Source organism: Erysipelatoclostridium sp. MSK.7.34, assembly GCF_019041935.1.
Lineage (GTDB): Bacteria > Bacillota_I > Bacilli_A > Erysipelotrichales > Coprobacillaceae > Thomasclavelia > Thomasclavelia ramosa.
This window is the reverse complement of the sequence record NZ_JAHPYJ010000014.1, coordinates 1-57,671: the sequence shown is the minus strand read 5'-3', so window position 1 is coordinate 57,671 and position 57,671 is coordinate 1. Positions and strand designations below refer to the sequence as shown.

Sequence of the window (57,671 nt, the reverse complement as noted above, 5' to 3'; positions counted from 1 at the left end):
ACTACTATTATAACGGAGTTTTTTATATAAACTTAAAAGTTCGCATTTTGGAAACTTCTATATTCAGCAACAATCAAGTCATTAATCAAAGGATAGATATAACTATGTGTTTGTAATTTAGATAAATGCTGATAGACAAGACAAATATCAACATCGGGATGATTTACCATCATTTCGTTTGCAGTAATTAAAATAACCTTTTTATTTTTATAGTCGTATTTTTTCTTTTCATCAAATGATGATAACTGATACTTATTTAAATAGTTACCAGAATTAGAATAAATGATCACAACACCTTGTTCACTATTATTTTTTAAGTATTCGTCTTGTTTAACATCATTTACATAACTCATAATAAATTTATGATTATAGGCCAGTTTATACTGCAAATCTAACGCTCCCAATTGTGAAAAAAGTGTTCCAAATGCCGTGACTTTTGGATATTGATAAATTATTTGAGCAATTTTTCTAATCACTGTCATATCAATATTTTTGATTATTTCAATATCCTGAATAACTTTGTCAATATAGGTATTTGCGTCTTGATTAGCAATATATTGTTGGATATTGGCAACATAATTATAATCACTGTTAAAACGATTTTCCTTAAAATATGCTTCTGCCTTAAAATCGGAATAATCTTCAAAATTTAATGATCGTACAAACTTACTAATAGTTGATTTTGATACATGACATAAATTTGCAACATCATTAATACTAAGATTTTGCAAATTATCAAAATTCAAAAGCATTGTATAAGCAATACTATAAAAAGTACTATCTTCACTATATTCATTTATTACATCAATAAGCCTAACCAATAATATTCCCATTAACCTATCTCACTTTCTTTGCTTATTAGAATACTAATTTCATATAAATTACGTCATCCGTTGGATTATCATAATGTGGTTCAATTTTTTTAAAAACATATTTTTTATATAACGAAATCGCCCTTTTTAACGGTTTGATTGTATCCAAAACCATCTCTTTATAACCATCTCCTTGAGCAGTTTCAATAATTGCTTCAATTAATTTTTGACCTTGTCACTGATTACGAAAATCTGGTTTTACATATAGACGTTTCATTTCACAGCATTGATTAAGATGGTGACAATAAGCAATACAGCCAACAGCTTTACCATCAGTCGACAACCGCTAAAATACGCCCATGAGACTATAGATATCTTCTTTTTAAATCTTCTAATTCAGCATCTATGTTTTGAAAAGAGAAATCTCGATTCAATGAATTTGTATACTCAATGATCAATTCTTTTATTTCCGCAAGATATTTTTCTCCATCAACAATCAACATTATTTTTCACCTCAAATATAATTTATTTTGATACTATCATTCTAACATAAAATAGTAATCAGCCAAACTCTAGATTCATTTAAAATAATTGATAAAAAAGCAAAGTCATTATGTTTGACTATTATAAAAATAAGGCGTATTATTCAACATGAACATGGTTCATATAAAATTATAAGGAGGAAATATTTTGAATTTACCATCAACATCAAAAGAAAAAATAATTTCTATCTGTCAACGTTTAGCTAAAGAAAAAGGTCTATCTTCAATTAATATGCGTTCTGTTGCAATTGAATGTAGTGTTTCAGTAGGCGCAATATATAACTATTTTCCATCAAAATCAGAACTCTTATGTTCGACTATCGAAAGTATTTGGAAAGATATTTTTCACATGTCTAGTGAACAATTTAGTTTTACGAATTTCATTGAATGTTTGACTTGGTTATTTGAAAGTATTCAAGAAGGCAGCCAAGAATATCCTGAATTTCTTTCAAAACATGCAATGTCTTTAGCTGCTGAAGATAAAGTCGTTGGACAAAAAATGATGAAAAAATATTTTTTCCATTTAAAACAAAATTTATTAATTGTATTAAAAAAAGATCAAAAAATAAGAAAAGATGCTTTTAATCAAAAATTAGATCAAACTTTATTCATTGAGTATATTTTTGAACTTTTCATTTTTTCAATCGTTAATCCACAACAAAACTACCAAGGTATTATTGAGTTAGTTGAACGATATTTATACTAGCCCACTTATTACGAAGTGGGAATACTTATAATTCAAAGTGAACAGTGTTCAGATTAATTATGGAGGTTTATTATGAAAGTAAAAAAGCATAATTTATTATTAATAGCTTCAATCGTGTGGCTTATTGCTGGTTTCAATATTTTAAAAATTGGAATTGAAACATATGTTGGATATACAAAGTTATTAAATTTCTTTCTCTCAATCATTGTTTTTATTATTTTTTGGTTTGCTATATTTTACAAATTAACTAAAAAACATACCCATAGAATTCATAGCTATGAAATAGAAAAACAATTCTTTTTAAATTTCTTTGATCTTAAATCATTTATTATTATGGCATTTATGATAATTTTTGGTATAACAATTCGAACATTTAATTTATTACCGGATAGATTTATCGCTATTTTCTATACTGGTTTAGGAGCTGCGCTATTTTTGGCCGGTATCATCTTTGGTTTAAATTACTATAAATCATTAAATAAGACTTTAGATTATTCTCCTAAATCTTTAATAAATATTGCTATTATATATTTTATTTTAGCAATGGCTGGGGGTGTTTTTTATCGTGAATTTACAAAATTTTATGCTTATTCAATGCCTACCGTATTAAGTGTAATTCATCCTCATTTATTAATTTTAGGAACATTACTGTTTATCATCCTAGCTGTAATTGCAAAAGTAACAAATATACAAAATAATAGACTATTTAAAAAATTTGTAATCATTTATAATTTTTCTTTACCTTTTATGATCCTCACTATGCTAATTCGTGGGATTCTACAAATAACTAATACGGCTATAAATAGTTTGATAGATAAGATGCTTTCTGGTTTTGCAGGACTTTCACATATTACTATGATGATTGCATTACTAATATTATTAATTTCTTTAAAAAAAGAATTTACAGATTAAGGAGAAATACATTTATATGTCAATATTACTGATTATGGCAATTATTTTCATGACGCTAGCATTGGTTTTTTATACAATCGGTGTTTTTGCTGAAAAAAAGAGTGGCAGTTTACTAAAATGGCATGCTTTGATATTTTGGCTTGGCTTTATTTGTGATACATCAGGAACGAATATTATGGGACAAATATCAGGGCACAATTTTAATTTTAATCTCCACGGCATTACTGGATCAATTGCTTTACTTTTAATGGCTTTTCATGCAGTTTGGGCAACAGTAATACTAATTAAGAAAAATGATCGTGCTAAAAAAACTTTTCATAAATTTAGTATTATCGTTTGGTCAATATGGTTGATTCCTTATATAATTGGTATTTATATTGGAATGAACGGTTAAAAGAAGAGAGACTGTCATGTTTCCCTTCTTTTAACTTATATATAAAAATACAAGCATTCCTAAATATTCAAAAATCATTTTCCATCAATAATAGTTAAAAAAGTAACACTACCCAATAATCAATGGAGGTAATATTCTTTTAAAACTGTATTTCTAATATCAATTCTTCCAATAGCATAATTAGCTATTTTTTATTCCTTAAGCTTTATAAATTGATACAACAATGTATCCATTGCGAGTCCAACTCCAATTAATAGTATTTCAACAAATAATGTCTTGCCTTTTTCCTTTTCCTCGGTATATATTAAAGGATATGTCCTTCCTACAACTACAAAATTTTCTATATAAAATAACAGGCTCATATGCGTCTCAATCTTTAAGATTTGTCAGACTCTCAGAATAAACAGTCTATTAACAAATCATACCTACAGGCGAAATACTCTTTCATAAAATATATTCTTATAATAACTTTGTATATTATCAATTATATCCATCTTAAATATCAAAAAAATACATGCAACACTATAAGTTATAAATATTTACTAGCTTCTTTAATACTTAGCTTATTCATTAGAGTACGATATTTAATAATAAAGTTTATTACCCATACCAAATTAGTTCTAGAATAATTTCTTAAACTCCAGCCAATTGCTTTATTAATAAAAAACTCATCACTTCCAAAACTATTAACAATTTTTTGCTCCAGCAAGTTTGTATTTGTCTTATCTTTGCGCTAGGGTGAGGGAATTCCATAAAATGTAAATAAATCTCTCATATATTTTGACGTTTTATCTGCTTTTTTAATATCTTGTTGTTTTTCAAATAACTTCTTTTATCATTGTATATTTATTCATAATATTTCCTTTAATAGTATAAACACGTGTTAACCACATTGTTAATAATGTATTTAGTCTATTCTTCAACGCCAATGATTTCAAAAATATCGTTCTTATAATAAGATTTATCTAGGTGATACTTCTATCTAAATATGCTTCAATAAATTTTTTTGAAGGGGAATAAATATTATTAGGCAGCTTTTCTATTTCAAACCAGCACCACTCATCTTGTTTATCTGGTTCCATAGCTTTTAAATCTCCATCGTAATTTTTAGCAATAATATGTATCGTTACATAGTGCTTATTTAATTGAATATCATCGACTACATTAAAAACTTCTATCTGTGAGATATTTAAATTAGTTTCTTCTTTAACTTCTCTAATCGCTCCTTCAAAAATAGTTTCATGATACTCTTGTTTTCCACCTGGTAGACACCATGTGTCCGGTTCATAGATGCCACCAGTATCAACCCCATCTTTTATCCGATGTCCTAAAAGAATCTGATTATTCTTGATTAACAAAACACCTATTCCCACTTTAATGATTTTCTCCATATTATTTCCTCATTTCTAATTGGATTTATCTAACTGTACTCTTAAGCTTCTCATGACGAGTTTGATACATTGTATTTTTAAGTTTTTTAATTATTTCAAGATCATCAGATTTATAAAAAGTGATTTTTTCTTCATTAGTGAATTGAATAAGTTCATCTTTTCCTAAAATCTTTGCTAAATTAACAACTAATGCATTCAAGGCTTTTTGATTATAATAAAAGATAATTACTTTTGCTTTTTTACAATGAATCAGTTTTCTAATTACATCTCCATCTACAATATCTAAGGAATGACCAAAAAAATAGATATAAAATTGTTCATTGTCATTTAACCATTTAGTGTAGTTATTACCTGTTTTTTTAACAATCCTTTGATAATACTTTTGAAATTCAAGATAATCATACTTATCATTATCGGTGACATTTTTAATTTCTGAGCCAATTCCAAAAACCATATTATTTTCTTCTTTTATCCTATCTTTAGCAGCAAATCCATGAATATAATGAACTGTATTTGTTTCTTTTTTATACATTCTTGTGTACGTATCAGTATAATTAAAAGAAATGAGTTTAGTTACTGGTAAATATTTAAATAATTCAATTTTCTTGGTTTTAGTATTTAAAAATCGTGTTAAATATATTTCCAATAACCATGTTAATTCTTCCAATTCTCGATATAAATGTTTCTTTGTGAGTTCTATCTGATGCTGAAAATCGGTATTATTTCCACGTTCTTCTGTTACAATCTTAAATAATTCAATTAAATTACTAGAATATCGTGAAGCGAGCATAGTTTCTTCTCGAGTATGCCAGTTAAGATTATTTGAAATATATGATAATATCTCTATTTGTTTAGCAATGACATATTCAAGATCTGACCACTTATCCCCAATCATACTTTTATTTTTTAAGACATATGTAAGCCAATAATTTTCTTTACATGCTTTGATAAATTGAGAAGTTTCAGATGTTGGAGTTAAGTTTGAAAAATATTTTATTGCTTTGGCAGAAACCGACTTTTCTTTAAAAACCTTATCTAATTTTTCTTTTAATATATCATTATATTCATTTTGATATATGAATTGATTATCCTTAAATCCTTGATAAACCGTTGCAATAGTCTTACAAAAATTTATAAAATCTTCGTAACGAGTATTAAAACCATGTGCAATATCAAAGCCGTTACCAATTACTAATATATTCTCCATCACCATACTCCCCCTTATCAATCAAAATTTTAATTTACTAATTATTATCTAACTATTTTTTACTGTCAACTATTAAATAAACCTTTATAAACAGATAGACTCAGTGCTAGGCATTTTCACCTTTAACAATGATAAGATAATAAAAAAATTGCAATAAAAATAAAATAAATATCTTCTTATTTTGAATTCTTTTGTTCTATCATTAATATTAATTTGATTAGGCATATTGATTTAGAGTCATTGAACAAGGGCTAACTTTCCAATGCTTAAGCAGTAACCACGTTTTCAAATTGTGTATAAAGTTCTGGTAGTGCTTCTAAATCCTCATTCTTTGCTTCTTTAAGCATCTTACTATCTTCTTGGATTGGATCACAATAATATTACATTATACTTTTATATTATAGCTTAAACCTAAAGCTATTACTAATATTATTAGTAATACGTATTTAATCCATAAATAAAAAAATCAAAAATATTAAACACTTTTGATTTTTCTTTCCTTATAATAATAAATTTTATCATGATCATTTATTTCCCGTTTAATTGTGCATGGTTGCCCATAAGCAACAACATTTTTAGGAATATCTTTTGTTACAATACTTCCAGCACCAATAACACTATTATCACCAATTGTAATACCTGGTAAAATAATTGTTCCAGCACCAATCCATACATTTTCACCAATATAAACTGGAAGATTGAATTGATATGCTTCTTTTCTTAATTCCGGTAAAATTGGGTGAGTTCCAGTAATAATTGTAACATTTGGACCCATCATAGTATAATCACCAACATAAATCTCAACATCATCTACTAAAGTTAGATTGAAATTGGCATATACTCCTTTACCAAAATGTACATACTTCCCACCCCAATTAGCATGAAATGGTGGTTCAATATGACATCCATCACCAATCACTGCAAACATTTCTTTTAGCAATCCCTTACGTTTTTGTTTTTCTGAAGGTCTTGTTACATTATAATCATATAATTTTTCTACACACTGTAGTTGTTCTTTTAGAATTTCCGCATCATTTGAACGATAAAGTCACCCTCATTCATTCGTTTTCTTTCATCATTAAAGCCCATGGTTTAACTCCCTTACATTTATATCTCAAATTTTAAATCCAATTATATTATAATATAGCTTTAATCAATGTAATAGTATCTAATGTTTGATAATGCTATCAAAATGTTAACTATAAATAATTTGTTCAGTGATTTAATCACTATTTCTTATCAATAATATTTTCTTTCCCCTTATTCATCGTTTCAGAAGAAAAGAATGTACCATCAAGCTTAACGATATCTGAATCTTTTTATATTCCTAAAAAAGAATAGCCACTTCCAAAATCATCCATAGAGTAGTTGAATCCAGCCTAATGAATTTTCTCAATAATTTTACTAAAAACTTCTAGTTAGGCAAAGACCATTGTTTCAGTCAATTCTAATTCAAGATATTTAGTTGGGAATCTATGGTACATGGCCATCTCTTCCTTCTTATTACCGCCTAAATTAAGAAAGCGCTTTTATGACTATATAATCATATATGCCCCTTTAACTAATGGTAAAGCTATAAAAGTATTTCTCATTGACATTGAACTACATTTATTTTAATCTTCCTATATAAACAACCGTCTTATTCTCCATTACTAACTGTCCGTTATTGCTATATTTATCAAATACATTTTCTAAGGCAGCAATGTATTCAAAATAATTCTGATCAGTTTTTTTTAAAGAATATGAACCTGAGATACAGCGCTTAATAAAACCCTTCTGGTCAAAAAATAAAGGATTTGGAAACTCCATACGCTTATAGTGCATATCAAAAAATTCCTTTATTCTTTCATCATCGCGTTTAATCCCGCCATTAAAACCAACAAAGTTTTGGCAATACTGTTTATAAATTTGAAAGCACTCTTGATTCAATGGTGACTCCATTTCTCGTACATTCCAAACCAATGCTACCCGCCCTTCTAATTTTAAGATTCTCTTACATTCTCTTTTAAACTCATGAACATTGAACCAATGAAATGCCTGAGCAGATATAATAAAATCAACAGAACTAGTATCTAACGTAGTATTACCAGCAGTTCCATTGATAGCATGCAATTTATTATATTTATTTAATTTATTGACTAATTCATTTCTCATATCTTTATTAGGTTCGACACAAAAAACCTTACTACCTTTTTCTAATAACAGCTTTGAAAATTTACCAGTTCCAGCACCTATATCTGCGATTATCGATGTTGATTTAAAACCATAGTCAGTATATAACTTTTCTATTAATATAGTCGGGTACTCCGGTCTACCATCCTCATAAAGATTTGCTAGGCCATCGAATTTTATTGTACTATCCATATTATTAATACTCCTTTATTGATAAGTCTTTTTTTATCAGTTATTAATCTTGTTGCTTCTTCAATACTTTGCATTCCACCACAACCTCTCGTAATAACACCAGATAAAGCCATGTCATCTTTAATAAGTTCTTCTTGCACCTTTTTAGTTAAATTAACAATTTCTTGAGCCCGTTACTAGACAATTTTCTTTCATCTGTTAAATAAATGCTGTGATTGTTGCTCTTAAATAGTTTTACACCTAATTCTTCTTCCAACTGCATCAACCACCATAGCAATATCAGCTAAATTGAATATATAATTTAGACGCTTTAGTCATATTTTCTTCTCTTACGGCTACTAAAAATATGTTAAAATCAAATAACCATAAACTATCTCCAATAATAATATATTTTCATTATGCCATATCAAAAATTTATTAACAATACTAACATTAAGCAATAAACACAACGATCAAAGCATAAACTACTAAAGTGATTATCATATTCAAAGAAATGATTGCCGAAGCAAAACCGCAATCATCATTACTTTTATATAAAGGGGAAATCTGCATTGGAATAGCAAAACCAGTAGGACTCATAAAATAAATCAAAACTGCAATCATAAAAACCTTATCAATCATAAGCCCTGGAAAGAAGATAAAGAAACCAATAATCACTAGAATATAAAAAATAATTCTAGCAACTAACAATTTTAACACTGCTCCCAATATTTCCATATTGATATTCAAATCATACCCAATGATAAATAAAATTACGCCTACAATCGGTGCTGTTACTTGGGTGATTGTATTACTGTATATTCCTAAATATGAACTGTTTGATAAAAAATTATATGTACCTAATAAATTAAGTCCTAACCCCAAAATAACTGCAATTACAAATGAATTAGTTAGAATTGTTTTAATAAGTTCCCTAATCCTTGTTTCACCAGCACCCGCTCTTGCAACCATAATTGGAATAATTACAAAAGCCATAAAAACACCTGCTAAATCAAATATTACAGTATTACTTGAAGCCCCTACAATTGATAGATACAAGGGCAAAGCTACATTACCACCTTCACATGTCGTTAACAAGTAAGGTGAAATATGAGCAAATTTTTCCCCAGTAAAATTTATTATAAATCTTCCAATAAACAAAATAACACAATATGCAATAAACACATATAAAACAATAAAAATAGCTGAAGTCTCTAGCTTAGAAGTAAAAAGGATATTAAAAATCATTATTGGAAATAAAATATTAAATACTATTTTATTTGCTCCATCTTTTTGACTTGGTGTAATAAAACCTCTTATTCTTGAAAAAGTTCCTATTCCAATCATAAATATAACAGGAAATATTGTTGTTACTGCTCTCATTTAAACTCCTCCTCTAATATTTTCTTGCATTTAATTTAACATCATATTTTATTTACTTAAATACATTAAAGTCTATTTAGAAGAGGTTTTACAAATCAATCCTTAAAAAAGAATATTTTTGTAAAAAGGATTTACATTTTAAATAAAAATATTGTTCCTAAAGGAACAATATTTTCATAAACCTATTATTTTTCATTAAATAATTCAGACTTCTTTTCAAGAATTTGAGCAACAACTAAACAAGCCGGACAATCGCAATATTTAGCCCCGTTAGCTTTAATTTCTTTAGCATGGCTTTCAATATTTTTAGCATTTTCTTCACCAAAATAAGCTTTACCATTGTCAGAACCAGCAAACCTAATTAAATTATCAATTGGCATAATATCTTCTTCTAATTCAGCGATATATTTCTTAGTCTCAGCCATTTCGCTTTCTGTTCCAATCGCATTTAACCATGCTTGGGCAGCTTCCTTTGTTTCATTACTGCAAGTTGGAGCAACAATCAATTCACGTGTCTTTTCAGCAATATAATTTAATACTTCTTTGTTCATAAACTACATTCCTTCTTTCCTATAATATTTAAATATATTATACTATATTCATTTATTTGTTACAATTTATTGCATAAATTATATATTTCTTACATGGTAACTCAAGGTTATTATATTCAAATCTAAAAAATACAATCAAAATTAATAAAACAGTAATCTCCAATCCCTATATTGGTACCCTTGACTATAATAAAATGGAGATTTTATAACTTCATCTTTAATAAGATTCACAAAATCATTCATAATAAATGCCTCCATTTTTAAGTTTAATTAACTTATAATGCTGTCCCTTTTTTAGGAGTAAACAGCGCTCCCATATCCGCTCCTTCTAATTGAAGCAGTGCAATCTTTTTTTCAAGACCACCAGCATAACCAGTTAAGTTTCCGTTACTTCCAACGACTCGATGACAAGGAATAATGATTGAGATCGGATTGTGTCCAACTGCACCGCCAACAGCCTGTGCTGACATTGTTTTTAAACCTTTTTGCTTTGCTAAAACGGCTGAAATGTCGCCATAGCTGAGGGTTTGTCCATATGGTATTTCTAGCAATATTTGCCATACAGCAAGACGAAATTCACTTGCTTGAAGAGCCAAAAGAGGAATAAAATCTGGCTTTTGACCATTAAAATATAAGTTAAGCCATTCCTTTGTTTGTTTAAATACTGGTAACTCTACGTTCTTATATTCTTTTGATAAATTAGCGCCAAAATATTTTTGACCATCAAACCATAGACCTGTTAATGCTTCACCATTACTAGCTAATGTTATTGCTCCTAACGGTGAAGTATATTTAGATATGTATTGCATATTTCCTCCTTATAAATAATAATTGTTAAATATTAAATGTTTATTAGTAATATTTATTATAGCACAGATAATAAAATTATTTTAAGTTTATTTTCCATAACAAAAAATGGCTAATCACTAAGATATAGCCAAATTAAATATTTTATTGAATAATTTTAATATCTTCTTTAAGAAGATCATAACGCAATCCTTTTAAAATTAACATATAATACTTATCATTTATACTTTCAAATATAGTGTTCTTACTAATTTCTAGTTGATCGCCAACTTTAAATTCTAATAATCCTAATTTATAAGACATTTTAAACTCTATTTTCATTTTCGCACCTCTATACTGGAACTCAGTATACCATTAATATTACTTCAAAACAACAATAAGACATCATAAGTATGCTACTAATATTTATTATTGTTCTTTTTATAATTCTTTATTTAACTATATATATCTTCTTACTTGATTCATATATTGTTCATAAGCAATTCCAAACTTGCTGATACACCATTGCTCCTCTGAAAGAATAACCCAATGTATAGAGATTTGAAATAGTAATAAAATTATAAATAAGATTATTGATTGTGTTAATAATACGGTTCTTAAAAAGAAAATAAAATATGACATATACATTGGATTTCGAGAGAAACGGTAAATCTCGTTAGTATTTAAGCCATCATTTCTTGGATAAAAAATCTTTAACCAAAACAATGCACATTCCCAATCCTAACAAATAAACCAGTAGACCTAAACAAAACTGCCAAGATAAATCAATTATTACTGATAAGAAAAAATATATAAATATTCCGATATTGGCCATCTGATAAATTACATAAGCTATTTTCTCATTGCCTTGCAGTGGAGCAAAATATCCAGCCCGTTTGATTGCACCTTCGTTAATAAATGCTATTAATAAAAAAGGAATAAGTAAAATAAATGCATTCATTTTGTTTCCCCTATTTCTAATCTAACTACCCCTATAATTGGAAACATGATCATCATTACCTCTTAGAGCAACCATATGTACAAGTGTATTTATCACCAATTTCTTCACCATTACAGCAATAATGTTCTGCTTTATTCCCACGTAAAAACTGTTACTTCAATTGTAAATTCATATTCTTCATTATACCATTTTTTCACAATCAGTCGCCCGCTTTTATTAGGTTATCTAATTTTACTATAATTATAGATTTAGAACAATTGAAATCAATTTACTCGTCATAAATTATAAAAAAACAGACTTCTTTTAGGAAATCTGTTTAGTAATTATTTTTATCATGGCTATTTTGACAAACGAACTATATTTTCTATATGTGTTGTGTGAGGAAACATATCAACAGGCTGACAGACATCAGCATGATACCCAAATTCTTGAAGATACTTGATATCACGTGCTTGAGTAGCTACATCACAAGAAATATAAATTATTTTCTTGGGTTCTGCTTGAATCAAATTATCCAAAAATTCTGTTGAACACCCCTTACGTGGTGGATCAACAAAGACAACATCTAAATGCTGATCTTGATTAACTAGTTCTAGCATATATTTACCAGCATCACTACATTTAAATTCAGCATTACTAATATTATTTAAAACTGCATTATTTTTTGCATCATCAATTGCCGTTTCAACGATTTCAACACCATACACTTTTTTTACGTATTTGGCTACTGATAATGTAATTGTTCCAATTCCACAATATGCGTCTAAAACTATGTCTTCTTTAGATAAACCAGCAAATTCAATTGCTTTTGAATACAATTTCTCTACTTGGATTGGATTAACTTGATAAAAAGATTTTAAAGAAATTTTATATTTATTACCTAATAAAGTATCATAAATATATCCATTACCAAACAAAATGACTTCTTGTTCACCTAAAATTACATTATCAGTGCGATGATTAATATTTTGAATAACTGTTTTAATCATTGGAAATTCTTTTGTAATTATTTCCACTAATTTATCTATATCTTTAATTTTATTACGATAACTAATTAGTACTAACATTACTTCGTCTGTATGATAACCGTGTTTAGTCAAAATATGCTTAATATTACCTTGATGAGCTAACTTATCATATGGGTAAATTTTAAACTCTTCCATTAATTCTTTAACTCGATTAGTTATCTGATTTGATAATTCATTTTGAATATAACAGTTTTCACATGGGATGATTTCATTAGACTTTTGTTTATAGAAACCAGTTACTAAATGATTTCCTTTAACTCCAACTGGCATTTGAACTTTATTGCGATAATGCCACGGTTTTTCCATCATAATACAATCATTTACCGCCACTTTACAATTCCCGATTCTTTCTAAACAATCTTTGACCCGTTTTGTTTTATAAATCATCTGTCCTTGAGGATTAAGATGTTGTAACTGACAGCCTCCGCATGGTCTAAAGACAGAGCATTTGGGATCAATACGATATTTTGAAGTAACTTCTAATTCAATTAAACGTGCAATTCCGTAATTCTTTAATACCTTTATTACTTTTAGCCGTCCTCTTTCACCCGTAAGCATACCTTTTACAAAGTATGTAAAGTTATCAATCTTAACAACTCCTTGACCATCGTGAGTTAAATCTGTGCATTCACCATAAAAATAATCATTTTTTTTCATTTAGTCCTCCTCATAAATAAAGACGAGCCATGCTCGTCTATTGATTAGCGTTCGTATTAGCCGCACGATCAGTTGCAGCTTGATCAACTACATTAGCTCCAGTAAAAGTAATATCATCACTATTTGGATGTTTAGTACCAAATATAGGGAAATTAGTATCACCATTGCTCGTTAGAACAAACTCTACGTTGTATTGTCCACGGCCATTAGCAGTAGTAAATAAATTACTATATGCTCTACCTTCTTCCTTATTTTCACCTAAAGTATCATCTAATGTGTGTAAGGCGTTTGTTGCCAGTTGTTTAGCAGTATCTGAAGAAGTATTATCAACAAAATTCATACTAATTTTAACAATTCGACAATCTACTTCAATATTGATACTATTAACGCTTGGGTCTGCTTTGATTGCATCTTCAACTCCTGTAAATTTACTTTTGTCAATTGCAATTAAAGAAGCACAACGATCACCATAAACTGGTCCATCATTTCCTCCAGCAACAAATACATAGATGACGAACACAATAATTATTGATAGAAAAGCAATTAATGCAATTTGCCATTTCTTAATTTTAAACTTGCGTTTCTTCTTGTTTTTCATTGATTTATCTCCCCCGTTATCAGTAGGATAAGCTTTGGCATCTAAACCATCTTCATCAGCAAAGACATTGTCGTTTGAAGGTTTATCATTATTAGTTATTGATGAATTTTTAAGATCATCTTTTGATAGATCAATTGTATCATCTACTTCATCATCAAAACTAAATCTTTTTCTTTGAGACATATTTATATCCTCCTTCAACCATTGTACCAAATATAGAATTATTTGTACATTATGAAATTCTTTGTTTCAATAGTTCAATTAGTAATTTACTTGTAAGACCAGGATTAGCTTGACCACCGGTTTTTTTCATAATTTGTCCAACTAAGAATCCCACAGCTCGATCTTTACCATTGCTATAATCTTCAATTGATTGAGGATTATTATCAAGAACTTCATTAATAATTTTAGTTAATTCTTCCGGTGAAGAAATTTGTTTCATATTATTTTCTTCAATAATAATTTCTGGATCTTTACCTTCATTCATCAAGATTTCAAACACTTTCTTTCCTTGTTTACTTGAGATTGTTCCATCTTGAATATAATTGATCATTTTTGCTAAATACTCAGGAGTTATATTAGTATCTGTAATAATCAAATTATTTTTATTTAAATATGCTTGTACCTCGCCTAATAACCAGTTAGATGCAATTTTATAATGCTTAGTATAAGCAACTGTCGCATCAAAGAAATCCGAAACTTCTTTAGTTTGAACAAGTATCAATGCATCAGTTTTAGGAATTTTGTATTCATTTATGTATCGAGCTACTCGTGATTCTGGCATCTCTGGAATTCTTTCAATAATCCCTTCAACCCATTGATGATTCAATCGAATAGGTAAAATATTTGGTTCTGGGTAATATTTGTAATCTACTGCATCACCTTTAGCTCTCATTACTACAGTTTCTTTACTATCTTCATCATAACGGCGTGTTTCTTGGAGTACCTCACCACCACTAATTAAGACTTTCTCTTGTCGAGCAACTTCAAATTCAATTGCTTTTTGTACATTTGAAATTGAATTTAAATTTTTAATTTCTGTTCTTGTACCAAATTTTTCACTACCATATGGTCGAATTGATACATTGACATCGCATCTCATTGAGCCTTCTTCCATTTTAGCATCACTAACTTCTGTAAATAAGAAAATTTGTCTTAATCTTTCTAAATAGGCAGCTGCTGCCGCACCACTGCGGATCGTCGGTTTAGTAACAATTTCAATTAACGGAATACCAGCTCGGTTATAATCAATTAATGAATAATCGTCAAAGTGTAATTGTTTTGCAGTATCTTCTTCCATATGTAATCTTTCAATTTCAATTACTTGTGTTTGACCATTTACCTCAATCTTCATTGTTCCATTTCGCCCAATTGGGAAACGATCTTGCGTAATTTGGAATCCTTTTGGTAAATCTGAATAGTAATAATTTTTACGATCAAATTGTACCAGTTCATCTATTTCCATATTTAAAGCACTACATACCCGTATCGCAAATTCAACACCAGATTTATTTAGTACCGGCATTGCCCCTGTCATCCCCATATCGACGATATTGGCATTTGTATTTGGTGCCTCACCAAATGTTACTGGGGCCCCAGAAAACATTTTCGATTTTGTTTTAAGTTCACAATGAACTTCTAATCCAATAACAGTTTCAAAATTCATTCTCTCTACCCCTCTCTTGAATACTGATTTTCAAATCCTAATGCTTGTTCTAAAGCATAAGCGACATTTAATACTGTTTGTTCTTCAAATAAACGTCCCATCAGATTTATAGCAATCGGCATTCCTTCACTAAAACCAGACGGAATTGAAATACTTGGCGTCCCAGCAAAATTTCCTAAAGCTAAATGATTTTCTAAAATCAAGTATTCATCTGATAGGCGATCATCATTTGCTTCATCAAGTTTTGGGGCTACACTACCACCATTAGGAGTCAAAATAATATCATAATTATCATAAATTTTATTTAATTCTTCTACAATCAAACGACGTACTCGTTGAGCTTTTCTAAACATCCGTTCCTGATTTTCTGTAGCTAAGGCTAAATTTCCTAAAATAAAACGACGTTTAATATGAGCACCAAATCCATCAGTTCGAGAATTAATCATTACTTCGTCAGTTGATGAACCAGGTTGCCGATCACCATACTTAATTCCATCTAAGCACGAATGATTACTTGTTGCTTCACTATTAGCGATAATCGTGTAAGTTGGTAAAATTGCTTTAGCTAGATGAACTGGAATTTCTACCTCTTCGACACATGCCCCTAATTGTTTTAAGGTTGCAACTACATGGTTGAAATTATTTTTAATATCATCATTTCTAATTTCATTACTAACTGTTTTTAAAACAGCAATTTTCATATTCCTAATATCACTATTCAATTCTTTTAAATAATGTGGTACTGGCCGTGTGCTTGAAGTCATATCTCTTTCATCACGACCAGCTAATGCTTCAGTTACAATTGCCATATCACGAACATTTCGAGTAAAAGCACCTACGTGATCTAAACTTGAAGCATAAGGAATAACACCAAATCTTGAAATTCTTCCCCAAGTTGGCTTGAAACCAACTACACCACAGAATCCAGCCGGTTTACGAATTGAATCTCCGGTATCACTACCTAAGGCAAATGGAACAACCCCACTACCAACAAGTGCTGCACTGCCACCTGATGATCCTCCCGCTATCCTTGATGAATCCCACGGATTATATACAGGCCCAGTTAGAGCGGATTTGTTAGTACCACCCATTGCTAACTCATCCATACTTGATTTACCAATTAAACTAACACCTTCATTATATAATTTTTCAACAACCGCAGCATCGTAAACTGGTACATAATCCTCTAGCATTTTACTTGAAGCTGTCGTTTTAATTCCTTTAGTATTGTAATTATCTTTAAATACTCCAGGAATCCCTTTCAATATTTCTTCATCAGATATTTTAAGTTCTTTAATATTATCCATTGCTTGAGTTTTAGTGATTGTAACAAATGCATTTAAGCGATTTTGTTGAAATTCCACTTCTTTAAATAAATCATAATAATATTCATTTAAATCTATTTCTTGATTAACGATTAAATTATGCAATTCTTCAATTGAATAAACTTTCATTATCCCACCACCTTTGGTACTTTAATTTGATTATCTTGAACACTCTTAGCATTTTTTAAAACATCTTCTCGGCTTATTACATCAATCGGTTCATCATCACGTAAAAAGCATGTCTCAATTTCATAAGGATATGCTAATGGTGCCTTACCATCAGTGTCTATTTTCTCTAATACGGCAACGTGATTCATAAAAATCTCATATTCTTCTACTAACTCTGGCATTTCTGCATCAGTAATATTAAACATTGTTTTCAATCCAAGCTTTTTTAACATTTCTTCTTTATTTTCCATAAATTACCTCCTAATACAACAAGATACTCTTCGCATCTTCACCTTTATCTTTAACAATCAATGCCTCTAGTTGATCTTGTGAACTAACTAATACTTTAATATCAAAACCACTAAATTGAGTATTTAATTCATCAGCTGCAGTAGAAATCAAATAAAGCAATTCAGTATATGTTTTAATATTTACTTTTAAATTTATTTTCATTGACTGAATCTGACCATTTTTATAACGACCATAGCCAATTACACCAACTGCCTCAGTTGCAGCTTTTTTCATATTACTTTTAAAAATTTCAAATTGTGATGCTGTATCTTCATCAGCAGCAGTTGCTTCTGTACTTGTAAACATATAATTTTTGTAATCTAATGTTTCAATATTTCCCACACTGCCATCACAATAACTTTTTAAAATATAACGACCATTAATATCACTTTCGTTAGTATTAGTCGCATAATAAACACAAATATTAGCAGGAATATCTTTTAAGTCTTTTTTACTCTGTAAATATTTGTATAATTTACTAATTGCTTCACGCCCAAAATCAACAACTAACGATTCATCTAATGAGGTGTCTAAACGTTCATTTTTTTCATCACGAGGATCTAGTACGATTGCTAATGATAGACCCTTTAAGACATATTCAGATCCGTTTTTTTCATAATAATCTTGTTCATGCACTGTACTTACCATGATTGGATTTGCAACTCCGCCAATAGTAGTTCCCCGCTGTGCTTGTAAGGTATAAGGATATTTACTAGTATCCTCTGAGCGTTTTAATAATTGATTCATATCATCCGTTTTAAGATATTGCCCTTCAGACATATAATAATCATTAGTTGAGAAATGATCAGTAGATAAAATCTGTAATTCTCGTCCAATTGTTTGAAAATCCATAGTATTTCCAAAAGCAGTATAATAATCTTCTCGACTTAAATTCGTATTAAAATTAACTACTCGATAAAATGAATCATCTAAACTATCGGTAGTGGATACATCATTTGCTGTTTGATTTTCAACGGTCTCTTTAGCATCACTACAACCGCTCAGCACCAATGCTATCGCTAATAAAGCCACTATTTTTTTCATTCTAGTGTTCCTCCTTTATACAGTGCATTATAACACTATTTTAGCTACTTCACCATCTCTAGTAAAGTTTCTTCACTAATTACATTAATTCCCAAATTTTGGGCCTTGGTAAGTTTACTTCCCGCATTTTCACCAGCTAATAAGTAATCCGTTTTTTTAGACACCGAACCTGAGACTTTACCGCCATGCTTCTCAATCAATTCACTTGCGGCTTTCCTTGAAAGAGTTGGTAATGTCCCTGTTACGACAAATGTTTTGCCATCAAAACGTTCATCGCCATCTTGAGCTTCGATAATATTCATATTAACTCCATACTCTTTTAAACGTTGAACAACTGCCTGATTATCAGGATTCTTAAAGTAATTTATAATTGCCATAGCACTAATATCACCAATATCATTGACTTCAATCAACTGAGCATAACTAGCTTTCATCAAATTATCAATACTTTTAAATTTTTTCATTAAACTTTTAGCAGCAGATTTTCCCACATTACTAATCCCCAAACTCGTTAGCAATTTAATTGCATCATTATTTTTACTACCTTCAATTGCATTTAATAAATTATCTGTACTTTTAACTAAACCAATAATTTTTTTATCAAGTAATTCCTGACGTTTATCAATTAAACCATAAATATCACTTAAATCTTTTAAATAACCATGATCCACTAATGTTTCTACATAAGCAAAGCCAAAACCTTTAATATCCATAGCATCACGTCCAACAAAGTTAACAATATTTCTAACTAACTTACTTGGACAGCTATGATTCGTGCATTTTATATCCGCATTATCACCTTCACGTACAGCTGGAGCTCCACAGACTGGACAAGTATTGCCAATTACATATGGAGCACTATCAGCGGGGCGTTTTTCTTTAACGACTCCTTTAACCTTGGGAATTATCTCACCAGATTTATAAACAACGATCGTATCACCAATCCGCACATCTAGATCATCGATAAAATCCTGATTATGTAAAGTTGCTCGAGATACAGTCGTTCCACATAAACGAATTGGTTCAAAAATGGCTGTTGGAGTTATTCTTCCAGTTCTACCTACTGACAATTCGATTGCTAATAATTTTGTTTCTTTTTCTTCAGGCGGATATTTATAAGCTACTGCCCAACGAGGTACTTTAGCTGTTGCTCCGAGTTTTTGTCGATCAGCAAAACTATCGATTTTAACAACAGCACCATCAATATCATATCCAAGTTTATCACGATTTTCACCAATCGCCTCAATTGCCTCCCAAACCTCTTTAGCTGTTTTACAAATTTTATAATCTTCAATGATTTTAATTCCTTGCCGTTTTAAATATTCATATCCTTCACTGTGGCTTGTAAATTCTCTGCCTTTAGCATCTTGAATATTAAAAACAAACATTGATAAATTTCTCTCTTTAGTAATTGAACTATCAAGCTGTCTTAACGTTCCAGCAGCGCAGTTGCGAGGATTCGCAAAAAGTTTCTTCCCTTTAATTTCCTGAATTTCATTAACTTTATCAAATGCTTCATTGGTCATATAGACTTCACCACGGACTTCAAGATATTCAATCGGTTCTTTTAAAATATTTTTTACATCCTTGATTACTTTAGCATTAACAGTAACATCTTCACCTTGTAAGACACCATCACCACGAGTAACAGCAACATCAAGCTTACCATTGACATAGCGCAATGCCATTGACAACCCATCAATCTTGTATTCAACCACAAAAGTCGGATCTACCAGTTGTTCTTGCATATCCGCAACAAATGCATCTACATCTTCCTTAGAAAATACATCCTGCAATGATAACATCGGCACATTATGACGTACGAGTACACCAGCTTCACGCTTTGCACTACCACCTACTTTTTGAGTCGGTGAATCACTAGTAATATATTCAGGGTGTTTTTGTTCTAATCCTTTTAATTCCTGCATCATCATATCGTATTCATAATCAGTAATCTCTGGATTATCTTGATTGTAATAACGATCATTATGATATAAAATTGTTGCTTTTAGTTCCTTATATCTACTTAAATCATCCATTATCTCACTCCTAATTTAATCTTAACTATTATACCAAAATACGTATAACTATAAAACAAAAAATGTGCGTTTAGCACATTAATTTGTTAGTTTCTTTAATGCTTTGTGATTTGCCATCAAAGTCTTTAAACCAGCAGGCAATTCAAAAGCTATATCTAAAGTATTACCATTGACTTTAACAACAACACCTTTACCAAAAGTATCATGTAAAACAAAGTCCCCATTTGACCAGTCAGTCACTTCATTATTCCCTACTAATTCTTCTTTAGTTGGAGCTGTATTAATAAAGTTTGCTGTTTTAAATCGTGGCTTTGTTCCTACATGCTTAATCCCCTCACTCCCGATTTCATCAATAAAGCGACTTGAAATTTTAGGAGAATCTGTTACAAAACTAAAGCCTTCACTATCTGTCAAAAACAATTGTTTTCTTGCTCGAGTAAAAGCAACATAAGCCAAACGCCGCTCTTCCTCTAATCCTTCATCTGATTCGCTTAATGCTCTGAAACTTGGGAAAATCCCTTCCGATAAACCTAAAACAAAAACGTAATCAAACTCTAGACCTTTAGCCATATGAATTGACATCAGACTGACATATTGTCCATCATCCAAATTATCATTATCTGTATATAATGAAATTTCTTGTAAATAATTTTCAATTGTTGCAATATCAGGATTTTGATTTTGAAATTCATAAATTGACCGTTGTAACTCATGAATATTATCAATTCGATTATCTTCTAAATCCTTTTTCAACATATCAATATATCCAACATCGTTCATCAAATTTTCAAACATTTCATGAAGCGGCAGACTTGACTGTTTTGCTGTTTCAACAGCTTTAACCAATGTGATTATTTCTTTTTTGGCTTTTGATGACAGCTTAATTTGATCACTAAATAGTGTCAACGCCTCATACAAACTAACCTGATTATTCAAAGCTACTAATTGAATATTTTCTAATGTTTTTTTTCCAATTCCCCGAGCAGGAACATTGATAATTCGTTCGAATGCAAGATCTTCATCATTACATACTAACTGCAGATAGCTCAATGCATCTTTAACTTCTTTTCGACTAAAGAATTTCAAACCACCAAAAATCCGGTAATCTATTCCATGACTAATCATACTCTGTTCAATTGTTCGAGATAAATAATTAGCACGATATAAAATTGCAAAATCGCGATAATTGACTCCGTCAACTTCACTAATTATTTTTTCAATCTGGCTACAAATATAATCTGCTTCTTCCTGTTCACTCTTTCCCATATAATGAATAACTTCACTACCACCAGTAGCCTCAGTATAAAGGTCTTTTTCTAATCGATTTCGATTTTTACGAATTAAGCTATTGGAAATATTTAAAATATTTCCCGTAGAGCGATAATTTTGGTCTAAAATCACTGTTTTACAAGGTTTGAAATCTTTATCAAAATCAAGAATATAATTAACATTAGCCCCTCTAAATGAATAGATGGTTTGATCAGGATCGCCTACAACACAAGTAATTGCGTCTTGTGACATCAATTTAACTAAACGATATTCAATATTGCCAACATCTTGAAATTCATCAACATGGATGTATTGAAATTTATGCTGCCATTTTTCTAATACATCTGGGTAATTTTCAAAAATATATACTGCTTTTAATAAAAGATCATCAAAATCAAGCATAAAATGATTTTCTTGATATTCAAGATATTCTTTATATACTTTAGCTTTCTTTATTTCACCTTGAAACTGACCTGCTAATTCCATTGCTCGTTCAGGATCAATATTAGCCATTTTATAATTTGAAATGGATGCAATCATACTTTTAATACTGATTGTTTTTGCATCAATATCTAAATTATTATAAATTTTTTTAATTAATGCTTTTTGATCTTCTTCATCCATAATCATAAAATTACTTGGATAATTAATCACATTAATATGTCGTCTTAATATTCGGACACATAATGAATGAATTGTGCAAACTAACGAACCTAATGCATGAGGTCCTAATAATGATGTAATTCGTTCTTTCATCTCGTTTGCCGCTTTATTAGTAAAAGTAATAGCTAGAATTTTTCGCGGGTCAACACCGATTTCATCAATCAAATAAGCAATTCGATACGTTACCACCCGTGTTTTTCCAGATCCTGCTCCAGCAATTATTCTCAAATGACTATCAAGATATGTTGCTGCTTCTTTTTGATTTTTATTTAATAATTCATCTAATTCCATCTAATCACCACCACCGATATATTATATATGATATTAAATATAAAAGATATATAAAATATTATTTCTCTCAAGATATTTTTTCTTTAACACCTAAAAATATCCTTTAAAAATAAAGTACAGTTATTTGTCCAAATAACTGTACTTCTACTTTAATTATTTACTATGTACTTATGATAATAACGATTTAACAAACAATCAATAAAGAACAATAACTTATATTTTCCAATACTTTCACTATCATGCCCGCCTAATCCAATTACTTGTGTAAATTGTTCTGAAAATTTAATATGAACATTTTGAGTTATCAGAACATTTTTAGCTAATGAAATAATTGCTGGAATAGTGATTGCTTTTTCCATTAATAATGTCCCTTCTAATGATAAAAAAATACAGAGATCATCTCGACGGATTTGCTTAGCAACCTCCATTTGATGCTCTTTACGAGGATAAAATTCAATAAACTTACCCGTTGTTAAAATTGCACGTTGCATAATGCAGCCAAGATCGCCAGGAATATGAGTTGCAAAAATAAAAATTCTTTTAGCGTTATGAATATACTCACACAACTGTTCAATTTCTTGATCAATTGATGTTTCTTGCATTCTTACTAAACTTTCAGAAATTGCTTGAGCATAGTCAACACAATTAATTTTTTTAGTCGCTCGAGTATCTATGATCATTTCATCTGTTTCTTCTTGAATCCCAATACAGTCAGCTTTAAAATCATTAAAATTTGCATAACCTAAATACTGCGAAAAACGACTAATACTTGATTGTGATGTATAACAAATATCAGCAAAATCTTGCAATGAAGTCCGTTTTTTTATTTTATCAATATTTTTTAAAATGCATCTAGCGATATTTATATTTGTATCATCGCTATCTGGTGATGTGTTTACAATATTTTGCAGTTTATAAATAAAACCAGCCATTGTCTGTTATCGAGGAATCTCCTCGATATCCTCCTTTCCCGTACTACTTCAAAATTCTTTGGCTTTTATTGTTCCCCTCTTATTCATAAAACTATAACAGCACTAACCCATGCCATTATTATAACACTACTTTTCAAGAAGTGAAAAGATATTCTATTTTTGAAAATCTATTCAAAAATTAAAAATCATTTGCAATTTTCTATATTGTAACATTTCCTCATGCCCTTTACAATTTAGTTAGATACAGAAATGTATAGACAAATCATCATATTAATCAGGAGGTGTTATCGCAAATAACTGCTATATTTTATTTATTATCATATCATGAAAGGGAAAGAGATATATGAAAAAGAAAAAGAGATTATTACCGATTGTCATGGCCTCACTTATGGCTATGTCGATCAACGTCGGTCCACTTAAAGCTGCCGATGCTCCACTAATTACTAATCCGTCTTTTGAACACGAAATTGATAAAAATGAAGTTCAACTCTACAAAGCTGTCAGAACTGACGAAAAAGCTTTTGACGGAAAATACTCTATCAAAGTTGGGAATCCTAAACCTGAAAATCCTTCTGAAGTTCCTATCTGGCGTTATAATTATGGTAAAGGTAGTGTTAATGTTATTTTCCATAACGTTGAGCCTAACACTACATACAAGATTACTACCCATTACTGGAATGAATCCGGAGTAAAGATGTCTACCGGAGTTCTTGATATTGAAGGTAAGCATACTACGTCTCCTTGGCAGCTTGCTTCTAATATCCAAACTAACCAAAAGGTCAGCACTGAGTGGCAGACTAATGAACATACTATCACTACTGGTCCTAGAACTAATGAAATTTACGGTTTTGCCTATATGGAATGGACTGGTAATGACTTAGGTTCTGGAGTTTTCTATATCGATGATTTCAAAATTGAAAAAGTAGAAAACAAAACAGTTGAAGAGAAAGCTTCTATCAACTATGATGCAGACTTCTCTGAATTCCCAGAAACTGTCCCTGCTGTTCAGAATTTTGAAAAAAATGGAAATGAAATTTATAAATTAAATACAGCTAAGCAAGTTTTTTCAACTGATGAATTCAGTAAAGCTAAGACCCAATATCTAGCCGACAGTATGGTTAAAAAAGGGCTGATCAAAGACTATACGATCAAAACTGTTACTGATGCCTCACAAGGTGAAGGTATTGTTTTAGTTAAACAGCCAATCACTTTTGAACTTCCTGCAGCTGTAACAACAAGCAAAATCGATGCCTATCAAATCGATATCGATCAAGACAAAACTGTCATCCATTCTGACTACATTCAAGGTATTCAAAATGGTGCAATGACTATATTGCAGGCCTTCGCTCAAAGAAAAAGCCTTCCTGCTGGTTCTGTTCAAGATTACAGTGATCAAGTTGTTCGTGGGCTTCAGGTCGACTCTGGAAGAAGATACTATTCAATTCAATGGTTAAAAGATCAGATTGAACAAATGGCATATTACAAACAGAATATCTTACAGCTGAGACTTAAAGACAACGAGGGTATTCGTTATGATTCGAAAATTGCTGCTGATTTTGTTGACCGTAAAGGTGGATTTTGGACTCAGGAAGAAGTTGATGAATTAGTCAGCTATGCAGCTAAATTCAATATCGAAGCTATTCCTGAAATCGACTTCCCAGGTCACGCTGAACAAGAAGCAAATTTCCATAGCGGATGGTGCATTCCTGGTTCAACCAAAGCATTAGACTTTTCTAAACAGGAAGTTCGTGAATATATGATCTCTGTTTATAAAGAAGCAGCAGATTTCTTCCATGCTAAAACGATTCATATCGGTGGTGATGAATATTTCCAAAGTGGTTATACAACTGCCGGTAAAACAGTTTTACAGGAATGGGCACGTCAAGTGACAGGAAATGAAGCTGCGACAGACCATGATGCTATCAAACTTTTCTTCAATGAAGCGGGAGACGAACTAATCAAACAAAACTTAAAAGTACTAGTATGGAATGACAACATCTTTGATTTAGGAGGAATAGTACCATTAGACAGCCGTCTAATTGTTGATTTCTGGGCTGGAGGAATGTACGGATCAATCAAAGCCAGTACTACAGCTAATGCTGGATATACAATCATGTCAAGTTCTTCATCAAACTATCATGATTTATGGCCACAACAAGGACAGAGCAAACTAGACCGTCCATTACCAAAACGGACATATGAAGAATTTACAAGATATCATTATTCAAAATCATCATATCATTATGGAAATGATGAAGTATTAACAGAAAATCTTGACAAGTCATTAGGACAAGTATTCCCAATTTGGGATGATGCCCACGGGTATGTACCAGAATATATTTTGACTAGGACACTATTCCCACGTTATGCTGGATTTGCATTAAAAACATGGGGAGCAGAATATCAAAAGGAAATGGATTACGAAAGCTTTGAAAGACTGATGTATACACTTGGATCACCACGTGATGATTTATTTACACAATCAAAAATCAACTACAACAAGACTGATCTAGATCTAGTAATAAATAAAATCGAAACCGCTCTGGCTGACAAAACTACAACAAATACTGCAGTTCAAGAAAATATTGATAATTTAAATGCTATGATCAGTGATGTTAAAGCAAACCCTGCTAATTATCAAAAAGATAGTTTCTACACAGATATTATCAATGATTTGATTTATAATTACGAAAATGTTGAGTACGTAGTAGTTAAAAAGAATCTTTTAAATATTGCAATTGAGGAAGCACTTAAAGTTACTGAAGCAGAATTAAATACTATTGTTCCTGCTGTAGTTACAGAATTTAAAGCCGCTCTAGCAGAAGCTCAACAGATCAATGGAACTTCTTTAGCTACGCAAGAAGAAGTAAATGCATCGTTTGACCGTTTAAGTGACGTAATGCAAAAATTATCTTTCAAAAAAGGTGATAAAACTGATTTAGAAAATTTAATTAAAAAAATTGCTAAACTAAATGCTGAAGATTATCTAACAAGCACTTGGAATGCAATGTTACCTGTTTTAGATGAAGCTAAAGTTGTTGTTAATAATCAAAATGCTTTAGAACCAGAAGTTCAAGAAGCGCACGATAAATTAGTAAGAGCCTTCTTACAGCTAAGACTAAAACCAAATAAAGATGCCCTTAACGAATTAATTAATAAAGCTGAATCATTGAATAGTGCAGAATACACTAGTGAAAGCTGGGCAGCATTAGCTAATATTCTTATTGATGTAAAAGCTGTTGCAGCCAATGAAGTTGCCACTGTTACCGAAATTGAAACCGCATATGACAACTTACAAAATGCCATCAATAATTTAGTTAAAGTTACTCCAGCAGAGCCAACTACACCTAACACTCCAGATGCTAATAAAAAAGACGATGTTAAACAAGGTAACGTCAAAACTGGTGATAATACAAATATCGCTCTATACACTTCATTATTTATTATGGGTGCGTTAGTATTACCATTAGTATTAAAAAAGAAAAGACATAACTAAAACACTCAAAAAATCTCACTATGTTTAGTGAGGTTTTTTCTATGTTCAATACTTGGCTCATTTTTCAAATATTGAATATAATTTATCATCTTGTAAACCTCAATAATAGGCTATACAATTTAATTAAGTGCAAGCATATATAAACAAACCATTATATTAATCAGAAAATATTATTTAAATGATCTTAATGATTTGATTTATAATTATGAAAACGTTGACCCTAATAACTATATTCATACTAAAAATGAAACTTCTACTATAAAACCATTTGATTTGGAATAAATAACTGCTAAAATTAGAGATAGCAATAATTTATTATATTTAAATTTACTAAAAACTGCCTTATTTAGTTTAGTAATACTCGATAAAAAAGAAAAACGATACAATAAATAAAAATACTAGAGTTTGTATTAAAATAAACTCTAGTATTTTTATTAAAATTTATGTGAACGTCCAACTAAATCATTTATATCATTAATACCAATTTGTTCTAATAATGGTTCTAAATCATTAATAATTTTTTCACATACATATGGATCAATTAAATTCTGACAACCAATTGCAACAGCACTTGCACCAGCCGACATCATTTCGATAACATCACGGGCATTTTGAATCCCGCCCATACCAATTACTGGTATCTTTACTGCTTGACTTACTTGATAAACCATTCTTAGAGCAACCGGGAAAATTGCGGGTCCAGAATATCCTCCCGTCTTATTAGCAATAATTGGTTTTCCTGTTTTAAAATCAAAGCGCATCCCTACTAAAGTATTAATCATCGTTATACCATCAGCCCCAGCCGCTTCAACTGCTTTAGCCATTGCTACAATATCAGTAACATTTGGTGATAATTTAACATAAACTGGAACTTTAGAAACTTCCTTAACTCGACGTGTTAAATCAGCTGCCATTTCTGGATTAGTTCCAAATTGAATTCCACCACTATGGACATTCGGGCATGAAATATTCAATTCTAAGGCTCCTACCATGTCATGAGTAGAAATCCTTTTAGCAGTTTCGACATAATCATCAGGTGCACTACCACCAATATTAGCAATTACTTTATCATTATATAGCGGTCTTAGTTTTTCTAATTCCTCAGCCATAACAGCATCAACACCAGGATTTTGCAAACCAATTGCATTTAACAAACCACTTGGTCCTTCAGCAATTCGAGGTAGAGGGTTCCCATAGCGAGGTTCTAACGTAGTTCCTTTAAGCATCATTGAACCAAGAATATTGATATCATAAAACTTTGCGAACTCATATCCAAACCCAAATGTTCCACTCGCTGGAATAATGGGATTTTTCATTTCTAAACCAGGTAAAGATACTTTTAAATTAGCCATTTACAATCACCTCGTTACTTTCTAAGATTGGTCCTTCAACGCAGATTCTTTTATATGGTCTAGTTTTAACTTTGCAAGAGCATCCCATGCAGGCACCAAAGCCACATCCCATCCGAGCTTCAAATGATAATTGCCCATTTTCTGGATAATTAAGTGCTAAAGCATCTAGCATTGGTTCTGGTCCACAAGTATAATAATTATCAAAAGTCAAACCTTCATTTTTAATTACATCAACAACCGTTCCTTTTGTTCCGGTGCTGCCATCCATTGTTGCGACAAAAACATTAGAAAATTCAGCAAATTTTTCTTGATAGAAAACATCTTTTGCACTGCCAAAACCTAGTACTGTCGTTATCTCTATTCCTTTGGCTGCAAGCTTTTTACCTAAATTATATAGGGGTGGTGTTCCTAATCCACCACCAATCAATAAAGCTTTACCATCCTTAATGGTAAATCCATTACCTAACCCAATCAAACAATCTAAATAGCTGCCGATTTCTTTATTTTTTAAGATTTTAGTTCCTTCTCCAACTACTTTAAAAACAATCACAATATGACTATCATCATAATCACTGATTGACATCGGTCTTCTTAAATAAGGTTGTAAACTATCATTGATTTTAATATTGATAAATTGGCCCGGAGCACTGATATATTTAGCTCCTTCACCTTCTAAAATCATTTCATATACATCATCTGCAATATTTTTAATGCTTGTAATCTTCATCATCCCATGTAAGTTTGCCATAATGCCTCCTATATTTTTGTAACTTTACCATCTAAAACATGATACTTTAATGCTCCAAAACACTTAGTTTCAAGAAATGGTGTATTAATTGATTTTGATTTAATACTTTCTTTTGTAATTACATATTCTTCTTCTAAATCAAAAACAGCAAGATTTGCCTTTAACCCAACTTCTAGATCATGCTCGATTCCAATTATCTTTGCTGGATTTATAGACATACATGTCAAAACTTTTTCTAAAGAAATAAGTCCTTTTTTAACTAAATATGTATACATTAAGCTAAATGCATGTTGATTCCCAATAATTCCAAATGGAGCTTTGTCGATTGGTTTATTTTTTTCTTCAATCGTATGTGGTGCATGATCAGTAGAAATTACAGTTATACCCCCATTATTGATTCCTTGAATCAATGCCGCTAAATCTTCTTTACTTCGAAGCGGTGGATTCATTTTATAATTGGGATTCATATCCTTAATATTATCATCAGTTAAAATTAAATGGTGTGGACATGCTTCACCGCTAACTAATGGATTTGTTTTCCGAGCTTCGGTTAATGCCGCTACTGTTTCTTTAGTTGATATATGACAAATATGATAACGATTTCCGATTTCACTTGCCAACTTTAAATCACGAACAGCATGATTAAATTCAGATGCATTATTTATTCCAACTAAATTATGTTCTTTTGCATAATTACCATCGTTGATACAAGCACCTGGCTGTAATTCAGCTTCGTCTTCACAATGAGCTACAATAATACTATTATTCGCTTTTGCAGCTTTCATTGCCGTTTCCATCATCATAGATGATTGAACTCCACGACCATCATCTGAAAAACCAACTACAATTTCTTCTTTACTATTAGCATCAAAATCTACTAGTTCTTGACCTCTTAATTCAGTCGTAATTGCACTATATGTATAAGTATGTACCTTCGCATCTTTTGCTACCCGCAAAGCAAAATCTTTAATTGTGGCTACATCATCCATACATGGGATTGTATTGGCCATTGCAACTAGATGAGTATAACCACCGTATTTAGCAGAATTAGTCCCGGTTGCAATAGTTTCTTTGTGTTCAAATCCAGGCTCTCTTAAATGAACATGAATATCAACAAATCCAGGTGTTAATAAGTTACCTTTTAAATCAATAATCTCATCAGCATCCGTTAATTCTTGAGCGATTGCTGCAATACGATCATTTTCAATCAAAACATCTAATTTTTGGAGTTTATTATGATAAAATACATTACCATTTTTGAATAATATTTTAGTCATTTGTTAACACCCGATTTAATAATGCCATTCTTACAAATACACCATTTTCCATTTGTCTAAAAATACGGCTTTGTGCACATTCAACAATTTCATCAGCTATTTCAACATTACGGTTAAATGGTGCTGGATGCATTATAATCGCCCCTTCTTTCATTTTATCAACACGTTTTTGATTCAAGCCAAACATCTGATGATATTCATCAGTCGTTAATCGCATCAAATCATGATGACGTTCATGTTGTACTCGTAATAACATCACAATGTCAACTTCTGGTAAAATTTTGTCAAAATCAACATAGTTATATCCAGCTTCTTCAAATTCACGTGGTCCACTAGTATATACTTCCATTCCTAAACGCTGCATTATCTCATAATTACTATGAGCGACTCGAGAGTGAACGATATCCCCAACGATTACAATCTTCAACCCTTCAAAATGACCGAATTCTTCACGAATTGTCATTAAATCTAAAAGAGATTGACTTGGATGATTCCCAGTTCCATCACCACCACTGACAACAGGAATCTTAATTCTTTCAATTAAATCCTCATAATAGTTTTCCTTGGGATGGCGAATTACGACAGCATCACACCCAATTGATTCAAAAAACTTAACCGTATCATATAAAGTTTCTCCTTTTTGAACGCTTGAATTTGCTGCTTCAAAATTTTGAGTTCGACAACCTAAATTATAAGCAGCTTTATCGAAACTATAATGCGTTCTTGTTGATGGTTCAAAAAATAAGTTTGCAACTACTTTTTGTCCTTTGAAATCAACTTTTTTACCGTTTTTAAACTCTTCAGCTTCATCCAAAATCTGATTAATTTCTTCTGTTGCAAAATCTTTTAATGTAAATATGTTCATAATCTTCCTCCATAAAAAATACCTCTAACGAGGTATAATTGGGAAATAATATTAATTATACCCAGTTGACATAGTTTTTTTCTTTTTACATCATAACAAAAATAGGTTATTTTGACAATTATTTTACCATATAAAAAGGGAAATATTTATTCCCCTTGATATTTCTTTCGTAAAGCTGATTCAACACATGGTGGTACTAGCCCTGCAACACTGCGGTTATGGCTCACCATTTCTTTAACTGCCGAAGAAGATATAAATGAATGTGATGGTTTTGTCATTAAAAAGACCATATCTACTTCTTTATCTAAATATTGATTAGAAAAAGCAAGTTGTAATTCGTATTCAAAATCCATAGTTGCTCTAATTCCTCGAACAATAATTCGAGAACCAACATCTTTAGCATATTCAACTGATAATTTATCAGAAGAATCAATGATCACATTATCAAACTGTTGACATGCCGCCTTTAATAATTCTTTTCTTTCATCAATTGAAAAGAGTCCTTGTTTATTAGGATTAATACAAATCGTTACATATAAAGTATCAAACATTCTGCTTGCTCGTTCAATAATATCTAAATGTCCATTTGTTACAGGATCAAATGTTCCTGCATAAACCGCAATATTTTTCTTCATCGTCCTATCCTGCCATAAATTTAAATACATTTAAAGCTGTAATGCCATAATCATTTTTTTTGATCAAATCTAATTCTTTAAATGGTTTAAATTCTACTTCCTTTAACTCTTCTACTACTATCATACATTCATCATTTAACATTTCATTTACAATTAGAAATTCTAATATATCATCTACTAATCCTTTTCCATAAGGAGGATCTAATAAAATTAAATCAAATTTAAGTTTTTCATTAGCAAATCGTTTTAATGCTTTACGATAATCTAATTTATATACATGAGCATTAGCTAATTTCAACATTGTAAAATTTTCTTTAATTACTTGAAATGCTGCATACTGGTTATCAACACTATACAAATGTTCATACCCTCTTGATAATGCTTCAATACCTAGACCACCACTACCAGCAAATAAATCCAGTACTGCTCCACCATCAAAGTATGGTCCAATGATATTAAACAGATTTTCTTTATTACGATCTGTTGTCGGTCTTGTCAAATTTGATTTAACACTTTTTAACTGTCTACTTTTATACTTACCTGCAATTACTCTCATAAGCCCTCTTATAATTGATATGGTGATAAATCTAACTCATTAGAAATACCCCCAAATACTACTTTAGTTATTTCATCTAAAAAATCATTTAAACGATGATACTTACAATAATAATCTAAAATATCTTCATTACTTGCAATTTTCTTCTTTAAATCACGAATTTCATCTTTAATCTCCTGATTATCAATATATTGATTATATTTCTTTAATTCATCATATTGATTCAGTTTATTTTGATATTCATGCAATAATGAATCAATCTCCTGATTATGAAGTTTCTTTTCAGCTTCAACATAATCAATATATCGCTGATCCAGTTTTATTTCTGTAATTAATTTATCTAATATCTCTTCCATCTTACCTACATCATCATTTCTACCATATTAATTAACATGGATACTTGATCAATCTTGTCAATAAATTGTTGATTTTTACCATCTTTATATTCTTGAATTAAATGCTCGTATTCTTGAGGATACCGAGATAAAACTATATACCAATTAGGATGATAACGAAGATAATATCTAATTTCTTCATTCATCATACCATTTTCTTTCCTTAGCAGGCTCTTTTTTATCTAAAAAAGTACTAGCAACATTTAAAACTTTTTCAATTGAACCTAAACTACTCGATAAAGCATTTAAATCAATATTCTTAATTACTTCTAGTAACATATTTAAATCAAAACCACTATTACCTGTTTTATATGGTAACCAAAATTTATCATCTTTACCATACATAACAAAAATTTCATATAACTGTTGCCAAGTATAACGTCCATTAAGAACATCTTGTTTTATACTAGGGATTGTTTTTAAGAACTCTTTAAATTCATCCATAAGATCACCTAATATATTATATGTATATTAGCCTAATCGGTGTCAAATTTTTGACGATTATGTTTTGCAATTATTGCTTGTGCGACACCAACTGCTACAAATGCAGTAACTGATGAAGATCCACCAGCAGAAATTAACAGTAATGGTACTCCGGTCATAGGAATTAATCCAGATATTCCACCAAGGTTAATCAATAAATGTAAAAAGAAATATGAAGCAATTCCCAACAAAATAATCCGTGATTTATTTTCTTTAATTTCCTGTGAATATTTTAATAACTTAAAAATAATGATACATGTTGGAATAATTATTAAGCCTAAACCAATGATACCTAATTCTTCATATATAATAGCACCAATAAAATCGTTTTGTGACTCTGGAATATATCCAAATTTTTGGGTTGAATTTCCTAAACCAACACCAAAAAGACCACCATTATTAAAAGCAATTAAAGCATTTGATAATTGCATACTTGTATCATAAGGATCACTTAATGGTGCTAACCATGTAGAAATTCTCCCTAATTGGTAACCTTTTAATACTGAAGTCCCAATAATTAAAAACAATACTCCACAAACCCCAATGAACACCCATACGATTCGCTTGTATTTCTTAAAGTATTGACGCGGTGTCCCAATAAAACAAACAAAACAAATAGTTACTAAAATAACAGTTGTTCCAAAATCTTTTTGCACAAAGATCCCAACTCCAGCAGCAATTGCTACTAACATCATTGGCAGGAAAACACATTTTAAAAACTTTTCTTTATAAAAAGCAGATTTCAGCTGTTGTGTTTTAAATCTACCTTTTACTACAAAGGCTTTATCACTTTCAGTTAAAAAATAACTCATTATCAGTATCATTGCAACTTTCATGAACTCAGCTGGCTGAATACTAAATAGAGAACCAAATTTAATCCATGCATGAGAGCCTTTAGTACTACCAAAAAATATACAGATTATCATTAAAAAGATTCCTAATAAGTATAATTTCATCGATGCACTATAAGTAATATACCGAGTTTTAAATACTCTGGCAATAAAAATCATTACCCCAGCCCCAGCAATTACATAAACACTTTGAGTAATCATATTTTTTAAAGCATAAGTAACCCCATGAGAAGTCACACTTCCAACTGATGCTGAACCAATCATAATTATTCCAAAAATTGCCAAAACAAAAACACTAGCATAAATACCTTTATCGACCCCACGACTTTTAAATAATCGCTTAATCTTTTCTATTCCTGCCAATTTATTCACCTACTCGAATAAAATCATTATTTTTGGCTGCTTTAACAACTTGATATATAGAATAATGAGAAATTTCGTAAAATTGTTTGTTCAATTGCTTTTCTTCACTTTTACTATCAACAATTGCTTTAAACTTACGATATGCCTGCATAAATTCTTCTTTGCTAATACCTTCTTCATAAGCTTTTTCAACAGCATTATATAATGCCATTACATCAATTATTTCTTCTGTTGACCATCTATAGTCTAACGGATAATTGTAATCCATACTAACACACTCCTTAATTGCTTTATATTATAACTTAAAATTTATCGATTATCTACAATAACCCAAACAAAAGATAAATATTAGAATAGGATATACTAAAGGAGGCGATAATATGAACTGCGGATTTAACTATTCTGGATGTGGATGTAATTCATACAATCCTTTTATCACTAATCCATTTGGATGTGGTGGATGCAACAGCTGTAACATTTCAAGCAATGGATGCGGTTGTGGTTGCGGTGGTTTCGGTTCTTCAAACTGGTTTGCCATTGTCTTAGTTGTATTCTTATTATTAATCATTTGTGGAAATTCAAGAATTAGAGTCGGATAAAGTCTTTATTTCACCTCATTTTATGATATAATACTATCAGAATTAAAATGAGGTGAACCTATGATAACAATGAAAGATATAATTGATGACCATAATGAAAAGATTCGTGAGGTCTCAAAAGAAGTAGCATTACCAATCACAAATGAAGAACGCGAACTTTTATTACAAATGCATGAGTTTCTTGTTAACTCTCAAGACCCTGAAACTTCTGAAAAATATGATTTACGCCCAGCTGTAGGAATTGCGGCTATTCAATTAGGAATTCCTAAACGAATGACTGCTATTCATGTTTTAGATTTTGATGAAGATGGAAATGTTATTGGGGCTGATGACTATGCTTTAGTTAACCCAAAAATCATTTCACATACTGAAAAACAATCTTATTTAAAAGATGGTGAAGGATGTTTATCTGTTAATGATGAAGTTCAAGGATATGTACCACGCTACGCTAAGGTGACCGTTAAAGGATATGATGTTTTGACTGATCAAGAAGTGAAAATTGTTGCTCGAGGATTCTTATCAATTTGTTTACAACATGAACTAGATCACTTCGAGGGAACTTTGTTCTATGACCGTATCAACAAAGAAAATCCTTTAGCACCTATTCCTAATGCTATGGTTATTGATTAAAAAAACGACTATTTGTAGTGTCTTCAAAAAGTTACTCTAACTTTAAGAAGTGCTGCAGATCAAGTCGTTTTTTTCTTATAAAAATTTATTACCAAGCCTAATAACAACATTAATACGATTGTAACCATTAAATTATTAATCGTATAAGGGTGATAATGTAACCTAATTCCTCTAACATCTACCAAGAAATCATATACAATTTTTAATACAACATCTTTAAAAATAAATACTACCATCAAACAATTATAGGCCTTAAAAACTCGATTTAAAATTAAATTATACTCTTCTTTACTATCTTTCTTTATTAATAAATGTTCTAGATTATTGATAAACAAAAAAGTACTAAAAATTAAAACCACTGTTAATAAAATATCACTGCTTAATAATGCATAATCGTAAATATTGTATTTTAGATGATGCAGATAAGCCTGATAAAAGCTCATTAATAAATGGGCAACTTTATCTACTAATAAATAAAGATCAAAACAAATTATCAAGTGTCCTAAAAAAACAATATTATTAAACTTGTTTTGACATTTGGGTTGGTACCACAAATAAAGTAATGATAGCAAACAAATCAAGGCAATAATACCTATTATTATTTCGAGATAACTAACTAGATCATAACTTTTATTTTGCCATAACATCTTCAGCACCTCGATTCCAATAACTTATTCCTAGTATATTGATAAAGATTGTAACAACAATAATTGCAACCTCCGGTAATCCCAAGTATGGCAAAGCATAAAGAAATATATCATTAGAGCTGCTAGTTTGATTATTTAATCCAAATAATTCCAATACTCTAGCTAGTTTAACAATCAGCGGAACGATTACAGTTCTAATAATAATTAAGATAGCTATAATATCGGCATTAATAGCTAATTTACGAATTGCATCACGACTACTATTTTTAATAAAATCTAAAATATTTTTCACCAAAAAAATCATTAAAATCATAATAATTAAACTAATCAGATCATAACCTATCTTAATCATCCACTCAAAATTGCTCTCAATATTAAAACTAGCATTATTAAACCAATAAACCATCAGCTCATTACGAATGGTTCCTAACATTAAACCCGCGGTACTAATAATAAATAAGAACGCAAAGAAACGGCGCCATTTTATAAGACGACGTCGCATTGAAAATAGTCCATTTAAACAGACTACATAGATAAAAAGCAGCAGGATCATAACTATATTATTAATATGCATGGCTAAAAAACTCTGCATTTAATCACCTCATTAAAATTATACATGAGGACTAATAAAAAAACTAGAAAAAAGGCTATTGTTTTGAACAATAAACAATAGTCCTAATTATTTTATATTTTAGCAAATGCTTGTTTTAAATCCGCAATTAAATCTTCAACATCTTCAAGACCAACAGACATTCTAATTGTTTCTTGTTTTACCCCACCTGCTATTCTCTCTTCCTCTGACATTTGAGCATGTGTCGTACTTGCAGGATGAGTCAGCAATGAACGTGAATCAGCAAAATTAGTAACATGAATAAATAATTTAATATTATTAATTACTGTTTTACCACCAGCAACACCACCTTTGACTCCAAAAGTATATAATCCACCAAAACCATTGGGGAAATATTTTTTAGCTAGTTCATAGTTAGGACTATCTGGTAATTCCGCGTAACTAACCCATTCAACATCATCACACTCATTTAAAAATTTTGCTAATAATCGGGCATTTTCAACGTGTTTTTTCATTCTTAATGATAATGTTTCTAATCCTAATAAAGTCATATACGCATTAAACGGTGACATACACCCTCCTAAATCACGTAATGTCTTTGCTACTGCTTTAGTACAAAAAGCACCCGCTCCTAAATCAGCATAAACTATATCATGATAAGCTTTGTCAGGCATGTTAAATAATGGATAGCGAGGATTATCTTTCCATTTAAAGTTCCCACTATCAACGATCACACCACCCATAACATTACCATGACCAGCTAGATATTTAGTAGTTGAATAGACTACTAAGTCAGCTCCATATTCAATTGGTTTAAATAAATAAGGGGTTGGTGTTGTGTTATCAACAACAAATAAAATTTGATATTCTTTAGCAATAGCACTAATTGCTTCAAAGTCTAACATATCTCCATTAGGATTTCCTACCGATTCAACAAAAATAATTTTTGTTTTATCGTTGATTGCCGCTTTTAAAGCCTCTAAATCAGTTGGATTAATAAAGTGTGTCTTAAATCCCATTCCTGCCATCGTTCCTGATAAAGAACCAATCGTACCACCATACAAATTATTTGCAGCAACAATTTCATCTCCAGTTTCACACACAGTCATAATCAATCCCATAATTGCTGCAGTTCCAGAAGCAAATGCTACAGCCCCGAATCCGCCATCTAAAGCCGCCATTCTTTGTTGTAGAGCATCAACTGTTGGATTAGATAATCGAGAATAGAAGTATCCTCCTTCCTCTAACGCAAAAATTCGCGCCGCTTGATCAGCATCTTCAAATGTAAAAGCATTTGATAAATATAAAGGCATCCCCGTAGCCTTAGTTGTCACATCTGGCTTTTGACCAGCATGGATTTGTAATGTTTCAAAACCATAGTTTTTATTATCCATAGTATCTCCTCCTAAAATTGATAAAATTGTATCACACCTTGAGCTTTTTTTCCATATAAAAAGGTTGGTCTCCCAACCTTACGATAAATTATTTTTTAAGAAAATCAGGATATGCCTCAGAACCATGTTCTCCTAAATCAAGACCAGCAAGTTCTTCCTGAGGTGTTACTCGCAACCCAACCGTTTTCTTAATTAAAGTAAACATGATGAAGGACATTGAACATACCCAAACTGCTACAATAATTACACCAATCAATTGCGTAATCAGTAAAGCAGTTCCACCCCCAAAGAATAAGCCTAAAGTTCCTTCACTTGCTGGGGTATTGCATGCAAATAATCCAACTGCAAGTGTTCCCCAGACACCATTTAAACAATGTACCCCAACTGCCCCAACAGGATCATCAACATGTAATTTTTGATCTAAGATTTCACAGCCATAAACTACTAAAATCCCACCAACAGCTCCAATTGCAATTGCACCATATAATGAAACAATATGACAACCAGCCGTAATCGCTACTAAACCAGCTAAAATACCATTTAAAGTCATTGAAACATCTGGTTTTCCATATTTTTTCCAAGTAAGAAACATTGCTACTAATGCACCAGCACATGCTGATAAGTTTGTTGTCATCGCAATATGACCTATATAACCTGCTGCTTCTAAAGAAGAACCTGGATTAAATCCAAACCAGCAAAACCATAAAATAAATACGCCTAAAGTGGCCATCATGATATTATGACCAGGAATTGCATTAGTACTGCCATCCCTATTATATTTTCCCATTCGTGGACCTAAAACAACTGCCCCCATTAATGCGGCCCAACCACCAACTGAGTGAACAGCAGTAGAACCAGCATAATCAATAAATCCTATTTTTGATAAAAAACCTCCACCCCAGATCCAATGACCAGAGATTGGGTAAATTACTAAACTAATTACTAACGTATAAATTAAATATGATGAAAATTTAGTTCTTTCTGCCATCGCACCAGAAACAATTGTTGCTGCCGTAGCACAAAAGACTGTTTGAAAAAAGATAAATACTGTTGGTGAAAGTGCCTCAAACTGTGATAAATTTAATGACGTCGGATCAATGAATCCTGTTATACCTACAATTCCCCCTAATGATTCGCCGAACATCAAACCAAAACCTACTACTAAAAATATAATTGATCCAATTGCAAAGTCCATAATATTTTTCATTAAAACATTGTTGCAGTTTTTTTGCCGAGTTAAGCCAGCTTCCAAAATAGCAAAACCAGCTTGCATCAGCATAACCATTACCGCACCAAGAAACACCCAAACAATATTAATTAATTGTTCCATATTTGATCCCCCTTTTAATTTTTATAAATCTGTTACAGAGCATTTTCTCCTGTTTCACCAGTTCGAATTCGTACTGCCTGTTCTACTGGATAAACAAATACTTTACCATCACCCACATTACCAGATGAAAGTTTGGTTGTAATTTCTTTAATCATTTGATCAACTACTTCATCTTTAACAACTGTTTCAATCCGTAACTTAGAAACTAAGTTTACCGAATATTTAGTTCCCCGATATTGTTGAGTATAGCCCATTTGATTACCAAAACCCATAATATTTGAAACCATCATTCCGGTAATCCCACAATCAGTTAGAATATCTTTTAAAATTTCTAGCTTCTCAGGTCTGATAATGATTTCTAGTTTTTTCATACTTAAAATTCCCCCTTTATTTTTTGATTTAAAGTTTATCGCCTTTAAATCTTAATAAAATACTATCAGAGTAATAAATTATTGTCAATTAATATTTTTATAAATATATATATTTTATTAAATTTAGGATTTTAACAAATTATAATTTAATTAAAATATTAATAAATTTCCTTAAATTCTTTATAATAAAAAGAAAAAGCTATCCTAAGATAGCTTTTAATAATTTGTTATTAGTATAAATTTACTAATTTAATAATAATCCCTTACCAAGTTCACCATATCTTCTACATATAAACGAGCAGCATCTATTACACATTGATCAATTTCCTTTAACTGCCTAAATGTAAGCTTAAATGAATATTGCTCACGCATAAGTGGTAAATCTGTTTCTTGACATAATTTAATCATATTTTTCATTTTATGATCATTAATGTAGAAAGCATTAAACAAAGCAATATTATGTACTTTTTGTCTATTTAAACTTTTAATAAATGTCTCTAACTGCGGATCTTTCCAAGCCGAATCATCAAAGCCAATAACTAATAAATCGACTGGAGCAAGAGCATCAAATTGATCAATCGTCTTTGCATATGTTTTAACCCATCTTGCCATAGCTTCAGCAACAGGCTTGATGTGTTTTGATTTACTTGTATATAGAATTTCTACTCTCATTTATATCACCTTCTATATTTTAAAGTGTTTTTGTGAACTATATGTTAACCATGATTAAATTATATCATTTAACAATTTTAAATCCACTTTTTAATTTTAGAAAATGAAGATTGTGGCACACTAACATTAGGAGGTAGATGATGGTAAAAAAATTATTTTTGGTAGGTATCATGTTGTTATCATTAACAGGCTGCGTAAAAGGAAATGTTGACATCGAATTTATTGATGAAAGTAATGCATCTTTAACAATTGAAGTACTCATTCAAGAAGATTTATTAGATTCTTATGGTACCTCACTTACTGATTTAAAACATAAATTAACTAATAGTGAGTTGAGTACGTGGGAAAATAAAGAACTAAAAAAAGATATTAATGGTACCCAATATATAGGATTTCAGCTTATTGCACCAAAAGATATTAATAAAAGCTTATTGAGTTTCTTCACTACAAATAAAAAAGAAGGAACTTATCAAGTTACGATCGATCACAGTACTATTAACAATATTTTTAATACAAGTGAAATTGAAGATATTAATAATTATTCTCTAACAAATTTGAAGACTATGGGACTCGAGCTAAATTTAAATATTAAAATGCCGGGAAATATTAGTGAAACTAGTTATGGAAAGATCCAGGATAATCAAGTCAAGATTAATCTATTAGATTTTTTAACTCAGGATGAAACGAAGTCAATTTCAATCATTTCTAGTAATCGGCATCAAACGACTCAGCCTGCAAATATTTTTATCTTTGTTGCACTAATTATAATTCTTTACATTATTTTAAGAAAAAGACGTTAATCACTTAATATGTCTTTTTTTTACTGTCTAAAAATGATAGAATTAGGCAGGAAAAAGGAGAATAAGATGAAAAAAAGAAATTGTATTATTGGACAATCTGGAGGACCCACAATCGCAATTAATGCAAGTCTTGCTGGAATCATTCATAAAGCTAAACATAGCGAAGAATATGAAAATGTTTATGGAATGATCAACGGGATTAAAGGTTTATTAGAAGGTCGTTATATGGACCTGCTTGAGGAATTTGATACAGGTGAAAAAATTAATGCTTTAAAACAAACACCAGCTATGTATCTTGGTTCATGCCGTTTTAAATTACCAACACATATTGACAACCAAGAAACATATGTAAAATTATTTAAAATTTTAACTGAATTAGAAATTACTGATTTTTATTATATTGGTGGTAATGATTCAATGGATACTGTCATGAAACTAGATGATTACGCAAAATCAATCAATAGTGAAATTCAATTTATCGGTATTCCTAAAACAATTGACAATGATTTAATGGGTACTGATCATACCCCAGGCTTTGGTTCAGCTGCCAAATATGTAGCTTCTTCAATCTTAGAAGTAGTTCATGATAGTTTAATCTATCAGCTGCAATCAGTAACAATTATTGAAATTATGGGAAGAAATGCCGGATGGCTCACAGCAGCTGCTGCACTGGCTCGTAATGAATATAATGAAGCCCCTGATTTAATTTATCTACCTGAAGTAGTTTTTGATAAAGAAAAATTCTTAGAAGATATTCGAGAAGTATTTAAACGTAAACGCTGTGTTGTAATTGCTGTAAGCGAAGGTATCAAAGATAAAGATGGTCACTTCCTCGATGATGATTCTAAATATGCTAAAAAAGACGCTTTTGGTCATGTACTTCATTCAGGAACTGGAAAAATGCTAGAATCATTAGTTTTCAAAGAATTTCAATGTAAAGTTAGAAGTATTGAATTAAATGTCTTACAACGATGTGCTATGCATATTGGGAGTAAAACAGATTTAAATGAGTCATTTGTAGTTGGACAAAAAGCAATAGAAACTGCGTTAACTGGAAAATCTGGCCAAGTAATGGGATTTAAACGAATTTCAAATACCCCTTATGAAATTGATTATATTTCAACTGATGTAAGAAAAGTAGCTAACTTAGAACAAAAAATTCCAACTGCCTGGATTAATGAAGCTGGAAATGATATTACCCAAGAATTATATGATTACTTATATCCGTTAATTCAAGGTGAAGTACATATTAATTATTTAAACGGTATTCCTGCTTATTACAGCTGTAAACATCTTAATAAATAAACAGTGCAATGCACTGTTTTTAATTTATCCAAATTTCTTTTAATCTATCAACTGCTTCATCAATATCTTGATCTAAGATTCCTGAAAAAGATAAAGTAATCTGATTATTACTATTTTTATTAACTAAAATATCATTTTGTTTTGCTAAAGCAATATATTGATCAACCAAATCAGCCTTAATTGCCATTGTGATTTTTAATGAGGTTTCATATAATTCGAATTTATGTTGAGGAAAAGTAGTTCGAAGCTTTTGTAACAAATGAGTACTTTTATTGCGGTAATGTTTTCTTAATCGCTTTAAATGTCGTGCTAACTGTCCATCTTCAACATACATAGCTAAAGCCAGCTGTTCTAATTTTGATGCAGTCTGATGATAATCTCGAGACTTTTCATAAAATAACTGAACTAATTGGTTTGGTAATGCCATATAACTAATTCTTATTGAAGGTAGTAATAATTTTGAAAATGAACCAATGTAAATAATGTGGTCATTGTCTAGTTTTGACATTGCATCGATTGGTTTAGTGTTAAATTTCAATTCTCCATTATGATCATCTTCAATAATATAGACTTGATTAGCTCTCGCATATTCAATGATTTCTAAACGACGCTGTTGTTTGATAGGATGACCATGATACCCTCCAGAAGAACTATTTAAATATAATAATTTTAAATTAGCTTGTCTTAATCCCTCTAAAGTAATGCCTTCTTCATCAACCGGTAACTTAACTACCTGCATATGACAATCATGAAAAACGGCCTCTGCCTGTTTGAATCCTCCTTCCTCAATTCCGACTATATTATCTTTACCAAAAAGACTACAAACATGATAAAGAAGAATTTGAAATCCCGCACCAATAATATAATTATTTACAGGATGCCGAACTCCACGGTATTCATGGCTATATTCCTGCAAAGCTACTCTTAAAGGCATTTCCCCTAATGGTTCTCCATAACTCATTAAATCTTCACTTTGATTTAATGCTTTTTTAATATACTTTTTCCAAGTATCTAAATTAAAGCTTTCCACATCAACAAGACGTCCACTAAAATCATATCGATAATGGTGACTATCAATTTTTGTAATTACTTTTGGATTCTTTTTATTTTTAATTTGATTACTAAATTGCACATCCACATAATATCCTACTTTTTCTTTTGCGTAAATATAACCCTCGACTAATAATTGTAAATATGCACTTTCAACCGTAGTTCTGCTTACATCTAATTGTTTTGCCATTTTACGAATTGATGGTATTTTATCATTATATTTTAAATAACCATTTTCAATATCATCAACAATAGTTTGATAAACTTCTAAATATTTATAATCCTTCATAAACAGTCCCCTTTAAAAGTATTATAAATTACTATTTTAATAAAGACAACTAAATAAAATTATAATTTTTATATCACTTACACTTCAATATGTGATATAAAAAGAAAAAGGATGTGAATTTATTATGACTATTAAAAAAAGTGTTTTGGATACAATTGGAAAAACTCCATTAATTCAAATTGACCGCTTTAAAAAAGCATGTGAAGTAAACAACAAAATATTTGCCAAAGTAGAATTCTTTAATCCTGGTGGCAGTGTTAAAGATCGTGTTGGTCTTAAATTAATTGAACAGGCTTATGAGGATCAACTAATCAATAAAAAAACTACGATTATTGAACCTACTAGTGGTAATACTGGCATTGGTCTAGCAATTGCGTGTGCTATCTATGATAATGAATTAATTTTGACGATGCCTGAAACTATGTCATTAGAACGTCAAAAATTATTAAAAGCTTATGGAGCTAAAATCGTATTAACGGCTGGAGAAAAAGGAATGCAAGGATCAGTCGATAAAGCTAACGAACTTGCTAATAAGATTGAAAATAGCTATATTCCAGGTCAATTTGTTAATCCAAGTAATCCCTTAGCCCATGAAGAAACAACGGCATTAGAAATTATTGATGATTTTGATGATAATATTGACTATTTTGTTGCCGGAATTGGTACTGGAGGGACAATTACAGGAATTGCTCGGATATTAAAAAAGAAATATCCTGATATTAAAATTATTGGAATCGAACCAAAAGATTCTCCATTAATCACTAAAGGAAAAGCTGGATCGCATGATTTGCAAGGAATTGGAGCGAATTTTATTCCTAAAATTCTCGATTTGGATCTAGTCGACGAAGTGATAACAGTTTCTACGGATGATGCTTATGAGGCTGCACGAATATTAGCAAAAAAAGAAGGCCTACTAGTTGGAATAACTGCTGGAGCTGCCCTGCATGGAGCAACTAAAATAACAGATAAAAATAAAAACATCGTTGTTCTACTGCCAGATACTGGAGAACGTTACTTATCAACATCATTATTTGAATAAAAGGCATAGCAATTGAGTAGCATTAAAAGTATTTTACACAATGCTCTTCAGACTATGTTTTTTATTTTCCTAAATGTCCAGTGAGAATGTAGAATGATATCTTATTATTATAATAACCAATACATTATCCTCTATAACTTTAATTTTGATTTATTCTTTTTAACTGTACTAATTACTTTTTCAAATCAACAGGATTTTAACTGAACTTTTTTGTTTAAGCTCGTCCATACAAGACAACTTATCATATCACCTCAATGATATAATTTCTGTTTATTAAGATATCAATTACAAATATTCCAAGTACTTTTTTGTATACTATAACAAAAAAAAACATTGTCCATAATTTAAAGATATTTTGGACAATCTTTTTGGCTAATATTGATATTGACTACAATCACCTCATTACAACTAATCATCTTTCTCTGCTCTTCTTCCCGTCTATTTATATTTTTAAATAGTGAATCTCATTATTAAACTTTAAATTATTAGTTGTTTATCCTAGTTGCATAACAAACACTCACATTTTTATGATAGACTTTTAAAATATAATTATAATTAAAAATTATTTTTGTAGTTAGAAAAAGATACTGTCCCTAAAGACAGTATCCATATTATTAATCTTGTTCAACTAATGCAGTTGATAAATAGCGTTCACCAGTATCTGGTAACAACACAACAATGTTTTTGCCAGCATTTTCAATTCTTTTCGCTAATACTGTTGCTCCATAAAGTGCTGCACCAGAAGAAATACCTACTAACACTCCTTCTTCTCTAGCAATTGCACGGCTAGTAGCAAAGGCTGCTTCATTTTCAATTGTAATAATTTCATCATAAATATCAGTATTTAAGGTATTAGGAACAAAACCTGCACCAATCCCTTGAATTGCATGTGGTCCTGGAGTTCCTTTAGATAAAACTGGTGAGGCAGCAGGTTCAATTGCTACAACCTTAATATTAGGATTTTTTTCTTTTAAATATTTTCCGATTCCACTAATTGTTCCTCCAGTTCCAACACCAGCGACAAAGATATCTATCTTACCTTCTAGCTGCTGGTAGATTTCAGGACCTGTTGTTAGATAATGTGCATTTGGATTTGCTTGATTTTCAAATTGACTAGGAATAAACGCATTTTTGTATTCTTTGGCCAATTCTTCTGCTTTGGCAATTGCTCCCTTCATGCCTAGTCCTCCTGGGGTTAAAACTACTTTAGCTCCATAGGCTTTTAATAAATTTCGCCGTTCAATCGACATTGTCTCTGGCATAGTTAAAATTACTTGGTGTCCTAAGGATGTTCCTAAAGAAGCTAATCCAATTCCAGTATTACCGCTCGTTGGTTCAATGATTACAGAATCCGGTTTTAAAATTCCATCTTCTTTAGCTTTAAATAACATGGCTTTAGCAATTCGATCCTTAACACTTCCTGCGGGATTAAAATATTCTAGTTTAGCAAAAATATTTGCTTTTAATTGATTTTTTGTAACATAATTGTTTAATTTTAAAATTGGGGTATTTCCTACTAATTCACTAATATGATTATTATAAGTCATTACTATTTCCTCCATTTTCTTTATCTAATCAAATCTATTATTAACAACAGCCTCTATTTTTATAAAAAATTAGCTCATTCATTATAGTTCCCTCTTTTCCTATCGGATTAATATGATTATACCTTGAGAGCAAATTTATGTCAATAGTTATATAATAAAAAAGCCTTACGGCTTTTATATTGAATAATTATTCACTTGCATATTTGCATGATCGATTAAATCTTGAATAGTTACACTTTCAACATAGTCTTTAATCACTTTATCTAATCCTTGCCAAAACGGTAATGTAATACATTCATTGGCACGACTGCAATTATTAATTTCATCTTTCAAGCAGGGAATTGGAGCTAAATCACCTTCTGTAATTCTTAGAATATCACCAATTATACATTCTTCAGGTTTTTTTGATAAGCGATAACCTCCAGCATTACCACGAAGACTTTGTAAATAGCCCGCTTTATTTAGTAATGAAATTATTTGTTCTAAATACTTAACCGTCAGATCTTGTCTTTTAGCAATATCTTTCAGTGGAATATATTTACCATCATCGTGCATCGCAATATCAAGGATAACTCTAATTGCATAACGCCCTTTGGTTGAAATTTTCATGATGTTCACCTCGTTTATATAATACTAGTATTAAAGTAGGAATACAAGTAAAATAAAGCAAAAACTAGTCATTTATCGCATCATTTATCCAATTATCTTCTTTTTCAAGCAAATATACATGGTCAATATCTTCTAATGTTTCTAAAAAATCACTTAAATCTGTTGGGGTAATTACAACATGTTCGACAATACTGCTCGTTTTAGTCACTTCTATATTATTAGCTAGTAGTGCATAATAAACTAATTCACTACAATATAAAGCTTTATCATCATAAGTTGTCATGCTGTAATCATACGGTGTTCCCAAATAATCTAACGCCCGACTTAAATATGTCTTAATAAAATTATCATCCTCATTAAAACGATAGCCGGAAAGTGCTTTTAAATACGATTCTTCTTTAAGATTAGCCATTTGATCAAATGTCCGTATTTTAACACCCGTAGAATTACTGTCGAGTACTAAAACCTCATCTTGATTCTTATAATGTTTATTAATTTCCTCATAATATTTATCTTCAGGTGTAAAAACCTGACTAAACTGCTGATATGTTCCTAGATAGAAAATAGTATGTTTCCATCTTCCTGGAATAGCATATGAACTTAAATAATTAGTATTTTCAATATTAATAATATCTCCTGTTTTAAAAATATCAAGATATTCTAATAGTTCTTTATAAGTAATAACTTCTTCTTTTTTAACTACAGGCTCTTCTTGAACCACAACAGCTTGATCTCTTTTATCAGGTTTTAAATTAAAGCCAATACTGGCAATTATTATAATAACTATTCCAACTAGAAACTTTTTCATCAACTCATCCTTTATTTAATCATACTTAATCCAACACGATGTTTGTTGACATCTACATCAATGACATAGACTTCAACAATATCACCTATACTTAGTTTATCCAAAGGATGCTTAATTCTTTCATGAGAAATCTTCGAAATATGGACTAATCCATCATTTTTTAACCCAATATCGACAAAAGCTCCAAAATCAACAACATTCCTAACTGTTCCTTCTAGTTGCATACCGGGTTTTAAATCTTCAATTTTTAAAATATCTTTCTTTAATAATGGTGTTGCATATGCATCACGGGGTGAGCGATTTGGCTTTATAAAACTATCAATAATATCATCTAACGTATAATTGTCGATATTTAGTTCATTCATTACTTCCTCTTTGTTAATATTTGATAATTTATCAGCAATTTCATTTGTTCCTAATAAACTAGCATCAGCATCTATTAATTTAAGTAATTTTTTTGCTTGTTGATAGTTTTCCGGATGAATTGCTGTTGCATCAAATGGATCATTAGCTCCAGGAATTCGCAAAAATCCGATTGCCTGCTGATATGTTTTTGCACCTAATTTACTAACATTCATAATTTCTTTACGATTTGTAAATTTACCATTTTCATCACGATATTTAATAATATTTTTGGCCACTCCGCTATTTAACCCAGCAACATATTGTAATAATGATACTGAAGCAGTATTGATATCAACTCCAACATTATTTACCGCTTTTTCAACAACAAAATCTAATTGTTCTTCTAATTGTTTTTGAGCAATATCATGTTGATATTGTCCGACACTAATTGCTTTTGGCTCAATCTTTACTAATTCTGCTAATGGATCTTGAAGACGTCGTGCAATTGAAACCGCTGATCTTTCTTCTACCTGATAATCTGGAAACTCCTCTTTAGCTAATTTACTTGCTGAATATACTGATGCTCCAGCTTCAGAAATAATTACATAATCAACATCTAAATTATTATCTTTGATTAATTGAGAAATAAAAGCTTCACTTTCACGACTTGCAGTACCGTTACCAATCGCAATAATTTCAATTTTATATTTTTTGATCAAATTTAATAAAATTCTTTTTTCTTTATCATAATTATCTTTTGGAATAGTAATAAATACTTTATCAATCTTCAATACTTTTCCGGTCTGATCAACAACAGCTAATTTACATCCTGTCCGATAAGCAGGATCCAGACCCAAAACCATTTTATCTTTTAAAGGTGCCTGCATTAATAACTTTTCTAAATTGATTGAAAATACTTTTAAGGCCTGCTCGCTGGCTTTTTCAGTTAATTCATTACGCACTTCGCGTTCAATCGATGGCAATAATAAACGATTTAAACTGTCTTCTACAGCTTTCAATAAATATTCATTAACACTGCTATTACGATTTCTAGTCACTCCACGATTAATATATTGAATTAAAAATTCTTTATCTAAAACAATATTAACAGTAATAACTTTTTCATTTTCGGCACGATTAATCGCTAAAATACGGTGTGATACAATTCGATTAACTCGTTCGTGATAATCATAGTACATTTCATATACTTTATTTTCATCAGGATTCTTCTTTTTTACTTTTGTTTCAATCGTACCAGATTTATATATTATATCTTTAACAAATTTACGATATTTAATATCATCACTAATTACTTCTGCAATAATATCTAAAGCTCCCTGAATTGCTTCTTCTACAGTCTCAACTTTATCATTTAAATATTTTTTTGCTTCTTCTTTAAGTTCTCCCCTTGGCAGTGATAAAATCCACTTACTTAATGGTTCTAAACCTTTAGCTTTAGCCTCAGTAGCCTTTGTTTTTCTTTTTTCTTTATAAGGACGATAAAGGTCTTCTACTTCATTTAACTTTGTTGCTTTTAAAATATCAGCCCTTAGTTGATCTGTTAACATCCCTTTTTCTTCAATTAAACGAATTACATCTTCTTTTCGTTTTAATAAACTAACTTGATATTGATAATATTTATCAATATTTCTGATTTGATCTTCATCTAACCCTCCTGTTGCTTCTTTACGATAACGAGCAATAAAGGGCACAGTATTTCCCTGTTCTAATAATGATAAAACAGCATTGATTTGTTTTTTAGTTATTTCTAATTCTTTTGATGCTATTGCAATAATTTCTTCGTTCATAATAACTCCTTAATTCTATTTGTTTTCAACTACCTTATTTTACTTCAAATAAATAAAATATCAACTGATAAAAGAAAAAGTCTTGAATTTCAAGACCGTTATTTTGGATGACTATAATCAAATTTAAAATATTATCACTGGATATCATGAACGTTCTGATAATATTCTTCAATTGTAAAAATTATATCATTATAAATTTCTGGATTTAACAGTTCTTTTGCCTCTTGTATACTCACAAAGCGATAATCACTATGCTCATGCGATAAACGGACATGATCATTCTTGGGAATACACAAATATCCGATTCCTACGGTTTGATAATCTTTTCTAATTTTAGTGAAAGTATAAGCTGGTTTGATTATGATAATATCTAATCCGGTTTCCTCTTGTAATTCTCTGATTAATGCTTGATTAGGTGTTTCACCATATTCCAACCCACCACCTGGTAACTCCCAATAACCCAGACCATCACTTGATGGTCGAATTCGTTTCATTAAAAGAATCTGGTTATTTAATACGACAATTCCTTTGACTGTTATGTGAAATCTTACATTATTCATGTCATACCTCCGATTATTATATATATCATAACACTATTATTACTAAAATTGTTTAAATATTATAACTAATAGTGTTATAATTGATGACGAGGTGATAATATGATTGATTTTAAAGCGGAAGTTTTAAAAATAAAAGATCAAATGATTGATGATATAAAAATGTTATGTGCCATCCCTTCAACTCAAGATGATAGTACCGTTGCTGAGTTTGCTCCCTATGGCGCAGCCAATCGCCGAGCTTTAGATGCAATGTTAGAAATTGGTCGACGTGATGGCTTTGAAGTGCAGGATGTTGATGGACATGCTGGACATATTGATATTGGAACTGGTGATGAAACTTTTGGAATTTTGGGCCATCTTGATGTAGTTCCTGTAAACAAGGTTGGATGGGATAGTGATCCATTTGAAGTTATTACTAAAGAAGGAAAGCTTTACGGACGTGGAGTCGCAGATGATAAAGGACCATTAATGGCTGGTTATTATGCTGCAAAGATCATTAATTCTTTAAATATTCCTACAAAAATGAAAACTAGGGTTATCTTTGGATGCAATGAAGAATTAGGTAGTAATTGTGTAAAATATTATTTCACAAAGATGCCTTATCCTAAAATGGGATTTACTCCTGATGCTGCTTTTCCTGTTGTTTATGGTGAAAAAGCAGGTTGTGGTTTTGAAATCACAGGACATGTTGAAAAAGGTGGATTAATCTATTTATGTGCAGGAAGTCGTCCAAATATTGTTCCAGAAACTTGCGAAGCAGTAATTGAAGGGAATTACAAACAATATACTGAATCTTATAAGAAATTCCTAAATACTAATAATTTAACTGGGGATATTGAAGAGGAAGGAAATCATACTAAATTAATTCTTAAAGGGAAATCAGCACACGCAAGTACTCCTGAAGAGGGCATTAATGCTGTTGTATATTTATGCAAATATTTAGCAACTGTCGTTGATAACAAAGTTGTTGATTTTGTTCTTGAATATTTAGATGACTGTCATGGTAAAAAATTAGGAATTGACCATACCGGTTTAATGGGTCCTCTTACTCTTAATTTAGGAGTTATATCTTATTATAAAGAAGAAGTTAAAATCGTTCTCGACTTACGTTGCCCTCATGACATGGATTTTGATGCAATGGTTACAAAATTTAAACATGCTTGTGCAAACTATGAATTCAGAGAAACTCATGATTTGGGCAAGGCTCTATATATCGATCCTAATTCTAAGTTAATTACTAATTTGCATGAAGCTTATGTTAGTGTAACTGGAGATACAGTTAACAAACCTCAAGCAATTGGTGGCGGGACTTATGCTAAGTCAATGCCAAACTGTGTTGCTTTTGGAGCTGAATTTTTGGGTGAAGATAATTTAATTCATGGTAATAATGAAAATATCAAAATCGATTCGTTATTGAAAGCAACAGAAATTTATTGTCATGCTTTATACAACTTGATTAAGGCAGATTAAAGAAAAAAGTCTAGAACTTTACGTTCTAGGCTTTATTTTTCTGCAATAATTTGATAAACTATTAATACTTGCAGACATGGCGAAACTGGTATACGCGCTATCTTGAGGGGGTAGTGAGCAATAGCTCGTGCGAGTTCAAATCTCGCTGTCTGCACCAATGCCGGTGTAGTTCAATGGCAGAACGCATGAATGGTAATCATGAAATTTAAGTTCGATTCTTAGCTCCGGCACCATTTTTTTCACTTCGAACAACAGTTAGTTAAGACGGTTATTAACAAAGATGTTTTTATATAACCATTTAATCTAGCTAAAGCGAAGTTTAAAAACGATGCTATTATAGTTGAATTGATTTTTTAATACGATATACTAAATACAAGTTATTATTTAACTTATATTTTTTAAAACATATATATATTGTTCATCGATTCTAACTTCTCTTTAGAATTAGATGGTCTCTTAGAGTGATCTACGGTCAATAGACACTCTTTTTTGTTTGTATTGTATCAAGTTATTATCAATTTTAGCACAATAATATGATTAATAAAAACATTATAACAAAATAACAAAAAATTCATATGTTGCATGATAATCAGAAGTTGAGGGTGTTTTTTGAAATGTTCAAAGACATTAAATTCAGTCAAATTCCGATAGACTTTCGCTGATTTTTCTATTAAAATCATCTACTTTTTTCTTTAGTCTCAGCAGTGCCTTTTTATCCTTTTCAAAGTTAGATAGGCTGATTTTTGATTTCTTCAGCTGCTCTTCGCATTTAGAAACTGTAACTTTCTCTTCATCAATTTTCTTTTTAATTTGTAATCAAATCATAAATTATGTTTTTTATAAACAGTTATGTATCATTTAACACACTATCTTTACGGTTATATTTTTGAATTATCCCATTGTGTGCAATTCCAATAGAACAACGTAAATTTGTTTTTCTAAGGTATATACTGTCATCAGTCAGCGGGTATGGATGACAATTTCCCTCATCAATTTTACCACTTGTTGATATTCTAAAATGAAATACAACACTTTGATTTTTCAATTTATAGAGCTTATCATTTATTTGCAAATTTTCATAAAAATCATCAAAAACATAAAACCTTTTTTAATAATAACTACATCATTATAATTGTACATGAACCCTGCACCATGAGGATTTTTATTCCAACATCTTTTTAAAATCTCTTTATCCGGTAAGTCCATTCTGCTATTTTTTACAATAATTATACACATATTCATTGCCTCTTTCTTCTTTAATTAAGGAATGCATTCCTTATTTTCTTCGGGTGAGTAAGCAATGTTCCCAGACATCTAGAACCTATTTCATGTAAAAAATCAAAACAATAAAATGAATTAATTGTTTTAATTAACGTCTATCTATATTTATTTGCCAAACATAAAACTTGATGGTCTTAAACTATTATTAGGCATTAATGATAGTTTTTTTCACTTCCTTTATATCAACTTTTCTATTTTCTATATCATTATTCTCAATATAATTTTTCATCATTTGTATTGTTTTATCATTATTTTTATATACAATTAATTTTTCCAAATTAATCAAGCCTTGATAGTTTCTAGATACATTTACAATATTATACATTAAATTGATACGTGTATTAAAAGATTCCCATAACAGCGTTCCTCGACATAATCTAATCTCAACAGTTTTTTCATTTGTAGTATTAACAACCTTGTATCTATTGTGACGATTTCTATCGCTTTTAATTTTATCTTTTGCAACTTTTTTTATAACTTCTATATCATATCCATTTGATGTTTCAAACTGACACCAGCGTAAACTGCTTTTATTTCGTCCACTGATTTTGATTAATTCTTCTCGATATAATTCCATAACAGCAACCACATTTTCAATGGTTTTATTTGCTCTTTTGTGGTCTACTTCTTCTGCTTTTCTTATATTATTATTAAGATTACTTAATAGAGAACTGTATTCTTTAGAATTAAAACCTAGTGTTTTTCTATTGAAATAAATGTGTGAACCACATTTATTTCCTTTTGTAGAAACATAGTGAAACTCATTAAAAATATTTAACAGGTTTTTAAACTTATTGATATTTTTTCATAATATCCTTTTGTCATTGGACTGGAAATAATCTCAAGACCGTAGCCAATCGACCCATCTCTTTCATATACAAACAAGTCTCCAAATTCATTTTCAAGCTTTTCAGCAGTATTCAAAAGACGTCTCCACTGTGGCTCATCTATATCGTAGTTTTTATAATCATACCATTTACCAATAGTTGGTTTAAATCCGCCCATACTGCCCATCCCACCACAACTTCAAATTTGTTTGCTAAAATTATAGCACTCAATACGAATTTCTCTATCATTTCTTTATATTTGTCCATATCGTTTTATTTCACTATGGAAAATTCGGGCACCAAAGCGTCAAATCCACTTACTATTTTGAATGTTCTAATCAATAAAAAAGTCTATAGTTCCAAGAATTTGCACCATCTAATACTCTCCAATACCCAAATTTCAAATACCATTTTTCTTTTCCATTCCTGTAATTGGGATACTTTACTGATCTATCAAATAAAGCTAAATATTTTGAATTACATTTTTATTCAACAAAAAAAGCAACTGTAAAAAATTGCTTAATTTATTTTAATCAATTATTAAATTACCATTATTAGGCTTAGCAGCACTAGAATTATTATTAGATGAACTATTTGATGATGTACTACCACTTGGTTTAATAGTTGAAATACTGTTAGATGAACTACTAGAAGATGAATAAGAACTATTATTACTTGATTTTGATGTATCACCCGAAGTAACTATGCGAAAATCACCACTCTGTGCTTCGGTTTTCTTTCTAGTTACAATCTTTGTAGTTGTTGTACCATCAGCGTTTGATACTGTTTCCTCAACAATTACTTCATCAGCACTCAATGGAGCAACAACATTTATAGCTACTTCTTTATCACATTTATTTCCATAATTGTCTTCTGAAATAATTTTTAAAGTATAAGCACCAATTGTATTTACATCAATTGCACTAGTATCATACTTAACATCTGTTTGAGATAAATCATCAATTGTATAAAGAACTTTAAAATCATAAGTACTTAAATCAGTACTTTGTACTATATCAATACTTTCTGCACCTGTAATTACTGGGGCGGTAGTATCTTCAACTTTATAAGTAAAAGTTTCTTTTTCGTTTTTATATGAAACGGTAACTTTATATTTTCCAACATCTAAACAAAAATTTTCAATATTATTCAAATCTTTATCAACAGTTACCTTTGCGTTTTCCAATACATCTTTTTTTACATCGGTATCTAATTTTTCTGTATTTAAATACGTTTCAGGTTTTATATTGAATGGTGTACCAAGTTCAACTTTAAAAGTATTTTTTTTCAATACAAGATAATCTGGCTCTTTATTTAAAACGATAAAGCCTACAATGATAAATGCTATAACATACCAGTATTTTTTACAATTCTTTAAAATCTTTTCTTTCATTGTTTTAACCTTCCTCACATTTTTAGTATAGCATAGAATACTATTGTATACATATTGATATTGGAAATTCTAATAGTATTAACGGTTTCCGTCTTACCGTTAAAACACGATCACTAAACCTAGAAATCTATTCACTCCCAATAACTCTAAATTTAATGAGAAAAATATCTAATACGCTACTCACTTTTTTTGTTGGTTTGGAATAAGTCAACCGTTATGCTTATATTGCTTTATTTATTTGACTGATATTTTTTTCAGCATTTTCTTGATATTTTCATTCGTCAACACAACATTAGCGTTTTCAGTTATACTGTATTCCTCGTTTTCTATGATGATACCATGAAATATTTTCTCGTAATTTCAAGAAAGCATACGGAATGACACCAACAGAGTATAAAAATATTTCTATTATTTTATAACATTTTAACATACCAGATATTTCTTTAAAATATCATATTATTGACGAAGATATGTCAATTTTAGCGAATAGTATTGTATTGGAAATAACACATTCCACAATAGATATTCCTAAATATTTTGTTGGATATGTGGCAAGTAGGGAATTAAAAGCACCACTCAATATTACCACACATATTTTAATAGTTCTTTACGTTTTAACTTTCATATACAAGGAAACTGTACTGAACGTTTTTCTCTAAAGACGTAGGTAGATGCTTTTTTGAAATATAATGCTTTAAATGAATAATAGCACTCATGCCTTATGTCCTCCGATAGTATTATTTCTGTCTTTGCCAGTTGCTCCAACTACTAGATTCATACCTTTTAATACAGCATTTTTCCCATATTTCTGCTTCAGTTTCAAAGTTGCCTCCTGAAGTCTTTTTTCCTTTTCTAAATCTTTTTCAAGCTTTACTTCTTCTTCTTTTTTTAACTGCTCGTGATCAGTAAACAGATCCATTTGCTGTATTGTCGATTTTGTTTTAATACTGCTTTCATCAGTAATATGATTAGCAGACAATGCAAAACGTCTTATTGTTAATTTTTTATTAACACTGCTGTGTCATACCAGTTTAAAACTTTTTGTGTAACCAGCTTTGCCGATGAAATATATCTGCCTATATTGACAGTTCCATGAGCATGTTTTGGAATCTTTCGTCCATATCTGTCATCCTTTATTTCGCCAGTATAGTCAGTTTTGATGTTTTCTTTATCATAGCCAACACTTACTGTAATCTGATCTGTTACTAGTTTTTTGCCACAAGATCGAGACACAACGAGTCAATCATTTCTTTAAGGACTATTCTTCCTTCATCAAAAGTATACGGTCTGCTTAAAACCTGTCCGCTTCCCAGACTGCTGCTTTCAGGTTTATATGCCTTGATGTG

General features: G+C 30.5%; 63 protein-coding genes, 2 tRNA genes and 2 pseudogenes. 12 read left to right on the top strand and 55 right to left on the bottom strand.

The genetic code is table 11. The features are described from left to right. Positions 1 to 32: 32 nt before the first annotated feature. From KTF99_RS10600 to KTF99_RS17195, 4 genes are all read right to left on the bottom strand, one after another. On the bottom strand, positions 33 to 833 hold the full coding sequence (locus KTF99_RS10600; protein ID WP_003537848.1) for a MurR/RpiR family transcriptional regulator: 801 nt from the start codon (positions 831 to 833) through the stop codon (positions 33 to 35). Positions 834 to 858: 25 nt separating this feature from the next. Then, the gene (locus KTF99_RS17410; protein ID WP_003537847.1) at positions 859 to 981 is read right to left on the bottom strand and encodes a hypothetical protein; all 123 of its coding nucleotides are present in this window, start codon (positions 979 to 981) and stop codon (positions 859 to 861) included. Positions 982 to 1,047: 66 nt separating this feature from the next. After that, positions 1,048 to 1,155, bottom strand: a complete 108-nt coding sequence (locus KTF99_RS17545; RefSeq protein ID WP_336244696.1) for a GNAT family N-acetyltransferase — start codon at positions 1,153 to 1,155, stop codon at positions 1,048 to 1,050. Between the two features lie 22 nt (positions 1,156 to 1,177). Further along, positions 1,178 to 1,315 (bottom strand): hypothetical protein, encoded by a 138-nt coding sequence (locus KTF99_RS17195; RefSeq protein WP_003537846.1) that lies wholly within the window; start codon positions 1,313 to 1,315, stop codon positions 1,178 to 1,180. Positions 1,316 to 1,502: 187 nt separating this feature from the next. Here KTF99_RS17195 and KTF99_RS10590 point away from each other — a divergent pair, with 187 nt between their 5' ends. The 3 genes from KTF99_RS10590 (at position 1,503) to KTF99_RS10580 (ending at position 3,366) form a co-directional block, all read left to right on the top strand. Beyond that, a complete protein-coding gene (locus KTF99_RS10590; RefSeq protein ID WP_029481359.1) occupies positions 1,503 to 2,060 on the top strand; it encodes a TetR/AcrR family transcriptional regulator in 558 nt (185 codons plus the stop codon). Positions 2,061 to 2,132: 72 nt separating this feature from the next. After that, the gene (locus tag KTF99_RS10585) at positions 2,133 to 2,972 is read left to right on the top strand and encodes a DUF2871 domain-containing protein (RefSeq protein ID WP_009010121.1); all 840 of its coding nucleotides are present in this window, start codon (positions 2,133 to 2,135) and stop codon (positions 2,970 to 2,972) included. 16 nt (positions 2,973 to 2,988) lie between these two features. Further along, entirely contained in the window at positions 2,989 to 3,366 is a 378-nt protein-coding gene (locus KTF99_RS10580; protein ID WP_009300811.1) for an HsmA family protein, read from the top strand. Between the two features lie 529 nt (positions 3,367 to 3,895). Here the strand turns inward: KTF99_RS10580 and KTF99_RS10575 are convergent. The 22 genes and pseudogenes from KTF99_RS10575 to KTF99_RS10475 form a co-directional block, all read right to left on the bottom strand. After that, positions 3,896 to 4,084 (bottom strand): annotated as a pseudogene (locus tag KTF99_RS10575) (DNA alkylation repair protein); the annotation flags it as partial. A gap of 247 nt (positions 4,085 to 4,331) precedes the next feature. Then, on the bottom strand, positions 4,332 to 4,757 hold the full coding sequence (locus KTF99_RS10570; protein ID WP_003537837.1) for a nucleotide triphosphate diphosphatase NUDT15: 426 nt from the start codon (positions 4,755 to 4,757) through the stop codon (positions 4,332 to 4,334). Positions 4,758 to 4,782: 25 nt separating this feature from the next. Further along, a complete protein-coding gene (locus tag KTF99_RS10565; RefSeq protein ID WP_008792954.1) occupies positions 4,783 to 5,964 on the bottom strand; it encodes an AbiH family protein in 1,182 nt (393 codons plus the stop codon). A gap of 475 nt (positions 5,965 to 6,439) precedes the next feature. Next, complete coding sequence (locus KTF99_RS10560; protein ID WP_238552513.1) at positions 6,440 to 6,892, bottom strand: sugar O-acetyltransferase; 453 nt, start codon at positions 6,890 to 6,892, stop codon at positions 6,440 to 6,442. A 42-nt stretch (positions 6,893 to 6,934) separates the two neighbouring features. Continuing rightward, positions 6,935 to 6,988: pseudogene (locus tag KTF99_RS17540) on the bottom strand (hypothetical protein); the annotation flags it as partial. Between the two features lie 584 nt (positions 6,989 to 7,572). Then, positions 7,573 to 8,328 carry a class I SAM-dependent methyltransferase gene (locus tag KTF99_RS10555; protein ID WP_022008186.1) on the bottom strand — a complete coding sequence of 252 codons (756 nt, stop codon included), beginning with the start codon at positions 8,326 to 8,328 and terminating at the stop codon, positions 7,573 to 7,575. Beyond that, positions 8,313 to 8,468, bottom strand: a complete 156-nt coding sequence (locus tag KTF99_RS10550; RefSeq protein ID WP_155854226.1) for a hypothetical protein — start codon at positions 8,466 to 8,468, stop codon at positions 8,313 to 8,315. Before KTF99_RS10550 ends, KTF99_RS10555 begins: the two co-directional genes overlap by 16 nt. Before the next feature lie 292 nt (positions 8,469 to 8,760). Next, positions 8,761 to 9,690 carry a hypothetical protein gene (locus tag KTF99_RS10545; protein ID WP_003537832.1) on the bottom strand — a complete coding sequence of 310 codons (930 nt, stop codon included), beginning with the start codon at positions 9,688 to 9,690 and terminating at the stop codon, positions 8,761 to 8,763. 185 nt (positions 9,691 to 9,875) lie between these two features. Next, positions 9,876 to 10,241 carry a hypothetical protein gene (locus tag KTF99_RS10540; protein WP_003537829.1) on the bottom strand — a complete coding sequence of 122 codons (366 nt, stop codon included), beginning with the start codon at positions 10,239 to 10,241 and terminating at the stop codon, positions 9,876 to 9,878. A 275-nt stretch (positions 10,242 to 10,516) separates the two neighbouring features. Continuing rightward, on the bottom strand, positions 10,517 to 11,050 hold the full coding sequence (locus KTF99_RS10535) for a methylated-DNA--[protein]-cysteine S-methyltransferase (protein WP_003537826.1): 534 nt from the start codon (positions 11,048 to 11,050) through the stop codon (positions 10,517 to 10,519). A gap of 142 nt (positions 11,051 to 11,192) precedes the next feature. Next, positions 11,193 to 11,369 carry a hypothetical protein gene (locus KTF99_RS10530; RefSeq protein WP_003537825.1) on the bottom strand — a complete coding sequence of 59 codons (177 nt, stop codon included), beginning with the start codon at positions 11,367 to 11,369 and terminating at the stop codon, positions 11,193 to 11,195. 117 nt (positions 11,370 to 11,486) lie between these two features. After that, positions 11,487 to 11,753, bottom strand: a complete 267-nt coding sequence (locus tag KTF99_RS17640; RefSeq protein ID WP_199414797.1) for a methyltransferase family protein — start codon at positions 11,751 to 11,753, stop codon at positions 11,487 to 11,489. Next, positions 11,719 to 11,988: a hypothetical protein gene (locus KTF99_RS10520; RefSeq protein WP_009009811.1), complete on the bottom strand. Its 270-nt coding sequence runs from the start codon at positions 11,986 to 11,988 to the stop codon at positions 11,719 to 11,721. Before KTF99_RS10520 ends, KTF99_RS17640 begins: the two co-directional genes overlap by 35 nt. A gap of 338 nt (positions 11,989 to 12,326) precedes the next feature. Beyond that, entirely contained in the window at positions 12,327 to 13,673 is a 1,347-nt protein-coding gene (gene rlmD / locus KTF99_RS10515) for a 23S rRNA (uracil(1939)-C(5))-methyltransferase RlmD (RefSeq protein WP_003537822.1), read from the bottom strand. A 37-nt stretch (positions 13,674 to 13,710) separates the two neighbouring features. Then, positions 13,711 to 14,454, bottom strand: a complete 744-nt coding sequence (locus tag KTF99_RS10510) for a hypothetical protein (RefSeq protein WP_008792951.1) — start codon at positions 14,452 to 14,454, stop codon at positions 13,711 to 13,713. A 49-nt stretch (positions 14,455 to 14,503) separates the two neighbouring features. After that, positions 14,504 to 15,937, bottom strand: coding sequence for an Asp-tRNA(Asn)/Glu-tRNA(Gln) amidotransferase subunit GatB (gene gatB, locus KTF99_RS10505; protein WP_008792950.1), 1,434 nt, complete (start codon positions 15,935 to 15,937; stop codon positions 14,504 to 14,506). 5 nt (positions 15,938 to 15,942) lie between these two features. Then, positions 15,943 to 17,391 (bottom strand): Asp-tRNA(Asn)/Glu-tRNA(Gln) amidotransferase subunit GatA, encoded by a 1,449-nt coding sequence (gene gatA, locus KTF99_RS10500; protein ID WP_003537816.1) that lies wholly within the window; start codon positions 17,389 to 17,391, stop codon positions 15,943 to 15,945. Next, complete coding sequence (gatC, locus tag KTF99_RS10495; protein ID WP_003537815.1) at positions 17,391 to 17,681, bottom strand: Asp-tRNA(Asn)/Glu-tRNA(Gln) amidotransferase subunit GatC; 291 nt, start codon at positions 17,679 to 17,681, stop codon at positions 17,391 to 17,393. Before gatC ends, gatA begins: the two co-directional genes overlap by 1 nt. A gap of 10 nt (positions 17,682 to 17,691) precedes the next feature. Next, positions 17,692 to 18,765, bottom strand: coding sequence for a CamS family sex pheromone protein (locus KTF99_RS10490; RefSeq protein WP_003537814.1), 1,074 nt, complete (start codon positions 18,763 to 18,765; stop codon positions 17,692 to 17,694). Positions 18,766 to 18,809: 44 nt separating this feature from the next. Then, complete coding sequence (gene ligA, locus KTF99_RS10485; RefSeq protein ID WP_008792949.1) at positions 18,810 to 20,804, bottom strand: NAD-dependent DNA ligase LigA; 1,995 nt, start codon at positions 20,802 to 20,804, stop codon at positions 18,810 to 18,812. 78 nt (positions 20,805 to 20,882) lie between these two features. Continuing rightward, positions 20,883 to 23,027: an ATP-dependent helicase gene (locus KTF99_RS10480; RefSeq protein WP_003537812.1), complete on the bottom strand. Its 2,145-nt coding sequence runs from the start codon at positions 23,025 to 23,027 to the stop codon at positions 20,883 to 20,885. 149 nt (positions 23,028 to 23,176) lie between these two features. Continuing rightward, complete coding sequence (locus tag KTF99_RS10475) at positions 23,177 to 23,959, bottom strand: MurR/RpiR family transcriptional regulator (RefSeq protein ID WP_008792948.1); 783 nt, start codon at positions 23,957 to 23,959, stop codon at positions 23,177 to 23,179. A 343-nt stretch (positions 23,960 to 24,302) separates the two neighbouring features. Between KTF99_RS10475 and KTF99_RS10470 the strand changes: the two genes are divergently transcribed. Next, positions 24,303 to 27,455 carry a family 20 glycosylhydrolase gene (locus tag KTF99_RS10470; RefSeq protein ID WP_217215560.1) on the top strand — a complete coding sequence of 1,051 codons (3,153 nt, stop codon included), beginning with the start codon at positions 24,303 to 24,305 and terminating at the stop codon, positions 27,453 to 27,455. A gap of 434 nt (positions 27,456 to 27,889) precedes the next feature. Here the strand turns inward: KTF99_RS10470 and KTF99_RS10465 are convergent, their stop codons facing one another. The 11 genes from KTF99_RS10465 to KTF99_RS10415 form a co-directional block, all read right to left on the bottom strand. Continuing rightward, positions 27,890 to 28,807, bottom strand: a complete 918-nt coding sequence (locus KTF99_RS10465) for a dihydroorotate dehydrogenase (RefSeq protein WP_003537809.1) — start codon at positions 28,805 to 28,807, stop codon at positions 27,890 to 27,892. Further along, the gene (locus tag KTF99_RS10460) at positions 28,800 to 29,555 is read right to left on the bottom strand and encodes a dihydroorotate dehydrogenase electron transfer subunit (protein WP_003537807.1); all 756 of its coding nucleotides are present in this window, start codon (positions 29,553 to 29,555) and stop codon (positions 28,800 to 28,802) included. Before KTF99_RS10460 ends, KTF99_RS10465 begins: the two co-directional genes overlap by 8 nt. An 8-nt stretch (positions 29,556 to 29,563) precedes the next feature. Then, a complete protein-coding gene (locus KTF99_RS10455; RefSeq protein WP_029481385.1) occupies positions 29,564 to 30,832 on the bottom strand; it encodes a dihydroorotase in 1,269 nt (422 codons plus the stop codon). Further along, complete coding sequence (locus tag KTF99_RS10450) at positions 30,825 to 31,697, bottom strand: aspartate carbamoyltransferase catalytic subunit (protein ID WP_029481387.1); 873 nt, start codon at positions 31,695 to 31,697, stop codon at positions 30,825 to 30,827. The genes KTF99_RS10455 and KTF99_RS10450 overlap by 8 nt, the downstream gene beginning before the upstream one ends. A 146-nt stretch (positions 31,698 to 31,843) precedes the next feature. Further along, positions 31,844 to 32,332: a pantetheine-phosphate adenylyltransferase gene (gene coaD, locus KTF99_RS10445; protein WP_008792945.1), complete on the bottom strand. Its 489-nt coding sequence runs from the start codon at positions 32,330 to 32,332 to the stop codon at positions 31,844 to 31,846. Between the two features lie 4 nt (positions 32,333 to 32,336). Next, positions 32,337 to 32,888 carry a 16S rRNA (guanine(966)-N(2))-methyltransferase RsmD gene (gene rsmD, locus KTF99_RS10440; RefSeq protein ID WP_003537803.1) on the bottom strand — a complete coding sequence of 184 codons (552 nt, stop codon included), beginning with the start codon at positions 32,886 to 32,888 and terminating at the stop codon, positions 32,337 to 32,339. Between the two features lie 8 nt (positions 32,889 to 32,896). Further along, entirely contained in the window at positions 32,897 to 33,244 is a 348-nt protein-coding gene (locus KTF99_RS10435) for a YlbF family regulator (RefSeq protein ID WP_003537802.1), read from the bottom strand. Positions 33,245 to 33,249: 5 nt separating this feature from the next. Continuing rightward, positions 33,250 to 33,429 carry a YlbE-like family protein gene (locus KTF99_RS10430; RefSeq protein WP_233523862.1) on the bottom strand — a complete coding sequence of 60 codons (180 nt, stop codon included), beginning with the start codon at positions 33,427 to 33,429 and terminating at the stop codon, positions 33,250 to 33,252. Continuing rightward, positions 33,422 to 33,727: a spore coat protein YlbD gene (gene ylbD, locus KTF99_RS10425; RefSeq protein ID WP_003537800.1), complete on the bottom strand. Its 306-nt coding sequence runs from the start codon at positions 33,725 to 33,727 to the stop codon at positions 33,422 to 33,424. Before ylbD ends, KTF99_RS10430 begins: the two co-directional genes overlap by 8 nt. A 32-nt stretch (positions 33,728 to 33,759) precedes the next feature. Next, positions 33,760 to 34,989 carry an FtsW/RodA/SpoVE family cell cycle protein gene (locus tag KTF99_RS10420; RefSeq protein WP_003537799.1) on the bottom strand — a complete coding sequence of 410 codons (1,230 nt, stop codon included), beginning with the start codon at positions 34,987 to 34,989 and terminating at the stop codon, positions 33,760 to 33,762. Continuing rightward, a complete protein-coding gene (locus KTF99_RS10415; protein ID WP_022008198.1) occupies positions 34,982 to 35,248 on the bottom strand; it encodes a UPF0223 family protein in 267 nt (88 codons plus the stop codon). The genes KTF99_RS10420 and KTF99_RS10415 overlap by 8 nt, the downstream gene beginning before the upstream one ends. Positions 35,249 to 35,360: 112 nt before the next feature. On the opposite strand from KTF99_RS10415, the gene KTF99_RS10410 reads away from it, so the two are divergent. Next, entirely contained in the window at positions 35,361 to 35,579 is a 219-nt protein-coding gene (locus KTF99_RS10410) for a hypothetical protein (RefSeq protein ID WP_003537797.1), read from the top strand. Between the two features lie 60 nt (positions 35,580 to 35,639). Then, on the top strand, positions 35,640 to 36,209 hold the full coding sequence (gene def, locus KTF99_RS10405; RefSeq protein ID WP_003537796.1) for a peptide deformylase: 570 nt from the start codon (positions 35,640 to 35,642) through the stop codon (positions 36,207 to 36,209). A gap of 59 nt (positions 36,210 to 36,268) precedes the next feature. Here the strand turns inward: def and KTF99_RS10400 are convergent, their stop codons facing one another. From KTF99_RS10400 to KTF99_RS10375, 6 genes are all read right to left on the bottom strand, one after another. Next, positions 36,269 to 36,856 carry a hypothetical protein gene (locus tag KTF99_RS10400; protein WP_003537794.1) on the bottom strand — a complete coding sequence of 196 codons (588 nt, stop codon included), beginning with the start codon at positions 36,854 to 36,856 and terminating at the stop codon, positions 36,269 to 36,271. Further along, entirely contained in the window at positions 36,840 to 37,448 is a 609-nt protein-coding gene (locus tag KTF99_RS10395; RefSeq protein WP_008792943.1) for a hypothetical protein, read from the bottom strand. Before KTF99_RS10395 ends, KTF99_RS10400 begins: the two co-directional genes overlap by 17 nt. A 92-nt stretch (positions 37,449 to 37,540) precedes the next feature. After that, positions 37,541 to 38,821, bottom strand: coding sequence for an O-acetylhomoserine aminocarboxypropyltransferase/cysteine synthase family protein (locus tag KTF99_RS10390; protein WP_003537790.1), 1,281 nt, complete (start codon positions 38,819 to 38,821; stop codon positions 37,541 to 37,543). A gap of 88 nt (positions 38,822 to 38,909) precedes the next feature. Next, the gene (locus tag KTF99_RS10385) at positions 38,910 to 40,151 is read right to left on the bottom strand and encodes an ammonium transporter (RefSeq protein WP_029481405.1); all 1,242 of its coding nucleotides are present in this window, start codon (positions 40,149 to 40,151) and stop codon (positions 38,910 to 38,912) included. A 32-nt stretch (positions 40,152 to 40,183) separates the two neighbouring features. Next, the gene (locus tag KTF99_RS10380) at positions 40,184 to 40,522 is read right to left on the bottom strand and encodes a P-II family nitrogen regulator (RefSeq protein WP_003537788.1); all 339 of its coding nucleotides are present in this window, start codon (positions 40,520 to 40,522) and stop codon (positions 40,184 to 40,186) included. 249 nt (positions 40,523 to 40,771) lie between these two features. Then, the gene (locus tag KTF99_RS10375) at positions 40,772 to 41,194 is read right to left on the bottom strand and encodes a hypothetical protein (RefSeq protein WP_003537787.1); all 423 of its coding nucleotides are present in this window, start codon (positions 41,192 to 41,194) and stop codon (positions 40,772 to 40,774) included. A gap of 140 nt (positions 41,195 to 41,334) precedes the next feature. Here KTF99_RS10375 and KTF99_RS10370 point away from each other — a divergent pair, with 140 nt between their 5' ends. Together KTF99_RS10370 and KTF99_RS10365 are read left to right on the top strand one after the other, a co-directional pair. Further along, positions 41,335 to 41,994 carry a hypothetical protein gene (locus KTF99_RS10370; RefSeq protein ID WP_008792941.1) on the top strand — a complete coding sequence of 220 codons (660 nt, stop codon included), beginning with the start codon at positions 41,335 to 41,337 and terminating at the stop codon, positions 41,992 to 41,994. Between the two features lie 66 nt (positions 41,995 to 42,060). Beyond that, on the top strand, positions 42,061 to 43,299 hold the full coding sequence (locus KTF99_RS10365) for a 6-phosphofructokinase (protein WP_029481407.1): 1,239 nt from the start codon (positions 42,061 to 42,063) through the stop codon (positions 43,297 to 43,299). 19 nt (positions 43,300 to 43,318) lie between these two features. Here the strand turns inward: KTF99_RS10365 and pdxR are convergent, their stop codons facing one another. After that, positions 43,319 to 44,638: a MocR-like pyridoxine biosynthesis transcription factor PdxR gene (gene pdxR, locus KTF99_RS10360; RefSeq protein WP_003537784.1), complete on the bottom strand. Its 1,320-nt coding sequence runs from the start codon at positions 44,636 to 44,638 to the stop codon at positions 43,319 to 43,321. 124 nt (positions 44,639 to 44,762) lie between these two features. On the opposite strand from pdxR, the gene cysK (KTF99_RS10355) reads away from it, so the two are divergent. Then, entirely contained in the window at positions 44,763 to 45,677 is a 915-nt protein-coding gene (cysK, locus tag KTF99_RS10355) for a cysteine synthase A (protein WP_029481408.1), read from the top strand. A 614-nt stretch (positions 45,678 to 46,291) separates the two neighbouring features. Here the strand turns inward: cysK (KTF99_RS10355) and cysK (KTF99_RS10350) are convergent. The 5 genes from cysK (KTF99_RS10350) to KTF99_RS10330 all read right to left on the bottom strand — a co-directional run bounded on the left by cysK (KTF99_RS10350) (position 46,292) and on the right by KTF99_RS10330 (position 51,354). Continuing rightward, positions 46,292 to 47,224: a cysteine synthase A gene (cysK, locus tag KTF99_RS10350; protein ID WP_029481410.1), complete on the bottom strand. Its 933-nt coding sequence runs from the start codon at positions 47,222 to 47,224 to the stop codon at positions 46,292 to 46,294. A 174-nt stretch (positions 47,225 to 47,398) separates the two neighbouring features. Then, positions 47,399 to 47,833: an RrF2 family transcriptional regulator gene (locus KTF99_RS10345; RefSeq protein ID WP_003537779.1), complete on the bottom strand. Its 435-nt coding sequence runs from the start codon at positions 47,831 to 47,833 to the stop codon at positions 47,399 to 47,401. 64 nt (positions 47,834 to 47,897) lie between these two features. Beyond that, on the bottom strand, positions 47,898 to 48,641 hold the full coding sequence (locus KTF99_RS10340; protein WP_003537777.1) for a YiiX/YebB-like N1pC/P60 family cysteine hydrolase: 744 nt from the start codon (positions 48,639 to 48,641) through the stop codon (positions 47,898 to 47,900). 11 nt (positions 48,642 to 48,652) lie between these two features. After that, complete coding sequence (locus KTF99_RS10335; RefSeq protein ID WP_217215559.1) at positions 48,653 to 50,794, bottom strand: Tex family protein; 2,142 nt, start codon at positions 50,792 to 50,794, stop codon at positions 48,653 to 48,655. Between the two features lie 134 nt (positions 50,795 to 50,928). Beyond that, positions 50,929 to 51,354: an NUDIX hydrolase gene (locus KTF99_RS10330; RefSeq protein WP_003537775.1), complete on the bottom strand. Its 426-nt coding sequence runs from the start codon at positions 51,352 to 51,354 to the stop codon at positions 50,929 to 50,931. A 99-nt stretch (positions 51,355 to 51,453) separates the two neighbouring features. Between KTF99_RS10330 and pepV the strand changes: the two genes are divergently transcribed. The 3 genes from pepV to KTF99_RS10315 all read left to right on the top strand — a co-directional run bounded on the left by pepV (position 51,454) and on the right by KTF99_RS10315 (position 53,057). Further along, positions 51,454 to 52,824 (top strand): dipeptidase PepV, encoded by a 1,371-nt coding sequence (gene pepV / locus KTF99_RS10325; protein WP_003537774.1) that lies wholly within the window; start codon positions 51,454 to 51,456, stop codon positions 52,822 to 52,824. 70 nt (positions 52,825 to 52,894) lie between these two features. Beyond that, a tRNA-Leu gene (locus KTF99_RS10320) sits at positions 52,895 to 52,981 on the top strand. A gap of 2 nt (positions 52,982 to 52,983) precedes the next feature. After that, positions 52,984 to 53,057: transfer RNA gene (locus tag KTF99_RS10315), tRNA-Thr, on the top strand. A gap of 829 nt (positions 53,058 to 53,886) precedes the next feature. Here KTF99_RS10315 and KTF99_RS10310 read toward each other — a convergent pair. The 6 genes from KTF99_RS10310 to KTF99_RS10285 form a co-directional block, all read right to left on the bottom strand. Next, positions 53,887 to 54,060, bottom strand: coding sequence for a hypothetical protein (locus tag KTF99_RS10310; protein WP_003537772.1), 174 nt, complete (start codon positions 54,058 to 54,060; stop codon positions 53,887 to 53,889). 190 nt (positions 54,061 to 54,250) lie between these two features. Further along, on the bottom strand, positions 54,251 to 54,682 hold the full coding sequence (locus KTF99_RS10305) for a hypothetical protein (protein WP_224209090.1): 432 nt from the start codon (positions 54,680 to 54,682) through the stop codon (positions 54,251 to 54,253). A 197-nt stretch (positions 54,683 to 54,879) separates the two neighbouring features. After that, on the bottom strand, positions 54,880 to 55,110 hold the full coding sequence (locus tag KTF99_RS10300; RefSeq protein WP_029481412.1) for a hypothetical protein: 231 nt from the start codon (positions 55,108 to 55,110) through the stop codon (positions 54,880 to 54,882). A 351-nt stretch (positions 55,111 to 55,461) separates the two neighbouring features. Continuing rightward, positions 55,462 to 56,325: a hypothetical protein gene (locus KTF99_RS10295; protein WP_003537765.1), complete on the bottom strand. Its 864-nt coding sequence runs from the start codon at positions 56,323 to 56,325 to the stop codon at positions 55,462 to 55,464. Positions 56,326 to 57,037: 712 nt separating this feature from the next. Next, a complete protein-coding gene (locus KTF99_RS10290; protein ID WP_254210134.1) occupies positions 57,038 to 57,244 on the bottom strand; it encodes a hypothetical protein in 207 nt (68 codons plus the stop codon). A gap of 77 nt (positions 57,245 to 57,321) precedes the next feature. Then, on the bottom strand, positions 57,322 to 57,558 hold the full coding sequence (locus KTF99_RS10285; RefSeq protein WP_029481414.1) for a hypothetical protein: 237 nt from the start codon (positions 57,556 to 57,558) through the stop codon (positions 57,322 to 57,324). Between the last annotated feature and the right edge of the window lie 113 nt (positions 57,559 to 57,671).

Bases quoted from the DNA above. Each gene is read 5' to 3' on its own strand.
- KTF99_RS10520 (WP_009009811.1), bottom strand. From the start codon at position 11,988: ATGAATGCATTTATTTTACTTATTCCTTTTTTATTAATAGCATTTATT.
- KTF99_RS10540 (WP_003537829.1), bottom strand. From the start codon at position 10,241: ATGAACAAAGAAGTATTAAATTATATTGCTGAAAAGACACGTGAATTG.
- KTF99_RS10460 (WP_003537807.1), bottom strand. From the start codon at position 29,555: ATGGCAAACTTACATGGGATGATGAAGATTACAAGCATTAAAAATATT.
- KTF99_RS10380 (WP_003537788.1), bottom strand. From the start codon at position 40,522: ATGAAAAAACTAGAAATCATTATCAGACCTGAGAAGCTAGAAATTTTA.
- KTF99_RS10435 (WP_003537802.1), bottom strand. From the start codon at position 33,244: ATGGAAGAGATATTAGATAAATTAATTACAGAAATAAAACTGGATCAG.
- KTF99_RS10415 (WP_022008198.1), bottom strand. From the start codon at position 35,248: ATGGATTACAATTATCCGTTAGACTATAGATGGTCAACAGAAGAAATA.
- KTF99_RS10470 (WP_217215560.1), top strand. From the start codon at position 24,303: ATGAAAAAGAAAAAGAGATTATTACCGATTGTCATGGCCTCACTTATG.
- KTF99_RS10310 (WP_003537772.1), bottom strand. From the start codon at position 54,060: ATGTGTATAATTATTGTAAAAAATAGCAGAATGGACTTACCGGATAAA.
- KTF99_RS10545 (WP_003537832.1), bottom strand. From the start codon at position 9,690: ATGAGAGCAGTAACAACAATATTTCCTGTTATATTTATGATTGGAATA.
- KTF99_RS10410 (WP_003537797.1), top strand. From the start codon at position 35,361: ATGAACTGCGGATTTAACTATTCTGGATGTGGATGTAATTCATACAAT.
- KTF99_RS10330 (WP_003537775.1), bottom strand. From the start codon at position 51,354: ATGAATAATGTAAGATTTCACATAACAGTCAAAGGAATTGTCGTATTA.
- KTF99_RS10535 (WP_003537826.1), bottom strand. From the start codon at position 11,050: ATGCAATACATATCTAAATATACTTCACCGTTAGGAGCAATAACATTA.
- ylbD (WP_003537800.1), bottom strand. From the start codon at position 33,727: ATGGATGAATTTAAAGAGTTCTTAAAAACAATCCCTAGTATAAAACAA.
- KTF99_RS10385 (WP_029481405.1), bottom strand. From the start codon at position 40,151: ATGGAACAATTAATTAATATTGTTTGGGTGTTTCTTGGTGCGGTAATG.
- KTF99_RS10465 (WP_003537809.1), bottom strand. From the start codon at position 28,807: ATGGCTAATTTAAAAGTATCTTTACCTGGTTTAGAAATGAAAAATCCC.
- KTF99_RS10600 (WP_003537848.1), bottom strand. From the start codon at position 833: ATGGGAATATTATTGGTTAGGCTTATTGATGTAATAAATGAATATAGT.
- gatB (WP_008792950.1), bottom strand. From the start codon at position 15,937: ATGAATTTTGAAACTGTTATTGGATTAGAAGTTCATTGTGAACTTAAA.
- KTF99_RS10395 (WP_008792943.1), bottom strand. From the start codon at position 37,448: ATGCAGAGTTTTTTAGCCATGCATATTAATAATATAGTTATGATCCTG.
- KTF99_RS10365 (WP_029481407.1), top strand. From the start codon at position 42,061: ATGAAAAAAAGAAATTGTATTATTGGACAATCTGGAGGACCCACAATC.
- KTF99_RS10530 (WP_003537825.1), bottom strand. From the start codon at position 11,369: ATGAAAATAGAGTTTAAAATGTCTTATAAATTAGGATTATTAGAATTT.
- KTF99_RS10555 (WP_022008186.1), bottom strand. From the start codon at position 8,328: ATGGATAGTACAATAAAATTCGATGGCCTAGCAAATCTTTATGAGGAT.
- KTF99_RS10580 (WP_009300811.1), top strand. From the start codon at position 2,989: ATGTCAATATTACTGATTATGGCAATTATTTTCATGACGCTAGCATTG.
- KTF99_RS10370 (WP_008792941.1), top strand. From the start codon at position 41,335: ATGGTAAAAAAATTATTTTTGGTAGGTATCATGTTGTTATCATTAACA.
- gatA (WP_003537816.1), bottom strand. From the start codon at position 17,391: ATGAAAGTTTATTCAATTGAAGAATTGCATAATTTAATCGTTAATCAA.
- KTF99_RS10290 (WP_254210134.1), bottom strand. From the start codon at position 57,244: ATGGATCTGTTTACTGATCACGAGCAGTTAAAAAAAGAAGAAGAAGTA.
- KTF99_RS10560 (WP_238552513.1), bottom strand. From the start codon at position 6,892: ATGTTTGCAGTGATTGGTGATGGATGTCATATTGAACCACCATTTCAT.
- KTF99_RS10305 (WP_224209090.1), bottom strand. From the start codon at position 54,682: ATGGAATTATATCGAGAAGAATTAATCAAAATCAGTGGACGAAATAAA.
- KTF99_RS10490 (WP_003537814.1), bottom strand. From the start codon at position 18,765: ATGAAAAAAATAGTGGCTTTATTAGCGATAGCATTGGTGCTGAGCGGT.
- KTF99_RS10345 (WP_003537779.1), bottom strand. From the start codon at position 47,833: ATGAAAATTTCAACCAAAGGGCGTTATGCAATTAGAGTTATCCTTGAT.
- KTF99_RS10390 (WP_003537790.1), bottom strand. From the start codon at position 38,821: ATGGATAATAAAAACTATGGTTTTGAAACATTACAAATCCATGCTGGT.
- KTF99_RS10570 (WP_003537837.1), bottom strand. From the start codon at position 4,757: ATGGAGAAAATCATTAAAGTGGGAATAGGTGTTTTGTTAATCAAGAAT.
- rsmD (WP_003537803.1), bottom strand. From the start codon at position 32,888: ATGAGAGTAATTGCAGGTAAGTATAAAAGTAGACAGTTAAAAAGTGTT.
- KTF99_RS10340 (WP_003537777.1), bottom strand. From the start codon at position 48,641: ATGAAAAAGTTTCTAGTTGGAATAGTTATTATAATAATTGCCAGTATT.
- ligA (WP_008792949.1), bottom strand. From the start codon at position 20,804: ATGGATGATTTAAGTAGATATAAGGAACTAAAAGCAACAATTTTATAT.
- KTF99_RS10295 (WP_003537765.1), bottom strand. From the start codon at position 56,325: ATGAAAGAAAAGATTTTAAAGAATTGTAAAAAATACTGGTATGTTATA.
- KTF99_RS17195 (WP_003537846.1), bottom strand. From the start codon at position 1,315: ATGTTGATTGTTGATGGAGAAAAATATCTTGCGGAAATAAAAGAATTG.
- KTF99_RS10565 (WP_008792954.1), bottom strand. From the start codon at position 5,964: ATGGAGAATATATTAGTAATTGGTAACGGCTTTGATATTGCACATGGT.
- KTF99_RS10375 (WP_003537787.1), bottom strand. From the start codon at position 41,194: ATGAGAGTAGAAATTCTATATACAAGTAAATCAAAACACATCAAGCCT.
- KTF99_RS10430 (WP_233523862.1), bottom strand. From the start codon at position 33,429: ATGAATGAAGAAATTAGATATTATCTTCGTTATCATCCTAATTGGTAT.
- KTF99_RS10480 (WP_003537812.1), bottom strand. From the start codon at position 23,027: ATGGAATTAGATGAATTATTAAATAAAAATCAAAAAGAAGCAGCAACA.
- gatC (WP_003537815.1), bottom strand. From the start codon at position 17,681: ATGGAAAATAAAGAAGAAATGTTAAAAAAGCTTGGATTGAAAACAATG.
- KTF99_RS10335 (WP_217215559.1), bottom strand. From the start codon at position 50,794: ATGAACGAAGAAATTATTGCAATAGCATCAAAAGAATTAGAAATAACT.
- rlmD (WP_003537822.1), bottom strand. From the start codon at position 13,673: ATGAAAAAAAATGATTATTTTTATGGTGAATGCACAGATTTAACTCAC.
- def (WP_003537796.1), top strand. From the start codon at position 35,640: ATGATAACAATGAAAGATATAATTGATGACCATAATGAAAAGATTCGT.
- KTF99_RS10585 (WP_009010121.1), top strand. From the start codon at position 2,133: ATGAAAGTAAAAAAGCATAATTTATTATTAATAGCTTCAATCGTGTGG.
- pepV (WP_003537774.1), top strand. From the start codon at position 51,454: ATGATTGATTTTAAAGCGGAAGTTTTAAAAATAAAAGATCAAATGATT.
- KTF99_RS10400 (WP_003537794.1), bottom strand. From the start codon at position 36,856: ATGTTATGGCAAAATAAAAGTTATGATCTAGTTAGTTATCTCGAAATA.
- cysK (WP_029481410.1), bottom strand. From the start codon at position 47,224: ATGACTTATAATAATCATATTAGTGAATTAGTAGGAAATACCCCAATT.
- KTF99_RS10510 (WP_008792951.1), bottom strand. From the start codon at position 14,454: ATGTCTCAAAGAAAAAGATTTAGTTTTGATGATGAAGTAGATGATACA.
- coaD (WP_008792945.1), bottom strand. From the start codon at position 32,332: ATGAAGAAAAATATTGCGGTTTATGCAGGAACATTTGATCCTGTAACA.
- cysK (WP_029481408.1), top strand. From the start codon at position 44,763: ATGACTATTAAAAAAAGTGTTTTGGATACAATTGGAAAAACTCCATTA.
- KTF99_RS10450 (WP_029481387.1), bottom strand. From the start codon at position 31,697: ATGAACATATTTACATTAAAAGATTTTGCAACAGAAGAAATTAATCAG.
- KTF99_RS10475 (WP_008792948.1), bottom strand. From the start codon at position 23,959: ATGGCTGGTTTTATTTATAAACTGCAAAATATTGTAAACACATCACCA.
- KTF99_RS10455 (WP_029481385.1), bottom strand. From the start codon at position 30,832: ATGACTAAAATATTATTCAAAAATGGTAATGTATTTTATCATAATAAA.
- KTF99_RS10300 (WP_029481412.1), bottom strand. From the start codon at position 55,110: ATGGGCGGATTTAAACCAACTATTGGTAAATGGTATGATTATAAAAAC.
- pdxR (WP_003537784.1), bottom strand. From the start codon at position 44,638: ATGAAGGATTATAAATATTTAGAAGTTTATCAAACTATTGTTGATGAT.